The following is a 57,671-nucleotide window of genomic DNA, read 5'->3' on the forward strand; positions in this document are numbered from 1 at the left end:
AGTATAAGTAGCACTTGTTATATCCAAACCAGAGAGGGGCTGTTCATGATGCTTCATACTATGGAGATCACCACCAGCAAACGGGATGAAATGCGGGATATTACCCGCGAGGTTCAGGCTTATGTGAAGAATAGCGGAGTTCTTAACGGACTGCTGATTGTCTATTGCCCGCACACCACCGCAGGGATTGCGATTAACGAGAACGCCGATCCTGATGTGAAGCGTGATGTGTTGATGTGTCTGGATGAGGTCTATCCCTGGGAGCATCCTAAATACCGCCATGCCGAGGGCAATACGGCTTCCCACCTGAAATCCATTACGGCCGGTCCTTCGCAGACCCTGATTGTTCATGAAGGGGCTGTGCTGCTGGGCCGCTGGCAGGGCATCTATTTTTGCGAGTTCGATGGTCCAAGGCAACGCCAGTGCCACCTCAAAATTATGGAAGGCTAGCACTGCCTGCCCTTGTAGAAGAGCAGCTGCGCATGGACCGCGAAGCTGCTCTCTATACAATTTATAGTTCCTGTAACACTTTCACCATGCAAAGTTATACCAATGCAACGCTCTAAAGTACGAGCTGTTAAAAAAAACAGCTTTTTATAAACTGCGGCTTAATACCTTGACATGTGTCAGGGCGGCTTCCTTCACATCTTCAAACAACACTTTATCCTGAATATAATACGAAATGAATCCGTGAGCCGATAAGAATAAGGTCAACGGCACGTTCTGCCAGTCCTCCGATACATATCCCTCTTCCTTCATATGACGGCGGACAATGCTTGCAAATAACTCGAAACATCGGCCCTGTTCTGCCCGACAATACGCCAGCAGCTCTTCGTCGCGGATCATGAACATGATCTCATACTGATACGGATGGTTCAGCCCGAACCGGATGAACTCCATAATCAGCTGCTCCACCCGGGTCATTCCCTCTTCAGGCGGAGAGGTCATTGCTTGATTCAGCAGCGAAGCCACATGATTGAAATCCTCAACTACAATGGCGTAGAAAAGTTCGGCCTTCTCTTTGAAATGGTAATACAGGGAGCCGTGGCTATAACCCAGGTGCTGACCAATGCTGCGCATCGAAATGGCACGGTACCCTTTGGTGATGAAAAGATGCCTCGCCGCCTCCAGAATTCTTTCTCTCGACAACTCCTGTTCCACTGCTCTTCTTGCCATAATCTATTCCCCTTCGCTGTAGTAAAGCCGCCGCCCTTCCGTAACGAGGGATTGCCCCTCCGTAAGATCGGTTATCCATGCGATAAATGCGTCACCTTCATCATTACGCGGAAGACACAGCAGTGTAACTTTATCCGTAAACAAAGTCTCTCCGGTCTGGATATTCCGGCCCCGCAGTGCATTCTCCACCTTGCCCAGCCAGGTGTACTCGATTTCCACGAATACCTCCCGTCTCAGCACACGTGTAATGACCTCTCCGGCTTCCAGCGCCAGTACAGCGCCATCGGTATAGGCCCGAATCAGCCCGCCTGCACCCAGCATAATGCCTCCGAAATAACGGGTAACTACAATAGCGACATTCTTCACCTGTTGGCTGCGGATTACTTCCAAAATCGGTTTCCCGGCCGTTCCACTCGGTTCCCCGTCATCCGACTGTCTCTGGATCTCATCCCTCTCCCCGATCATATAAGCAGAGCAGTTATGCGTAGCATTCCAGTGCTGCTTCTTGATCGAATCGATAAATTGCACAGCTTCTTCCTCGTTCTCCACCGGCATAACATGCCCGATGAAGCGTGATTTACGGATTACGACCTCCCGCGAGCCGGGGGTACGTACCGTCCTGTATTGTTCCAGCATTGTTGTCCATTCCTTACTTTGCATGTGATGACTTGATATATATTAGGAGCAGCCCTGGTAGTGGTTACCTATGGACTGCTCCCTGATGACTTACTTTACTATGAATGATCTGCGGTTAGAGTGGGACTATTCGGTAAGTCTTGCTTCCAGTTCTGCCTTTTCTTTCTCGTAGCCTGGTTTGCCCAGCAGTGCGAACATGTTCTTCTTATAGGCTTCAACACCCGGCTGGTCGAACGGATTCACACCCAGCAGGTATCCGCTGATCCCGCAAGCCTTCTCGAAGAAGTACACCAGATAGCCGAAAGTATACGGCGTTTGGTCAGGAATGGTAACGATCAGGTTCGGCACCTGTCCATCGGTATGCGCCAGCATAGTTCCCTGGAATGCCTTCTTATTAACGAAGTCCATCGTCTGGCCGGTCAGGAAGTTGAGGCCGTCCAGATCATCCGGATCATTCTCGATCGTTACATGATGCTGTACCTTCTCCACTTGAATAACCGTCTCGAAAATGTTGCGGTTACCCTCCTGAATGAATTGGCCCATGGAGTGCAGATCTGTCGAGAAGTCCACCGAGGACGGATAGATTCCCTTAAAGTCCTTGCCTTCGCTTTCGCCGTACAGCTGCTTCCACCATTCAGAGACAAAGTGCAGGGACGGCTCGTAGTTCACGAGGATTTCTGTCGTCTTGCCTTTGCGGTAGAGCGCGTTACGTACTGCAGCATATTGATAGCTCTGGTTCGTAGCCACATCGGGATTGTTGAACTCATCGGCTGCGGCTGCGGCCCCTTGCATCATTTCTTCAATGTTAATTCCCGCTACGGCGATAGGCAGAAGCCCTACCGGTGTCAGTACGGAATAACGTCCGCCTACATCATCAGGGATGATGAACGACTCATAGCCTTCTTCGTTAGCCAGCTTCTTGAGTGCGCCCTTCTCCTTGTCTGTTGTAGCGTAGATCCGTTTGCGTGCTTCTTCCTTACCGTATTTCTTCTCCAGTGCTGCACGGAAGATACGGAAAGCAATAGCAGGCTCGGTAGTTGTACCGGATTTGGAGATTACGTTCACGGAGAAGTCTTTACCTTCTACCAGGTCAAGCAGATGCGTGATGTAGGTAGAGCTGATGTTATTACCGGCAAAATAAACCTCCGGTGTCTTGCGCTTGTCCTTGGACAGGTTATTGTAGAAGGAATGCGAAAGCGCCTCGATAGCTGCGCGTGCCCCCAGATAAGAGCCGCCGATACCAATCACGATCAGCACTTCGGAATCACTCTGAATCTTCTTGGCGGCCTGCTGAATACGGGCGAACTCTTCCTTGTCATAAGCTGTAGGAAGATCAATCCAGCCCAGGTAATCGGAGCCTGCTCCGCTCTTGTTATGCAATTGTTCGTGGGCCAGCTTCACCGGAGCGGCGAAGTAGTCGATCTCGGTCTGGCTGAAGAAGGAAAGGGCTTTGGTGTAGTCAAAATTAATCTTCTTGGACATCGGTAATGGTAGCCTCCTGTTTATCTCTTTAGATTTGACACCGTGTGTTGCAACATTATAATCTAGAATACTTTAATTTGCCTTGACTGGCAAGGTCTTAAGGCATATCCCCGGCTTTCCGAACCCTGTTTATGAAAAAATAGCTGAAAGCGGTTACTAAGCAGATAAGCAGACCTGTTCTGTGGAACAGGCTGTAACCTTCTGATAGAATGAAGGCAAACTTAGTTTCTATAATATGATCTCAGGAAAGCAAAGGTGGAATTGAAATGAAGCACATCGGCTTTATCGGACTCGGAACAATGGGAGCACCTATGGCGTCGAACCTGCTGCGAAGCGGCTTTGAGGTTACGGTGTATAACCGTACAGCAGAGAAATGCAAACCATTGGAACAGGAAGGTGCGAAGACAGCCGCCACACCGCAGGCAGCAGCGGAAGGCAAGGATGTTATTATTACCATGATCAGCAACGATGATTCGATCCGTGAAGTCTTCCACGGTGACCATGGCATTCTCGCCACCCTTCAGCCGGGAACAACCGTAATCGATTCCAGCACCATCTCCCCCGGCCTTGCAAAGGAGATCGCTGCTGAAGTTGAAGCACGGGGCGGCAGCTTCCTTGATGCCCCTGTAACCGGCAGCAAGCCGGCAGCTATCGACGGCACACTGGTCTTCATGGTCGGCGGACATGCCGAAGTGATTGAGAAGCACCGGGATCTCTTCGACTCCATGGGCCGTCTGCTGCTGCATATGGGCGCTAACGGCAGCGGCGCTGTAGCCAAGCTGGCTCACAATGCCATGGTCGGCATTCACAATGTCGCGCTCGCCGAGGGCTTCTCCATTGCGGTGAAGTCCGGGGTACCCGCAGATAAGTTCCTGGAGCTGGTGAAGAACGGATCAGCAGGCAGCAAGCAGGCCGAGCTGAAGGGCCAGAAGATCATTGATAACGACTTCAGCAACCAGTTCTCCCTTGCCCTGATGCTCAAGGATCTCAAGCTGGCGTCCTCGCTCAGTGATTCCACTGGCGTCCCTTCCCCTATGCTCGGCGTAGCCAAGAGCATGTTCCAGGCAGGCTTCAACCACGGCTACGGCGACGAGGACCTGTCTGCTGTGGTCAAATCCTACGAAGACTGGATCGGCCGGAAGATCGGCGAAGGTAACTAATGTAACGGCGGCTTTTCCAGAATCTGTTTATGATGGTGTTTCACACACTATTGTAAACAGGGGAGGAAGTTTCAATGCTGACCTTTGAACTCGCCCGGCCTCAAGATGCGGCCATGTTGGCGGATGTACAAAAAAGAACCTGCCTATTGTGTTCGGTTTTTCACCTACATTTGGACCATGTGCCGACGCTCAGCCTATTGTGTTCGGTTTAATACGAAAATAAAAGTCGGGATGCGACTGATGCACCCGACTTATTTTCATTCCTGGGGGTGACAAGGCCTCTGTCTTGTCATGCCTGTTTTCCGCATACATTCTGTATATGTAACTTGTAATCAGGGCGCAGCCAGGCAGTATCGGCTGCGCCCTTTTACTATGCGAGCATGGCCTTCTTGTCAGGAGTGAGAACGCAAAAATACCGGTGATTTAATCACCGGTACGGGAAGTTTATTTTACAGTATATGTACAAAAAAACATACGTTTTCCTTGCGTTAACTATAAAATTAATATAGCACAGAAATGTCAACATAACAAGCATTTTTATGGAAAATGAAGAAAATAAATGATTCTCCCCCTGGCAGCCTGGCAGCAAGGATCCAGAAGGCGCCCGACGCGGCTGTCCCCCTCTCCTCCCCTGATGATATGATCTTCTGCACGAAGGAGGCGACTGATATGCAAATTAGACTGAGAGATATCCGTAAAAGCTTCAAGGTGTACAAACGGCCCGAAGGGAAATGGGGACTGCTGAGAGGAGCGTTTATGCGGAATGTTACCCAGGTGGACGCGCTCGGCGGCATCAGCTTTGATATTGAGGAGGGTGAACTGGTAGGTTACATTGGCCCGAACGGCGCCGGCAAATCCACCTCCGTCAAGGTAATGAGCGGCATCCTGACACCCGACAGCGGAGAATGCACTATCTTGGGCAAGATTCCATGGAAGCACCGCGTAGAGCATGTATCCCGGATCGGTGTTATGTTTGGCCAGCGCTCACAGTTATGGTGGGATGTCCCGGTGGCAGACTCTTTTGACGTGCTGAAGGATATTTATGCCATTCCTCCAGGCGACTACCGCTTAAGATTATCCGAGTTATCGGCAACACTTGGAGTGGAAGCGCTCTTAAGGACTCCGGTGAGACAGCTTTCGCTCGGGCAGCGGATGCGCTGTGAGCTGGTGGCAGCACTGCTGCACCGGCCGAAGCTTCTCTTTCTGGATGAGCCAACCATCGGACTTGATGCGGTATCCAAGCTCGCGCTGCGCAATTTTCTGAAGGAAGAGAACCGTAAGTACGGGATTACGATGCTGCTGACTACACACGATATGGACGATATTGAGGCATTATGCCAGCGGGTCATGGTGATCGGGCACGGCCAACTGCTCTATGACGGGCAGCTCTCAGGTCTGCAGCAGAAATATGCGCCGGAGGTCGTCATGAAAGTGAACACGGATGCGATGATTGCTGCTATGTACAATGACTTGGCTTTGGGTTAAGCCCATCCACCCATCAGGAGGTGCACAATGAACTTTAGAAATACATGGCGGGCCTGCAGCTCCCTCTTCCGAATCCGCATGGCAGAAGGGCTCCAGTACCGGGTGTCCGCCATATCTGGCACGATGGTCGGTGTGTTTTGGGCGCTTATAGAATGTGTGCTGTTCACCGTGTTCTATACATACAGCGAGAATGGCTCCTGGAACAATAACGGACTCAGCCTCCCTCAGGCCATATCCTATGTTTGGCTGGCTCAGGGGCTGTTTGTACTCCAGAGTATGAACATCGACAGCGAAATTATGGGCAAAATCAACAACGGCGACGTCGGTATCGAGCTGTGCCGGCCCATGAACCTGTACACCCACTGGTTTGTTAAAAGCTCGGCCGGCAAGCTCGGCACCAGTTGGATCAGGGGGCTGGCCACCGTACTCGCCGGGCTCCTGATGCCTGCCGGGTATGCCCTAGGGGGCCCTGCCTCATTGCCTGCACTATTCTATTTCCTTCTGTCGGCGGTTATGGCGTTTGTGCTGTGCTCGGCCTTCGCTATGCTTGTGACTGCGATCCGGCTGAATATCACTTGGGGGGACGGACCGACCTATATGCTTCTACTGCTAAGCGGCATATTGTCCGGCACCTACCTCCCCCTGCGGCTCTGGCCTGATTTCATGCAGACCTTCCTGTACCTGCAGCCGTTTGGCGGATTTGCCGACATCCCTCTACAGCTATATATAGGCAGCGTGGCTCCTGCCGCCGCATTGCCCGGCATCGGCTTACAGCTCCTCTGGAGCCTTATCTTTATCGCGGCGGGCCGGATGATCATGAAACGCAGATTACACAGCATTATCGTCCAGGGAGGGTGAGAGTAACGTATGCTTGCTGAAGGTAAAATTTATTGCAAATACTTGCGGATGCATCTGCTGTCCGGCATGGAATATAAGGGCTGGTGGCTGATGCTGATTCAGGTGCTTACTGTGGTGATCTCCGATCCCATAGCCACCGTCCTGCTGTTCTCCCGCTTTGGCAATATCGGCGAATGGACCGTCGCCCATATCATTCTGGTGTACTCGCTGGCGGTGGCTTCCTTCGGACTTGCCGAGAGCGTATGCCGCGGCTTTGATTATTTCCCGTGGCATCTGCTGCGCTCCGGCGATTTCGACCGGCTGCTGCTCCGCCCGCGGTCCCTGTTCGTGCAGGTCGCCGCTTCCAGATTCCATCTGCACCGGCTGGTCCGGCCGTTTACAGGGATCTGTGCTGCGGGCTGGGCGCTGGGACAGCTCGGAGTTCCCTTGACGCCCAGCAGACTCGGCATTCTGGCGATGGCGCTGGCCGGAGGCTGTCTGATGTACTGTGGAGTGTTCGTGCTAACCTCAGGTCTTGCTTTTTTCACGATCAAAGGGCTGGACTGGATTTTTCTGCTGACCAACGCCAGCTACCAGATTACCCGCTGCCCAGAGCCCTATTTACCGCGAATGCTAAAATCTGTGTTCAGCTTTGTGCTCCCAATGCTGTTCATCAGCTTCTATCCGGCGGCCACCGTCTGCGGCTGGGATTATCCCCGCTGGCTGGGCTTCCTCTCGCTTCCCTCTGGAGCTGCCTTCCTCGGAGTGTCTCTGCTGGTATGGCGCATAGGCGTGAGGCATTACAAAAGCACGGGGAGCTGAGCTCCGCTGAAGCTGACAATACAAAAAAAGCACCCCGGGACCATGAATCTTCCAGGGGTGCTTTTTTTCTACCACTTTCTTTTACACAATCGGGTAAGAACAGCAATAATCAGTTAATGCGAATACTTCCAGAGCAAACTTGGAGTTGCCGGGAACATGGAAGGTTTCCGCCCCGTCAATGTCCTTCCACACTTCAGTACCGGGAAGCAGCACCTTAAGCTTGCCGGAGAGAATCTCCATCGTCTCGGGGCCATCGGTGCCGAATTCGTATACGCCAGGCAGCATAATGCCGAGTGTCACCTTAGTGCCGTCTTCCAGTGTAACTGTACGGCTGGTCACTTTTCCGTCGTAATAAATATTGGCTGCTTTTTGAATTGTCGCGCCTGTAAACTGACTCATGTGCTTATTCTCCCCTTTGTCGTTAGATCCGTCTATTATAGCAGCGCTTTTACGCGGCTGACTACATTTTCTACAGTGAAGCCATATTCTCTAATTACGGTGTCGCCAGGGGCGGAAGCGCCAAAGGTAGTGATTCCCAGAATGTCACCCTGGTCGCCTGTATAACGTTCCCAGCCGAAGGTTTGCGCCATTTCGATAGCCAGACGGGCTTTCACTTCAGGCAGGATAACGGAATCGCGGTATGCTTTATCCTGCTTCTCGAACAGATCCCAGCTCGGCAAGCTGATGACACGAACATCAATGCCTTCTTCGGCAAGCGCAGCCTGAGCCTTAACCGCCAGCTGTACTTCAGAGCCTGTAGCAATGATCTGTGCCTGTGGAGTGCCGTTCTTGGAATCAGAGACCACATACCCGCCGCGTTTGATGTTATCGCGTACACCGTCTACGGTTCCAGCCAGGATCGGCAGGTTCTGACGGGTCAGGACCAGTGCTACCGGATTGGCGGTATTCTCCATAGCGTATGCCCAAGCTGCAGAGGTTTCATTGGCATCAGCCGGACGAATGACCGTCAGACCCGGAATGATACGCAGGGAAGCAAGCTGTTCAATAGGCTCATGGGTAGGACCGTCTTCACCGACAGCGATACTGTCATGGGTAAGCACATAGGTTACCGGCAGCTTCATGATGGAAGCCAGACGGACAGCCGGACGCAGGTAATCTGTGAAGACGAAGAACGTACCGCCGAACACCTTAAGACCAGTGTGCAGTGCAATCCCGTTCATGGCTGCAGCCATTCCGAATTCACGTACGCCGAAGTAGATATTACGGCCGTCATAGGATTCGGAGGTGAATTGGGACAGACCGTTCAAGTGCGTCATGGTCGAGCTCTCCAGATCGGCTGAACCCCCAACCAGCTGCGGGATACCGCCAGTCAAGCCGTTCAGTGCATTACCGGAAGCCACACGGGTAGATACAGCTTTGTCTTCTGCTTTATAGAATGGTAGATTAGCATCCCAGCCTGCAGGAAGCTCACCCTTCAGTGCAGTTTCGAGCTGTGCAGCAAGCTCTGGGTATGCTTTTTTGTAGGCTGCAAATTTCTCATCCCATGCTTTGTTAGCGGCGATTCCTTTGGCCTTCACTTCAGCGAAGCTGGCACGGACTTCATCCGGTACATAGAAATCTTCTTCATATACCCATTTGTAGTATTCCTTCGTCAGCTTCGTTTCATCGGCACCCAGCGGGGAGCCGTGGGTACCGCCGTGGCCGCCTTTACCTTGCTTGTTCGGGCTGCCGTAGCCGATGACTGTCTTCACTTCGATCAGCGTCGGTTTGCTGCTGTCTGCTTGAGCCTCTTCAAGAGCCTTAGCCAGTGCAGGAAGATCGTTACCGTCTTCTACGCGCAGAACCTGCCAGCCGTAAGCTTCAAAACGCTTAGCAACATTCTCGGAGAATGCAAGGTTGAGCTTGCCGTCTAGGGAGATATCATTCGAATCGTACATTACAATCAGCTTGCCCAGCTTCAGGTGTCCGGCAAGTGAAGCAGACTCGGAAGAGATCCCTTCCATCAAATCACCGTCGCCGCAGATGGCGTACGTATAATGGTCAATCACGTTATGTTCATCTTTATTGTAAGTCGCACCCAGCTGCGCTTCAGCCATTGCCATACCTACAGCCATACCGATACCTTGTCCAAGCGGACCGGTTGTCGCATCTACACCGGCAGTGTGGCCGACTTCCGGATGTCCCGGAGTTAAGCTGCCCCATTGGCGGAACTGCTTCAATTCTTCCATAGGCAGATCATAGCCGCTGAGGTGCAGCAGGCTGTAGAGGAGCATGGAGCCATGTCCGGCAGACAACACGAAGCGGTCACGGTTGACCCAAGTCGGGTGGTCCGGGTTATGATTCATCGTCTTGGCGAACAATTGGTATCCCATAGGTGCGGAGCCCATCGGCATACCCGGATGTCCGGAGTTTGCCTTTTCAATGGCATCAATGGCAAGTGTACGGATTGTAGTGATGGCCAGGTTGTCCACCGTTGAGTTTTCTTCTTTATGAATGGCTTGATCTTTTGCTTGTTCAGTCATTACAATAATCCTCCTCGAATCAAGAATGTCATTTTGACTATTATTGTATCACGGAAGTGGAAGCATTTCCAATTGTTTTTGCTGCAGCTTATATTTAGCGGCTTCTGCCGGGTCTATGCACGCCTGTGCCAGATCCACGGTGCTTCAGGAGGTTCTTTTTGGAGATACGGATGGGAATTCAGAAACTTAGCCTTAAGTCTAGTTTCTAATTAAGACTAAAGTTTGTTTTACAAAGCGGATTTATACAGTAAGATGGAAGTACCTCAGCGGTATTTTAGCCGGATTATCCATAATTTCCAGCAGAAAGGAATTCAGAAGATGACTGCAAACAGAAATATTTATATTGTGCTCACCGGAACAGGCACGGCCTTCAGCGGAATTATTAAATGGTTCACCAAAGCGGAGCTGAATCATGCCTCGATTGCTTTTGACAGTGAGCTGCGTGAGGTCTACAGCTTCGGCCGAAAAAAAGTGTACAACCCGTTTATTGCCGGACTTATCCATGAGAACTTCATCCATCCGTTCTACAACAGTGCAGACTGTGCCATCTACCAGCTCAGAGTCAGTGAGGACGAATATGATACCATGTACAATCATGTCCAGGGCATGATGCAGAATCAGGAGCGTTATAAATATCATCTGCTCGGTCTGGTCGGCGTGCTGCTGAACATCCGGATTGACCGGGAGAATGCTTTTTTCTGCTCCCAGTTCGTAGCCTCTGTATTGGAGGAAACTACTGTTCATCCGGTAGCCAAGCCCTCCTGCTTCGTCACTCCGGAGGATTTCGCTTCATCCCTGTGCGCCCACAAAATATTCAGCGGCAAACTCTCCTACTATATGCACCGGAGTCATTCTGCGGACCTCAGAGGTTCCAGTCTACATAACCCCCAAACTACTAATCCGGCAGATTTTGCGGCCCCAAGGCTGCGGCTGCATGAAGAACGGACCGAGGGAATCGTCTGAACGATCACCCTCCGCCCGCTTGATGCCAAGTAAAACAAAATCACAGTAGTACAAAAGGCATAAGGATTGCGTCCCGCGTTATTTTACACGATGGCTCTGATAATATTCTGTCCAATCTCCGAGAATCGTTACCGCCACTGTATCCACCTTGGTCTGATACTCATTAGTTGCGGTAAAGGTAAAAGTAACCGGACCATCCGGCAGCTGTTCGAACGATGGGTCGGCCAGCTCACCCGTCCATAGGGTCTTATCACTCCCGGTCGGACTCAGCGCCGCCGTGTATCCTCCAGTCATTGTGACTTGCACGGTATCCGGTAGTCCGATAGCTGTCCCCTGCAGCACAAATTTCTCGCCAGCCCAATAGACACTATACCCCCGCGGGCTTTCAGGCGAGCCGCTCTGCTTCAGATTGTACGCCTGACGGTTGCCATTCCACTCCTCTGTATGACGGACAGCCCCCTTGATGCTAAGCAGGTTAACCATAAAGTACTTTCTTACGGACACAACACTCCAATCAAATCCATCGAAGACCTCAACTTCTACAGCATATTTTTCGTACTCTGCTAAGACTCCATCTGGTACCTTCCATTGTTTTGAACTGGATACCTGGTCACCGGACTGCACCTTAATCGCACCTGTGGCCAGATTAATTATCCGCACCCGGAAGCGCTGCTGCTGATCCCCGTCCTCATCCTGGTAATCCCACTTGATGATCGGAGTCAGTGTGCTGGCAATCGTTGGCTTGTTGGGGCTATCACTTGCCGGATAGGTAATTGAGACCTTGGGTAACCGGTTCAACACGGTAATGCTATGGGACAGCTCTCTGAACAGTCCCAGGGAGTCCGTAACGAGTTGCCGATACGTAAAAACACCGTTGGTAGTAAACTGCTTGGTGAAATCATTTTTGGTGCTCACCAGCCCTTCTGCACCGGCTGCCGGTTTCAAGAAATACTGATAACCGATGCTGTCCCCTTTCGGGATATCCTCATCTGTTGCCGTGCTCTTGATATTCAGCACATCCGTCCGGTAGATCGGTACCTTCGTGGCATCCTTTCCGGTATCTGTGGTTAAGGTGAAGCCTGGCTTCGGCGGATTGTCGATAATGAACATCTTTTCGTTGGAGATCTCCGACCAGGAGCCCTTGGAATACGCCCGCCCCAATACCGTGAAGTACTCGAAGCGATTGAATGTTGGGTTTGGAACTTGATACTGACGGATCGATCCGCTGCCATCTGTATTCTCTACCGTTTTCTCCAATAGCCCTTCTTTGGTGAAAAATTCAAGCCTGTACTTTTCCTGAGGATCATTCTCCGGATCAGAGTAGGTCCACTGAATCAACGGGTCCCCCTGCTTCTCTGCATCCAGGACCGTTGGGCTCGCGGTTGTACCCGGAGGAGAAGTGATTGTCATGGACGGGGCTTCGTTTTTGATTACATTCACTTTGAGTGACTCAATATTTGACTTCGCCCCAATCTGGTCCACTGCCCAATGTTCCAGGGTGTATATCCCCGGTTCCGGGAAGCTGATTTCGATGCTCGGCGTCTTATATAATTTGGTGGTGCTGTCGCTGTCGGTCACCTTCCAAAAGTATTGAAGACTGGCCATGTCCGATGGATCTTCATCAAAATCAGACGAGGTGTATTGCTTCGTATCAAACTGATACACCGCCCCTGGCCCATTAATGGCGGCCGTAGGCACATGGTTTAGGACCTTGAACATACGTGTAGCATTCGAGGAAAGCGATCCGTCAGAGGCTGTCAGGCGCATTTCCCAGCCATCTGAAATGGCTTGTTGTTGTGAAATGCCACTACGCGCGATCAGGTCCCGGATGGTCATCACCTGGTTTCGGTTGCCCCCGGCGTAATAATATGGGCTGTTATTGATGCGGGCATTCCAGGCATAATTTAGCCCATCCCCATCCTCGTCCGGGTCCGGTGTCATATTGTCCATGGTAATGACCGTATCCCGGTACACTTCCACCGGCATATTGAAGGCTGCTGCTGGGGGATGGTTTATGACTTGTACGGTTTGGCTGTAGGGCTGCGACCATAGCCCGCGGTTATCATGGACCTGAAGCGTCAACTGATACGTCCCCACGCCGTAGGCAGCGATATTCGGCGGCACCGTTGGATTGCCCCAATGGCTCCATACCTGCTGCCAGCCATCCTTAATCACTGTCCAGCTGTATACATCCAGTGGATCATTGTCCGGGTCGAAGGACTTGTCCGTGATTGTGGTAGCCTTACGGTACGATACGATGTTGGGCTCGACGGTGAACAGCGCTACCGGCGGCAGGTTGCCGGCCGCCCCTACCGTTTGCTGCGACCAGTCACTCCAGACGCCAATCCCATTCTCGCCATCGATGTCCCGCACTCTTAGCCGGATATCATACTGGTCATTAGTCGGTAGCTGTGCCGGCGGATATCCATCCGTCCAGACCTGCCCTTCTGTCTTCTTGTATTGCCATTGCCAATCCATGATCCCTTTATTGGAGGCAGTGACATGATCCAAATCGTAGGAGCTGTCCGTGATCTGCAGCCATCCGCCTGACAGCCGGGCACTGAATAGCGCAATTGGCTTGCGGTGCACATGGAACGTCATCGAAGACAGGTTATTCCGGCTCCATTTCCGGTACACATCGAACCGGTCATCATCCTTGGGATTGTCGCGGCCCTGGAACGTGGCCACGTAGGAACCGCTATACGGGAAGGTCGTGTAGGGTGAACTTCGCCATAACCCAGAATCCCAAATGATCCCCATCGAATTATCAAAAAAGTACGGGTCATGATCGAATCGGTACCGTTCTTCCCGCTTAGGGTCCCACTCCGAGTCAAAGAATTTCGTCCTTGTTTCCACTGGTGTATTGACCAGGACAAACGACTTGTTCCTCATCTGCTGTTTGACATTAATCGTAAGCGCCGCCTTCGCCGTCATTCCCGAAGGGTCGGATGCCGTGATGTTCACGGTGTAGGTTCCCGGCGGGATCGAGTCTTGCAGCACGTCCAGTGGGATATTGAATAGTTTGGACAGCTTGGCTTGAGACACCACCGTCTTCTTGTAGAAGACACCAGGGATCTCGGCGGTGACGGTAACGTCCTCGTTATCTGGATCGCTGACATACCCCTCGATATTGATTCCGCTTAAGCCTGCGGCATTAACCAGGGTAATTCCATTTGCTGTTCCTACGGACAGGCTAGGGGCATAATTGGGTATCAGTTCTGCAACTCTAGTCATGTATGGCGACCACCAATAGGTTTTCGTCCAAGCCAACACTCGAATGCGGAACATTTCTGGATCTTTATCTAGTCCTGGCGTATAATCACTTGGCTGATAATAGTTATATCCTTGTGCATACTCATTCGGATAGGTGTTCGCCATCAAGTTCCGTATATTGGTCATATCTACATCAATAACAGCAGGCATATAATATCCTTGAGATGCTACTGCATTGGTGTGTAACTTTCCCCAATCTGCTGACCAGTTATAATACTGACCATAAAAGTCAGGTGTTCTAGGATCATTACAGCTCCAGTTATTATCATCACCATAAGCATTTCTGTTTAATTCATACTGGTACGCCTCTTTGGTATAAATGGAACTACACATTTCGATTTCCATGGGCTCCGTATATCCGCCCCAATCAGGCCTCCCCGTTGTATAGGTGACATGCAAGTTAGAGCCTGGAACAATATCATAGGTCATTCTTTTGGTCGTTTTATTAAATTTAAGATTGGTTACCTTCAGAGCAGGGAAATCAATGACAACCTTATCATCCTGATTGGCATGTCCCCCTCGCCCAGCTTCAAAGACAATATCCCGGTAATAAATGAAATTGTCCTCTGCAGCCTGCACTGTACTGGCCACTCCCGTCACTTCAACAACTGGTTGCGGCAGTGCGGGAATCAGCAGCAAGTAGGCCATAAGCAAAATGATACTTCTCTTGAATCTCTTCAATGTCTACCTTCCTCCCCTACAAGTCCCAATCGACTTCTGGCGCGCGGTTATCTATTTCTACCGTCCGCTCCACCAATGCTTGCTTGATCGGATCAGTATACGAATCTGCAGAACGCCGGTCCGCCTCCGTCACGTAATCCTCGATGGTCGGTTGACCAAACTCTTCAAAGACCGTCAACCGGATCTCGTATCTCCCCACCTGAGTCAATTCCAGCTTAGGATTAATCTCATTTCCATTATTGAAGATCTCCCAATTCTCATCGGTAAACCGACCGTCATTATTGGAGTCGTACCGATACTCCCAGATCCGCCGGTTCAGGGTATCCTTGTCTGTGGAAAAGGATCTGTCCGTAATTTGGATGATCGCTCTATTCCCCTTCTCCGGGTCCCGATACATTTTTTGGGCAACGTCAAAATAAACACTTGGGACTTCGTCCGGTGCAATATCGAACGTGATTTCCCCATCTGCACCATAGCCGGCTGTATTCTCAACATGAATATTTGCTTTGTATTTCCCTGGCTTCCGGAAGAGAACGTCCTTGCTCTCCAGCTCGGCCAGACTGCCGCTGTATTTGATATCTGCATTAGTCCCGCCGCTGACTGCGCTGATCGTGACCTGAGTTTTAGACTTAATGATCGGGAATCGTGTCGGGCTTGTGCTGCTGTTGGTGAGCGTGGTTTTCCGGTTCTGCTTCAGCGATCCGGTGATCTCCAATGTTGCGGATGGAATCGGTTCAATGACCGTTACCTCGGTACTGGTGCTCCCGATCAGCCCGTCATTATCGACCACAGTAAGACTGATGGGGAATGTCTGACCGACCTTATCCCGTGTGTACCAGACATAACCTCTGGCCGTATTTTCAATCCCGCCTTCTGCTCCAGGAGTTCCCCAGGCATAATCGGTGATATACCCGTCCGGGTCGGAGGAATTCCCTCCATATACCATCATGTCTGAACCTGCTTTGACGTACTTGGGTGCGCTAATTCGGGCAATGGGTGGCTTGCCCTCCGGCTTGGTCGGCTTGCTCGGTACGGATGGATAGCTGACCGGATTGTCCTTCTTGTACACCCCTGCTGAAACTTCCATTTTCTGCTCCAGGGACGTTATCGTCCCGGTCTTCGTAATGACCGGGTTCTTGAACCGGATGATCACCGTCAGGGCGTAATCCTGTTTGAAGCTGTCACTGGTCACCCGGCTGGCCGGGATCTGGAAGTCAAAGCTTTTCGATGTGGTGAGTGTTTTTCCGTAATCTTTCTTCATGTCAGCCTTCGCTGAACCGTCTTTTTCCTTGGCATAGAATGCCCATTCTTCGATGTTAGAGGAATTTGTGTAACCCAGCAGCTCGCCTTTAACGTCGATCTTCACATCGACCTTGCTGCCTTCCAGCTTGATTGGGTTTGGACTCGGCTTCTCCAGCGTGGCCGTTCCGTTTAGCGTAGCTTGGTCGGGTGGGGAATAATCAAAGGTGACCGAACCGGCGTAGCTGTAGGATGTGACTTTGGCTTCGGCGTTGAAGTAGTAAGGCAACTCAACGTAATAGAGTCGACCTTCTACCCATTGGCCTTTATCAAAACTGTCGGAAACTTTCTCTGGTGCAAAGTTTTTAGAAGGTACTGTATAAGTAATCACAAACTTGCCGTTCTTAACACTGGTAGTTCCATTATCTTTGATAAGATTCTGTGGATTAAGATTTATACTAGATTGAATAACACTGCTATATGGAACCGGAGTTTGATCCTTCTTATACCAGGTTGCTGCACTAGGATTCACGGGGTCAGACTTCGTTGAAACCGTTGTCTTAGGTGGTACTGCAGATGGCGTTCCGTAATCGTCTGCGTTTTTGTTGTAGCTTACATTGTTGCCCTTGTCCTCTTTGTAATCGTTGATTTGCCAGCGCCGCCCATCGGCATAGCGCCAGATGGAGTTTCCGGGTGTGCTCACAAAAGGATCTTCAAATCCACTTTTTGTCCCCTTCACAGGAAAGGTCTCATCCTTCACGTTACCCTTCAGCGTAACCTTGATCTTCCCGTTCTCCACAGTGAGAGCTCCTACAACACTATTGTTACCATTGTATTTGAGTGTACCGGCCTTAATCGCAGAAGCAGCGACCCCACTCGGCAGATCGAGATAGAACGTTTTAGCGCTATTATTCGAACCGGTTAACCCAGTTGTCACCGGTATGCTGACGCTGCCTTGCTTAGCCCCTTCTGCTTGTGCGGAATAGGTGAGAGTTGGCATAAGTAGACCAAAAGCCAACAGGATAGCCACTGCAGCAATCCAAAGTTGTTTAGTTTTCATCTACTTGTCCCCTTACGCTTCCGGCTCTACGATGTATTTTGAAACAAATTGACCATTGTAATCTACACTCAATTTAAAATAGTTAATATCGCCACTGTATAAATATCCCTGGTACGTACTCAACTTTTCCCCTGGTTTCAATACCCATGTCCATAATGCACTTTTGCTATTTTCTGTATAAACCAATTTACTTGGCATAATATTGAATGCCTCACCTTTAGATAGATCACCAAAATTGAGACGCCATTTATATTTCAAATCTTTAAAGTTCCTTTGAATAATTGTTGTACCCTTGTTCTCAACAGTGATCTTTGTCCAAATAAAATACTGATCACCATCCAGGTCATAACCATATTGTTTAGCCAACGCCTGAGCATCCTTCGACTTCGCATCAAAGATCATAATCTTCTCCAGCGTATAACTAAGCCCCCCAGCCGTAACTGTCACCGGCAGCTCCACGTCCTTAACCAATCCGAACTTAGAGAGGTTGTCTCTCATAATAGGTGCTGCCGTCGGTTTTGCAGCTGTCGCATGTGCAGATCCTGCTTGGCCTGAAATCGAACCTGCTAACAGTACAGTTGCTAACATTGTTTTCATCATTATCTTTTTCATCTGAATCTCTCCTTTAGTAGTTTGTACGACCTGCTAAGGCTCGCCTCGGGGCAGGATTACCCTGCCGGATAGTTCATCGATTCAGCTTATACTCCTGAACCGCCGGCACTGTAATGGCCTCTTGAGCCTTGCTTCTGGAGATCAGAACCGGGTGCTGCGTTTGAATAACGGCGATGACCGAAGGACCTTGTATGTATTTGGTGATACCGTAAGTACTGTCCTCATAGAGCAGTGGAAAAGTATCGCCCGTAGATTCATCCACGATGTCGAACTTGATGATCTTCACTTGAGCCTGAAGCCGGCTCCCCGCCAAGGGGGATAAGCCGTCATCCAGTCCCAGATTACTCTGCAAGGTGTGGCGGAAGGTGGTATAAGCCTCAGCGGGATCAATGACCAGACGGCCTTGGGCCTTCGCTGGTTCGTCCAACTCCTGAGATGCGTCATGGACGGCCATATTATTGGCATCCTTAAGCATGCTGCGCACCTGGTCCCATTCCTGGTTCTGAATCTGAAAAAACCAGGAATAAATAAAGATCAACAGGACAAAGGCCAGCTTAATAATATAATCCATAGGTTAGCTTCATCCCTTAATTAATCGAGATATTCACTCATGATTGAGCCATGTCCATAGTACTGTGCCGGCTGGGATACACCGGAGAAATTGTAGGGGAACAGGTTCACCCGCGGTGCGGTTACGTACACATCAATCCGCTGTTTGCGTTCAAGGATCACTTCTGTTCCGCTGGTGATCTTAATCGAGCCTTCGGGAAATCCTACAGCCTTCAGGTTAGAGATGACCTCAGCCTTCATGGAGGCAGTGACCATCCCTTCTGTCGCTGCCTTTTGCGTGATATACGAGGTGTTGGCTTTGACCTGCAGGTCGAGCAAATAATCAATGTACGTAAAAATCGGCTGCAGGATTATGAACAGCACCAGCCACATGAACAAGGCCCGGAGGACGGTTGCCTTCAAGCGCAGCGCCTCCTTTTAATACTTCTCGACAGCTTTGACATGGGTAATAATATCATCCTGGCTGCCGCCAATGATGCTTGTAGCCCCAGCGATAAAAATCCCGGCAATCACAAAGCCAATAGCCAGAAACAGCGCGACGGAAATTGAGTCCTTCTTCATCTCCGTTAAACCAAAGGGCCAGCGATTGTGTACGTTACTGCTGCTTCCACGGAATCTGCGGGCTGAACCAGACTAACCTTCGGGATTTCAGGTCTGTTGTCATCCGCTTTATCGATTACGTCCCGTACTACAGGAATCAATACAGCAATTACAATAGCCACACACAGGAACCCGATTGCGATAAACAAACCAGTAGAAATAGCGTCTTTTTTCATTGTTAATATCTCCCTTTTGATTGTATATTTTAAAATGATTCTTGAATATAACAAAAATTTCATTTGGTTCTTTTTCTTGCTGTCAGCCTGCCTGAACTCGTCATTGGAACATCCCTACGCCGTTAAAATTCCCTTTGATCAGCATAATGTACTGCATCGCCAGCGACACAATCATCAGAAAGGTGGCGATCGACGGAATGACATTGATGATCGTGGAAATGTCCCCGATAAAGGACCATTTCTTCAGATATTGGTCACTTGAGATTTTGGTAATAATTTTGCCCTGCTCCTGCAGATACTTCGCTGCTTCATGGTCATCATCCATCCCTTCTGTCGCAAGCAGAATCGAACGGATATCGTTGATAAACATGTGGTTCTCCGGGAATTTGCTGCAAAACCATTCAATGGCCCGCTCCGTCCCCTCATCCACCGCCCGCTCCGACAGCTCATACAGATCCTGGCGGATGTAACTGAAATGGTTGGCCGTCCCGGCGCAGAAGGCGCCAAATTCCACATACCCCCGCTTGCGCAGACGGTTATTCTCATAGAGGCGGATGAAGGAGATCAGCTCTCCGTCTTTTTGGATCAGTGTCTTCTGATGCAGCCAGCTAAGCAGCCAGCCAAACGGCAGCGCCCGCTGCGGACTGGTAATCACGAGAATCAGCAGAGCAATCAGAGGATCGTATATTGACATTGACTCTGAACGTAAGAAGTCTCCCGTTACCTGGGCCAGCAGATAGAGGAAAGCCGCCGAATATCGGAACAGGGTGATTTTGGCTGCGGATATAGAGAGTCCGCTCTGGCCCAGCACTTGCTGCAGCCGCTCATTGTGCACACGTTCCCCGAAAGCCTTCCACTGCTGGCCCAGACGGAGCACGTACCGTTCCTGACGGCTGCTGCTGCTGACAAAGACCAGTAAGGCAAGATACACAATACCTGTTACAGCTATCAAAAGTAATAATCTATCCATCATTCATCACCTTAATGGTAGTCCAGTTTGGGTCTGGCGAGGATGGTACTGATCATGAACGAGATGAATAGGCCCGTCAGAATCACCATCATAAATGTAAGTCCAATCGTTGTCTCGAACTGCAATTTGAAATACACATCCGGCTTCAGCATGTACATGAACGTTCCCACAGAAGATACCAGCACTATCAGATTACCGTACAGTCCCAGGCTGATTGCATCTCTGCTGCTGGCCTTCACCGTCAGAATAGTCTCCCGTTGCAGCTCCATTGAGCGGTTAAGCGTCATGAGCGAGCTTTTGAGATAACGGGTGCCTTCCTTCTCGCAATAGAGCAGATCCGATACGAATTCTACGGCAAACGTCGTGCCAATCGCTCCGGCAAAACGCCCGGCTTCCTCGTTCAGCTCCCGTTCATTGCTATAGCCAGCGAACGCTGCCCCCAGCAGCCTCAAGGGCGTCTTCAACACATTCTCCACCGGCAGCAAGTCACTGGTCTTGGACAAAATGGAATCCGCAGACAAATGCGTAAATTTGGTGGAAATTTTGATCACATCGAGCAGATCGTAGCTCCCCCGCACCTTGCGCTGGGCATAGGTATATCTCATCCGCAGATAAGGAATACAGGCCGAGAGCACCGCCAGAAACAGCGGAAGCCGCCAGGCATTCGCCACAGGTGCGCCGTCATTCAACACCATGCCTTCCAGAAAAGGATTGCTGAAGCTCATCTGCCCCGGCAGCTCTTTAAGAGTCAGCAGACTCGATAGGAATACACCGAGGAACAGCATCCCCGAACGGGTGACGAAGCGCAGCACACTGATGCCCGGCTCGTATCGCTTATGGGCAAAATACAGCAGATCATCCAGATGGCGGTACAGCCACATTTTCCTCTTCGCGCTGCTGACCTTGTGGCCGAACAAGCTCATCCGCAGATCCAGCTTCTGCCCCCACTGCCATAGATGCCGCTCAATCAGCGGCTTGACCAGCAGCCAGAGTCCGCCTGCAACGAGCAGGTGAAGCACAAACTGGATGATATAGAACAGCAGCTCCACAGGCACTCCCTCCTCTCATTCATTCAAAACGATTTTGGACTTCAGACTTTCCTTCAGCGGGTCAGTCATCGGCTTCTGCGCAGCGAGATGTCCAAGCTCCTGCAGCAGCATCCGTGCCGCTCTGGCATTCTTCTTCTTCATCTTTAAGATCAGCGTTTGGGTTAGCTTGTCATTATAGGTCCAGCCCGCCTGCTCCGGTTCCCAGCGCATCAGATCATTGGCGAAGACTGAATTACTGGCCTCTTCATAAAAGACCTCGGAGATCCGTGCCAGCCGTTTCTTCCCATCCGGGACACTCTCCAGAATAAACACCAGCTCACAAGATTTCAGTGCCGAGATTAAATGTCCCTTCAGGCTGCCGCCAATCCGTGTAGATACAGCGAACGCCCCCTGATAAGGAATGTCCTCCGAATCTACGGTATGGAAGGTGCCCGTAATGCCGTCATAGCCCTTCTCACCGCTCCACAGATAGAATTCCCACTCGTTATATCTCATTTCTGTCATGTACAAAATGTTCGGGTCATGCCGCAGCGATTCCACACCGACCTCCATCAATTCCTCATTGGAAGCCTGAATGGGAATAATCCGGTGGCCTTTGATCTGATACGGTAAAATCGACTCCGGATGCTTCTCGATCATCACAACGCCCATACAGGAAGAGGAGCCGAGCAGTTGCTCGCCGACAATCGTGTTGGCAAAAGTGGTTTTACCCGACCCTACCGCGCCCGCGATAATCGTGTTGCGAAACGTACCGGTAAGCGCCCGAATCAGATCAATCGCTTCCGCAGGAATACATTCCGTGCCGGCCTGATCATCCAGATCCAGAAATTCAACGACCTGCCGCCGCAGCGAGATGGTAGTGAAGCCCTCCCAGACCCGCGGGGAGACCCAGATAGCTAGACGAATGAATCGGCCGGGCCAGAGAGGATCATCCATTTTGAATTCAACGGAAGGATTATCCTTGTTCAGCTTCTTGCCGGGATCACTCTTGAGGAGAGAACGCTTAAGCTGCTCCACCCGGTCCAGCGAAGGCATCTCATAGGGATACGCCACAAACCTCCCCTGATGGTTATAAAAAATTTGCCGCCCGATCATCTGCAGTCCCGTTGATTCGCTATAGGCACGGTCTGTGAACCAGCGGTAGGCGGGGCCGAAGCCCTTCCATTCATGAAACAGCGCTTCAGCAGCTGTGCGGTAAGCCTCCGGCACTTTTCCGGTAAACGGCGTCCGGCGCAGATATTTCTCAATCTCGTTCATGAAAAAGCTGACCGCCTGCGGATCACCAACCAGCGCCTTCGCATTCAGTTCGAAATACCCGTCATCCTCACGCTCCAGCCCGGCGTTCATTTCACTTTTCATGGTGTGCAGGAAGCTGTAAAAGTCCTCTTTGCCGGGCTTACTGGTACGCAGTACGCTCTGCTTCAGTGAGAATAGCCGTCTGCTCTGCGTTCCGTCCACGCGTCCAGGCACCGCCTGTAAGCTCTCGTCCCATTGTCCCTGCCGCCTGCCCTGCTCAGGGTCCAGCGGAGCCCATCCGGACAGCACACGCTTCTGCTGCAACGGCAAGCTGTCATCCTTGTTGTTCATCATTGAAATATCCCCTTCTTGCGGGTTTCCTGGGCGAGGCCCAGTGATACAAGCAATGCCTGGACCTTATCGTCCACTTGCTGAAGCTCTTTTTTGCCCAGTGGCAGGCTCTCTGGAAAAGATGGATAATACGGTAGCTCCAGCAAAAGCTCGCTGCCAAAACGCAGGGCCAGGCTTTTCGGTGATGTTAGCTCCTCCACATTGCTGCGGTTAATTACCCACTGGAAGTCCTGCGGATGCAGGTCCATATGTCCGGCCAGCTCCATCAGGGGCTGCAGCCTGTGTTCATGCCGCGGGTGTGTAACGATCATGCGCAGCACCGACTTCTGCATCCCCACATACCACGCGGCGCTCTCGGGAATCGACCCGAAATCCGCAATCACCACATCAGCGCTTTCACTTGCTCTGGCCAGCAGATATTCGATCTCCTCCTCCTGATAATCCTGGGCGCTTAGATAATCGAAGTTCCCGGGCAGATAGGCATAGCCTTCCTGCTTCACCAGCGCGCTGAAATCCTCATCATGCAGCATTTTACCGGTAATCCGCGGCCGCAGCCTGTCCAGACTAACCGCCGTCTTCCGGTCATAGCCCGGATCGTACAGGTCGAGACCCAGCATAATCACCCGCAGCCCTGAAGCGGCAATCCTCCTGGCGAACAGCCTGGCAATACTCGTGCAGCCAATACCTGGCCCCGAGCCGAAAAAGCCTACCACATTACCGCTCTCCTTATGCTCATCTTCGAGCATATAGCGCAGCTTATCGATGATAGCTGCTGAGGTTGAACGCGGGGGCACGAAAAATATACCCAGACTCTCACACTGCATATGTATAGCCTGGTAACCCCGCACCCCTTTTTGCAGATAGATGTACAAAATTGAAGAGTCCGGATACCTCCCTCTTAGCTCTCTTAATTCCGCTACCGGCACCTGCTCGCTCGTTACCATTAACAGATGACCTCCGGCATGTTCTGGCTCCGGCAGCACACTTTGGGCAATAACGGTGAAGCCTGCCAGCTTAATCTCATTGATCGTCAGCTGATCTATGCCCAGACTGAATATTCTCAAGTCTCATTCCCCCTTCCCTTCTGTCCACGCCTACTCTACCCGGACAATCCATAGCTTCTTGCCCTGCTCGAGATAAGCTCCCAGGAGCTCACCGTCACTCTTCTTCAGCTTCAATTCCGGGGCTGCCACCTTCCCGGTGGAAGTAAAGCGGTTATTGTTATTGCCATTCTCTGAGTCGAGTACATCGTTGTTATCTTCCGTACGCACGTAGTTTACAGTCACTCCGCTTAAGAATACTTTACGCGCAGGTACCTCGGGCGGAACCTCTGCTTCCAACAGGGAGGAAGCGTCTGAGGCCTTTTCCCCTCCGGGAGTAGCTACAGATGCTGCAGCAGCCGGACTGTATCCTCGGCGTTCTTTTGCGGGTGAGTCTCCTTCGACCAGATAGATATCTACCTTATCCCTGCTGCGGAGAGAACCGTTGATGGCATAGATGGCGTCTTTGGGAATCGGGAAAATCCCCTCGTCCTGCTGCGGCTCCAGCTCGCTTACATCCACCAGTGACTCGGTCAAAATACTGCCATCCGTCAGATTGACATTCGTAATCTTCTGTTCCACCTGCTCCAGACTACGGACTACCCCTGCCGGGATGTCTTTGGTCTGTACGGAATCCAGATAGAGATTCTCTGCTGTCAGCTCATGATTCTTCGGCAGGAAGCCCCCGCCGTCCACCTTGATTTTGACAACGGTCTGTGACAGTACATAAGGCTTGAAATAGAGATCATAGCCGAGCAGTCCGCCGAAGCCGATGAGCAGGATGAGTCCGGCGAAGAAATAATTGCGTTTTAATAGACGTCCGTGCTTTGTTGACAAGCCCTTTACCCCCTTTGAATGTGATTTCTGCACATAGCAAAATACATCTTGGCGCTTATGTCCAAAATGCCGGTAAAATGCTTTTTTACCTTAGTAGTTGAGAAGTGTATTAGATTATCCTTGTGAGGGTGTGAAGCCTGAGGCTGCGGGAAGCTCCCGCTGAAGATAAATGCCGGTAAAAGCCAGGCCAGAACGATGTTCTATATCCCCTGCGTTAAGCTGGGTTGCTGACTTTTACCGGAGTGGTTGTAATGGTTACTGCAAGATTAGCTTATTAATTAAATACTACTGTTTTGTTGTGATGCACGAGGATTCTGTCCTCAATATGCCATTTGACGGCACGGGCCAGAACGACCCGCTCAATGGTACGTCCAATGCGCTTCAGCTCATTCACATCATCGCTGTGGCTGACCCGCTGAACGTCCTGCTCGATAATCGGTCCGCCATCAAGCTCCTCGGTCACGTAATGGGCAGTCGCCCCGATGATCTTGACTCCGCGCTGATAGGCCTGGGCGTACGGCTTACCACCGACGAAGGCCGGCAGGAACGAATGATGGATATTGATGATCCGGTGCCGGTAATGCTCGATGAATGAAGGCGAGATAATCTGCATGTAGCGGGCCAGTATGATTACATCGATATCTTCACCGATAACCTCCAGTTGATGCGCTTCAGCTTCAGCCTTCGTCTCTGCGGTGACCGGAATATGATGGAACGGAATGCCAAAGGATTCCACATAAGCCTGCATATCGGTGTGGTTGCTGACCACAAGCGCGATATCTGCATCCAGGTCGCCTGCCTGCCACTGCCAGAGCAGCTCCACCAGACAATGGTCCTCCTTGGAGACGAAGATCGCCAGCCGCTTCTTATGGCTTACCTTGAAGATCTGCCAGTTCATCTTGAAGCGTTCGGCAACACCGCCGAAGATGTTACGTACCTCTTCCAGCCGCTCATCCAGCTTAGGCAGGTCAAACTCTACTCGCATGAAGAACATTCCGCCGTCCGGGTCCATCGTATATTGGTCCGACTGCACGATGTTCGCGCCATGCTGATACAAAAAATGCGATACCGCTGCTACAATCCCCGGTCCGTCAGGACAAGATATGAGCATACGCGCCCGGTCCGGATAAGGTCTGCCTGTTGAATGCTCTCTCTTCACATGTAATTCCATAGTTCTCCGTTCATCCTCTCATCTGCTTGCGTTATCTATGCGGGTCTATGCCTTCACGAGCAGCTGTTTGCCTGCAAGCCAGGCGATCAACCGGTGATTAACGGCTTCCTCACTAAGCTGAGGGAATAATCCGGCAGCTATGACTTGATCATAGAGACGTTCCAGCGGTTCACGGGGATCTGCTTTTTTGGCCTTGGCGTCATTCTTCAGCAGCTCCCATACATCCAGCACATAACGGCGGGAATCCAGCTCCTGCTTGGCAAAAAAGGCATGCAGCTCTTCCAGCTCCTGCAGGAATTCCGCACCGAAGCGTTCAGCGACATTGCCGCGCAGCAGGGCGATTTCTACTTCATACATGGGACGGAGCTTCTTGGCGTCTTTGCCGATCCAAGGCGTCTCCAGAATAAACGGCAGACCTGCGAGTGCTTCATGCTGGACTACATTGTTGATCGTCTCGAATCCTAGGTAGCCAGAGCCAATCGGTGTATGACGGTCTTTGCCCGCTCCGCGCGGGTTCTTGCTGTCATTAAGATGGATCACGCCGAGCCGCTCCAGACCGATCGTATCATCGAACTTCTTCAGCACCCCATCCAGATCGTTCACGATATCGTATCCGGCATCATGAATGTGGCAGGTGTCAAGACAGATCGATAGCCGCTGATTAAATTCAACCTTATCTATAATGGAGGCAAGCTCCTCGAAGGTGCGGCCAATCTCTGTGCCTTTACCAGCCATCGTCTCCAGTGCGATATGCACATCGGTCTCATTCGTACCGCCCAGCACCTCATTCAGGCCGTCTGCAATGCGCTGGATGCCGTAATCAGCATCCTTATCAGTGAATGCACCCGGATGCAGGACAATATGCTTGACCTCAAGCGCATGGGTCCGGCGGATCTCTTCCTGCAGGAAATCTACTGCCAGCTGATAGGTATTTTCCTTGTAGGAGCCCAGGTTAATAATGTAAGGGGCGTGAACCACAATCTCGCCGACGCCATTCTCCCGCATCTTCTGTTTGCCTTCCTCGGGGAACATCGATTCAATCGGCTTCCGGCGCGTATTTTGCGGCGCTCCCGTATATATCATAAACGAGGTAGATCCGTACTCATTTGCTTCATTGGCCGCGCTCAGGAGACCCTTGTCCGCGCAGGACACATGTGAACCTATTTTAAGCATGCTTAATTTCCCTCTTTCCTTCACGAATTAACCCTTATTCTACCGTGATCGGGAGAATAAATCTAGGCAAGCCCCGAAAGGCCGCTTCCGCTTCGCAAACCTAAGGAAATACGCTATACTCAAGAGGAGCAAAAGGAAAGTGACAATCATCATTGTCAAAGGCGGTGTATTCATGCATTTCCATTTACCCTCAAGCTTATTATCCACATCTCCAAGCAACTGGTTTATGAACTCCATCGCATTTTGGACCTTTTTACTGCTGGGCTGCATGTGCATCGGCGGCTATTTTATGTTCCGCAAATTCCTGAAGGTGCTGCCCAAGGCTGACGGAAAATCCAAGCTGGACTGGCAGAACTACTGGGTGGAACGCAGCCGTCCGCTGTGGAGCGACGAGATGAAGGCTTTTCTGGACCAGCTTGTACAGCCGGTGCCTAGCCCGTTCCGCGATATTGCCAAGCACTCTATCGCCGCTGAGATCGGCAAGCTGGCTGTAGAGAGTCATGCAACTGAGGTTACCCGTGAGCACTGTATCCAAGGGTACATTATTGCTACGCCCCGGCGTGACAACAGGTTCCTGATCACCTTCCTGGAGAAGAACGGCATTGACTACGCGCCTTACAAGCATCTGGTCAAATAAAGCATATTAAGGAGCAACCTCTATGAAATATATCATTTGCGGAGGCAGCGGATTCATCGGCAGCGAGCTTACCGGATATTGGCTGCAGAGCGGACATCAGATCATCAGTGTCGGGCGCAAGAACCCCGAGAACAAGCTGGATCATCCGGGGCTTAGCTATCTCACCTGGGACAGACTGGCAGCCAATCCTGAAGCGGCAGAAGGCGCAGATGCGCTGATTAATCTTGCCGGAGCTTCGCTTAGCCAGCGCTGGACCCCTAAGGGGAAGCAGGCGATTATGGAATCGCGTCTTGAAACCGTTGCCGCTGCCGGTAAGCTGCTGAATTCACTCCAGCATAAGCCAAGCGTGATCGTCCAGTCCTCAGCAGTCGCCATTTATGGTACGTCGGTGCAGGATACCTATACCGAAGCTTCCGAGACCCGGGTTTTCGATTTCCCTTCCGAGGTGGTCAAGACCTGGGAGGAGGCTGCGGATGAAGCCTATGCCGGTATCCGTCTGGTCAAGCTGCGCACCGGGGTTGTGCTTGGCAATGAGAGCGGTGCTTTTCCCAAAATGAAGCTGCCTTACTCGCTTGGCTTCGGCGGCAAAATCGGCACCGGCAAGCAGTGGATGTCCTGGATTCACCTTACAGACATTGTGCGCCTGATCGAATTCTGCATTCTTCAGCCTGAGATCGAGGGTCCCGTTAATGCCACAGCTCCACAGCCGGTCACTAATGAACAGTTCGGACGGATGATCGGCAAGGTCTACCATCGCCCGCATTGGTTCCCCCTTCCGGCGTTTCTGCTAAAAACTGCTGTAGGCGAGCTGTCCGAGATTCTGCTGGAAGGCCAGCGTGTGCTTCCTTCCAAAGCAATTAACCACGGCTTCACCTTCAACTATCCCACGCTACAGCCTGCACTGGAGCAACTGAAAAATCAGTAGGCTGCTGCAAACGCACCATTCCATTCATCACATCTACCTCTGCTAAGCTGTGCGAAAGGTATAGGTACCCTTAACAATGGTGAACACGCTGCCTTCGGTCAGCGGGTATTCTTTGTAGGGAACCATAGCTTCACCTGCAAGCAGCGTCCCGTTCCTGGAATCCAGATCCTTCAGAATGTATCCTCCTGAGACTCTGAAGATTTCAGCATGGACCCGTGAAGCCCCCTCCGATTTCTCAATGTACTGAGCCACTTCAGAGGAGCGTCCAATAATGAAGCTTGGCCGGTTCAGATCAATTCGTTCGGGAGCTCCCCCGTCATCCGGGTCACTTCTTTCCAGATAAGGCACTGTCCTTCCGGCCTGGGGAAGACTGCTGCCTGTAGCCTGAACGGGTTCCCGGGTCAGCAGCGCTGTAGCCATCGCCGCTTCCTTCTTCTGCGGACTACTGGCGGCCATCCCCGGCGGAGCCTGTTGTCTGCCAGCCGGTGTAGCTGTGAATCCGTGCCCCCTCACAGTTGCTTCTTGTTGCTGAGGAGTGTAGACCGGTGCAGGAGAACGATGCTGATTTACCGGATTCCTGCTGAAATCCCATTCCATGTCGCTCCTCAGCTTACGGTTCCGGGCTGTACTGTTATAATCCTCTGGCCCCTCCCCCAGATCATCCAACTCTTCCTCTGCTTCGCCCCAAGCCAGCCTTCCACTCCATACCAGCCAGCATACAGCCGCAAGTATCAGAGTCACCGCAGCACAAACTGCCAGCCACAATGTGCGGGGGTCATTCAGATACAGAAACTTCCATAGTAACGCATCAACTAATAATGCCCCCAGCAATATATACGTCCTGTGAGGACTCTGCTTGTCCTCAGCCTGAACAGGTCCAAGTGTTGCATCCATTGTTGTCTGAACCCCTGATAATCCATCCTTTCGCTTCAACGGTGGTGAAGCACCCATCCAAGGCGTGGGATTAAGCATCGAACCGGAAGGCTGCGCTTCCTTATCTCCATGTATTCGGGAGAACGCTGCGGCCGCGGACCTCTCCCTTCCCGGTTCTTCCAGTCTGCGAGCCTGAGGCTGCGCCCAGTCTATCCTCGTTCCTGGTACCGCGGCAGAGGTGCCTGCGCCAGCCATAGGACTTAGATGTGCAGGCTCATTTCGTTCAACATGGTCCTTATGGGGTGTAACCTCCGTCAGCATTTCTGCGAGCAGTTCCTTCAGCCCCGCTGGACTAAAGGCTTCTTCCCCGCAATATTGCAGCAACCGCTGTATCCCGTCACCCGATAGCTCCTGGATGGCTCCCATGAAGACCATGATCAGCGATTTCAAGGCTTCTCCCGGCTTCTGTGCAGGCTCTGTGAGTTCCAACGGAATATAAGTCAGGAAGACCTTGCCGCTGCTGAGCGGACCTTCGATAAAGATAAAATCCTCATGAAGTGCATACTGCTCTGTACGCAGCATATACAGCTGCCCCTCCTCCATCCCGGCAGCGATCTGCAGCATCAGCCCGAAGAATTCCGTCATGCTCAGCTTCCCGCTTTTAAGCAGAGCTCCAAGCATTTTACGTCTTGCTACCGTATATTCCAGTGTGACCTGCAGATCTATTTCTCTGAGCAGCAGCCGTAAATGATGCGGTATCCCGCTGGTCATCAACATCCGGGCCTGCACCATATTTAGCTCTCCTTCGCTCAGACCCCCGGATCTGCCCAACAGCATCGTTATTCCATCCTGCTGGATGAAATCACGTTCTAGTCCAAACAATCCCTTCACCTCCTAAGCTGTCAACAATAAGCTCCAAGTCAGAAATAAATATAAGCACAGATGAAGCCCGGGAACACGGCCAGCATAAAAGGAAACCGAAGCAACTCTCCCTCCCGGCCCTTGACGAGACTCATATTACGAAGCAGCAGGAACCCCGCTGTTCTGCTTATCATGCTGCGCAGCCTGCGTCCTGTCTCCCTTCTGTAGAGAATGATGATCCAGCCTACGACTGCCCCCAAGAGCACCGAATAGACAATAACCTGAAGCGAGAAAAGCACTCCTGTCCAAGCTCCGATAGCCGCAAAGAGCTTCACATCGCCAGCCCCCACCGCCCTGGTAAAATACATAATCAGCAGGAGCAGGAAGCCTGCTACGCTGCCGCAAAGTGAAAACAGCAGCCCCTGCCAGCCATTGATAATCAACTGCAGTAGCAGTCCGCTAATCAGCGCAGGCAGTGTAATCCAGTTAGGAATTCTCATCCAGCGTATATCTGTGAATAATGCTGCTGTCAGGAACGGCAGGCAACCCCATAACACCCATTCCGTCATCCGTGCTCCTCTTTTCTCTACTCTTTTATTTGTTCACCACTGTAAAAGTCGCCTGAAGCGTAGCTCCATCAGCCAGACTAACCACGAAGGGCCAGGTACCCGGCGTAGTATTCACGCCGATCTTCCATTCCCATTCGATGTACCCTTGCTCATCCGCTTGCTTCCAGCCCAGATACTTGGCAGTACTCTGGCCGCTCTTATAGAAGATCGACAGATTCGCCGATGCCCCGGGAGGCACCTTTACCTTGATAATGCCCTGGTGATTCGCTACTCCCGGATTCGGCTTCTCCAGGATCATAATGGTTCCGGTCTCCTCAGCAGGTTCAGCCGGATTTCCTTCCCCGGTTGAATCGGTGTTGCCGACCCATAAGCGTTCAACTGCGCTGGCCTCCAGCACGATTTTTTCATTCAGGAACGGGACTCGCATTGGCAGCTCATAGCTGACTACCATACCGAAATACGGATGCGTCCCTTGCCTCAGATCAGGTACAGTAACATTAGATACATGAATTCTGCTATATTCTAGCCAGTCCGATGATAGATATGGCCGGAGCATCGGCTTAAGCACCAAATCCAGCGCGGCTTCGGACGCTCCTGCCTGCACCTTCTGCAGTGGCCCTTCTCCCTCCCGGACCACAGCCCTGACCCAGGATTCCATCGGCTGCGGAAGCTTCTCCACGTAGTCCTCACTCCACTCCGTTATCGACAGGCGCGGTATGCTCCAGATGCTGGAGGAGTCCGCATCACCTGAGTGCTCAACCTCACCTGCTTCTCCGGCTTCCTCTCCACCTCCCCCCTCCTGCTGCTGCATGGCCAGAGCTGCCGGATACATATGGCTTGAGATTATTTTGACAGTGTCAGAAGCCGTACTCTGCAGCGCTGTTGAATACAAGGTCATTTGGATAATGAAGATGAGGAACAGGACAAATAGCAGGAACACAGGCAGAATCAGTGCCGCCTCCACAACCATGCTGCCTTCATCCTTAGGGTCCGGCGATTTCCTCAGCCACCGCTTCATTCTACCCTCCCCCTTAGTAAGAAAAGTCAGCCGCTGCTTGTCTGAAATAAACTTTGCCCCGCACATCTCCTGGCAGTCCGGCACTGTAATTCACCAGCTTCACTACACCCGGCAGAAACCAAAGCTGCATCCCCATCGTGATCCCGGCAGAGGCATATGTATATTTCTCTGCCGGATTGATACCGGTATTCAGGCGGATCAGCGCAAGAATCCGGGATAACTGTTCTTCCCCTCCCCCATGCAGCAGGAGGAACAGCCGAAGATAGTCACGATAGCTGAGCTGTGCGGTCATGTATTTGGATAAGGGAATCTCCCCCTTGGTGCAGAGCTGTATCATATCCTGGATAGCCTGCTCAATGCCGTACAGCAGTGCGGCGGCCAGAACGACAAGCGGATTCCCCATACCTGCTTTCTCAATCAGGCCTTCCATTGTCCGCACAGCCAGCCGCAGAGCAAAGATCTCACCATAAGCGGCTGCCACATTGCCTGCAGGATTATAGAATCCGTACAAAATATATTCCAGCTCTTGCGCCTGCGGCTTCAGCTGTTCTCCCAGCTGCTCACCGAATCCTTCAGCAGACCCGGAAGCCAGGGAGGTTAGCGCAGACAGATCGAAATGCCGGAAATACATCGCAGAGTACTCCGTCTGGTACAGCCGGTCTCTGGCTCCTGCCAGCACACTGCCCATAGCAGCATATATCCCATCCATATCTTTCATGGACGATTTGCCCGCAGCGTATTGATCCCCAGTATTCACAGTAGCCCCCGGCTCCTGCTCCAGACCTTCGTTAAAGGCCACATTCTGCTGGTAGTATTGACGCAGACTACCATACTGCTCCATCGCTTCATGCGCGCTGCTTCCCAGCGCGCGGATCTGATCCAGCAGTTTCATCGCATCTCCAAGCTTCTTCTTTGCCTGCCCTTCTATCTGCTTGCGCTGGCCGTCAGCAGTGCGGCGGCTCTCAATCTGTTCCGCTTCCTGCTTTATAACAGTACCGTCTTGCCCGTAGCTGCTTATATAGCCGTGCACTGCCCGGGAAGCATTAAGAACCCCTGCGCTCATAAGAGAATAGTCGGCATACAGTCCGGATGCTGTACTTAATATAGACGGCAAGCCGGAGACCAGCGGCTCCAAGGGAAGTGCGGTACTTCGCTGTACCCCGATGTTATTCCCCAGCTCGCTAAGCTCAGCTGGAGGAAGGATAAGTCCCTCCACCTGTGCTCTCAGCTTCTTAAGAGGCTCTGAGCTAAGCTCTCCGGCCGTGTCCGGAATGTCCCAGTTATGGGCAGGATCATCCCCCGCAGTACTGGCATCCGCATCCGCCTGATCAATGACACTCTGCATCTGAAGGTTCAGCGCATTCACCTGCTCAAGTGCAGCCTCTGCTTCATCCAGCAGACGGCTATTTTTCTCCTGGAAGTCCGCCAGCACTGCCGGTATCTTGCCTGTTACTTCACCAATCTGAACCTGATACTGCGATAGCACTGCCGTGTACTTCGGCCATGTCTTGGGGGGACGGTAATAATCGTCATAATATTTGTTAACATAATCCCCATACATCGCCGGGATATCGGAGCTTGCGGCCAAGGATGCAAGCGAACGCGCAGGAATACTGTCACCCGGAGGATTCATCAGCAGCTTCTGCAGGTTCTGTGCACTGTCAGCAGCTTCCTTGCGCTTCTTCAGCAAGAGATCCAGCGCTTCCTCACGCTGATCATATAAGGGCTGCAAGTCACCCAGTATCTCTGTTGTCCGTGAAGCCTCCGTCATCGCCGCCGATAACGGCTTAAGCTTGCCTGCCAGCTCCAGGGCGAAATCAACCGGCGCTTTGTACTTCATCTCTTCTATAATCTGCCGCCGGAAGACCTCGTAGGTGCCCAGCGGGCGGCTCCAGTCCAGCGAAGAGGAATCCACCATCACGGGCAGCAGGTTAAAGGCATCCCCCCGTCCGCTCTCGTACAGATTGTCGTTAAGCACCTTCGATAGCAGCTGATTGCCGTCCCCGCCGCCGAAGGCGAATAAGCCATAGTTCTCGCGCAGCTCAATGTCATAAGCGGACATTACAGAGCGTATAGCAGCTCTCGCCAGACGTTCCTCCTGCACATTCACCGCCGCAATCCGTGCGTAATCGATCAGCACAGCATTAAAAAGAAACACAAACGCCAGTACCATAATAAGAAAGATAGATACCGAACCTTCCGCTGAGCGAAGATATCTGACAATATATCCCGGTGACCATTTGCCTATGCCTTGGGATGTACTACTGCTAATAGGATCACCGCCGTAATCCAAGCAGTGGCTCCGGCCAGACGATTTGCTTAAGCACCTGCTGTGACTGAAAATACGCATCCGAACTTCCCCTTAACCTTATTCTTGAACACCCCGGTCCAAGCTGCTTCATCACCAGTCATCCTTAATGCAGCTTATCAAGCATCTGGGCTGCATGCGTTTTCTCCATGCCGGTGCCCTCCTTACCGGCGGAGGAATCCTGTTTGAACTTCGACCCATAGTAACGCATGAGATCCACCGTTCTTATGAATTCAACAGGCTCCGTAACGTAGGAGCGGGCATACACCTCAGGCGCAGCTCTATCGGCCAGCAGATTATCCAGAACAGGCAGATGTAGCACCTTCTTCAGCTCCGTACTGATTCTGCGGCCAGTCAATCCGTAGACATAGCTCATTTCTCCCTGTAATCCGGCAGGCACCATCTGTGATGCCCGGCGCAGCTTCACTACCGGCAGGGGCCCTCCTTCTTCAGCATTACCAGGCAGTGTAATGGCCGTACTGCCATTCTCTGCTCCTGAACCGAATAGCGAAGCCAATAGTCCATCCTCACCGATTCTCCAGTACAGCGGATCAACATTTCCGGTCTGGAATTCTCCGCTTACCGCCCGGTTACTATTCTCCCAGTTATATGCAGCACGCTCCGCAGTAGCTGAGGCAATCTGCAGCAGCATCGACTTCTGATAGCTGTATAAGGAGAAGAATAGCAGCACCATCGTAATCCCCATAAGCATCGGCAGCAGAAGTGAAGCCTCGATAGTGAAGCTCCCCTCATCCTCCCGCAGCGGAATCACTCAAAGACTTCCTGACTCTTATCTCCGGCCGTGCCGATCAGATCCTTAACCACCTTCACAATCTCCTCACGGAATACCAGAACGACCGCAATCAGTACAGCGATGATCAGGATCATCTCCAGCGTCCCCAGCCCCTCCTCATCTCTCCAAAAACTTCTTACTCCTTCTGCCATCTGCGTTAACATACGCCTCTACCTCCTACATTTTTAACATCATAATCGCCGGTGTTCCCACCAGCACAATCACAATCAAAAAGATAACCACCATCGGAAAAACCAGCTTCGACGATGCCTGTTCGCCGCGTGTGCGGCTGATCGCCTTCCGCTTCTCCCAGAGCATCCGTGACAGATCCCGCAGCGACAGAACAAAGTCGGCCCCGCCTCTGCGGTAATTAAGCAGCACTGTAGTGGTGAAGATGGAGACCTCCTGTACAGCACAGCGCTTACTGAAGTTCTCGAACGCCTGCTGGAAGGAGTAACCGCCGTCCCATTCAGCTGTCATCTTCATTAATTCAGCGTAGAGCGGATGGGCGCTATCCCCATGACGGCTGTTCACACAGCGGACAATCGCCCGCTGAACCGTCTCACCTGCGCCGACCAGCAGAACAATACTGTTCAGCAGCTCAGGAAGCTCCAGCATAATATTCTGCTCCCGTACACGTACCTTTTTGTGCAGATCGCTAACCATCGCCACCGGGAGTGCAACTGCCAAGAGCCCACCGAGGATTATTCCCGCCTGCTCTCCCGTAAAGCTTGTCAGCGCACTTCCTCCTGCGGCAAGCAGCCAGCTGTAGCTAAGCATCTCCCCCATGAACAGTAAGGTCCGTTCTGCACTGTAGCGCATACCATAGATCCGCTGTAGCGAACGTTGTATCCGAAACATCACAGAGGGGAGATAACTGGCAATTCTGCCCTGTTCTACTAATAACAATAGAGGCTCACCCAGCCGCCGCAGCCGCAGGCCTTCCATAGGCAGCTCCCGCAGAGCAGCATAACGGCTGCCGCATCTCATCCTCAGAATGAGCCAGCCTGCTGCGAGCAGAAGCAGAATCGCACCACAGATCAATGACATCCCTTCACTCACCCTCCTTCACAGCGGAATATCCATGATCTTATGGGTCCAGAGGTAACAGAGGAACAATGCAATCAGCGCCAGTGTAGACACTGCTATTCCTGCACCAGTATACATAGGCTGCATATAGTCTCCGGCGCTCAGACTCATGAACATCACCATCATCAGCGGAGAGACCAGCAGCGCCTTCGCCTCGAATTTCTTCTGGGCTATGCTTACTGCGATGTCCTGCTGGATATCCAGCTTTTCGCCGATGATGGAGGATGTGCGGCGTACAATCTCAACCAGATCCCCGCCCGTACGCTTGCAGACCATGAACACATCTGCGAAGCGCTCCACATCCTCCATTCCTGCTCTTTTGCTGAACTCATACAGCGCATCTTCAATCGGCTCCCCGTTCTCCATCCGGGCACAGATAATATTCAGCTCGGAGATCATGTCACTTGCGCCTTCCGGGTCAAGCATCCGCAGATCCTGCACCGCCTCGCGGAAGGCATTCTCCACCGAACGTCCGGCAGAGAGCGACGAAGAGAGCGAGAACAGCATCTGCTTGAATTGCAGATTCAGCGCAGCCCGGCGGCGCTGCAGCAGATATTCGCGCAGCAGCCGCGGCCCGTAGGCGCTTCCGGGGACAAGCAATGAAGCCAGGAGCAGCCGGTGATAGAACAAGTAACCAATACCGAACAACAGGGCGCCGGCACACAGAATGACCAGAATTTTTTGCAAGGAGGTCAGCTCATATACGGTATAATCCGGCAGCAGCATCTGCTCTCCCCCTTGAGATGCGCCAACCGGCAGTACGGGCGGTGTCCACTTCATGAACCCTTTGCTTCGCCTTACAGGGAGATGCCGGTCGCTCTTCTTCATGACGTTCAAGGTACACTCGCCTCCTTCGCAGAGCTTCTGCTCTCATACTGCTTGAGCGGATAATCATGGATTCCGGCCATCCGCAGCTTGTCCGCATGCAGAAGCGGGTTGCCGCAGACCTCAAGCCTCCCCTGCACCCGGCCATCTTGTTCGCCCGACTCCCGAAATTCATATATTGGATTCAGTATGACTTCGCCGCTGCGGATACCCGCAACCTCACTGATCTCCATCACCCGGCGTGAGCGGTCACGCAGCCGCGACAGATGCACGAATATATCGATCGCTGAGCTGATCTGCTGACGTACGACGGTTACCGGCAGATCAGCAGCGCTGAGCACCATGGTCTCCAGGCGGCTGAGCATGTCCAGTGCACTGTTCGAATGCCCCGTTGACAACGAACCGTCATGGCCGGTGTTCATCGCCTGCAGCATATCCAGACATTCAGCGCCCCGCACCTCGCCGACGACAATACGGTTAGGCCGCATCCGCAGCGAAGTGCGGATCAGATCACGGATCGTGATCTCGCCCCTCCCCTCTGTGTTAGCATTCCGGGTCTCCAGGGAGACCAGATTCGGAACCGTAACGATTTGCAGCTCTGCCGAATCCTCCACCGTAATGACGCGCTCCTGCGGCGGGATGAACTGCGATAGGGCATTCAGAAAGGTTGTTTTGCCCGAGCCAGTACCCCCGCTGATGAAAATATTGTATTTGGCAGCAACCATAATCCGCAGCAGCTCAGCTGCTTCCTCCGAGAGCGCTTCACGCCTCACCAGCTCCTCCATCGTCATCGGTGTCTCCGGAAATTTGCGGATGGTCATAGCAGGACCCTTCAGCGCGGCAGGCGGCAGTACGATATTGACACGCGAGCCGTCCTGCAGCCGCGCATCCACAATCGGCGAGGATTCATTGACCACACGGTTGACGCCGGAGACGATAATCTGAATGATATCCTCCAGCCTGCTCCCCGATTCAAAAGCCAGCGGCAGCCTGCGGATCATCCCCTCTTCCTCGATAAAGATCTCCTCGTGGCTGTTGATCATAATCTCAGTGATCGCCGGATTATCCACCAGCGGCTGAAGAATATCCAGCCCCCGGAAGGAATCGAACAGCTTCTTCACCAGCTCGTGCTTCTCCTGGGCAGTCAGGAGGCGTAATTGTTCCCTCTCCAGAATGATCCGTTCAATATAAGCAGCCAGCTCATCATTCCCGATGACCGAGGTCACATCCAGCCCTGCACGGATGTCGCTGCGCAGGGCGCGGAACATCTCTTCATTCATACAGGAATCCCTGTGAACACCCCAGGCAATTCAGGCTCTACTATAGCTCTGGAGAGCTGCTGAATGCCGTCAATGAATAGGGGAGAGCTTAGGCAGAGTTCTCCATAATGCTGTAACCCCCAGGATGGAATATACGGAAGTACAGCATCCAGCCGGAGTGCAGCGGATAGCGGCCCTTCATTCTCCACTCCGGTGCAGCCGTTCATGACGAATCGGCTCCTGTTCACCAGCTCGGGCAGCATGCCGGAGTGCGGACTTGCGATATAATCCAGCCAGCGTTCGGTTTTGCGGATACTGGCCTGATCATTCTTCAGCACCCACAGCAGGACACCGCATCTGTTCAGAACTGCCTGAGCCCGCTCCTCCTCAATAGCACCGGTGTCTACAATAACCACATCATAGCTTCCGGCTCCGGCCAGCCCCTCCAGTAGATCCAGTGTGTCCTGCCGGGACATTTGGAGCATCTCCTTGAAATTCTCTACAGGCCTGAAGGCATCACACCGCAGACTGTCATGTCTGAACGCATAATCGGTCCATTTCGGCTCCCCTCTTCCTCCCTTATTCTCTGGTCCTCCGGCCTTTAGCTCATATAAGAGCCGCTCCAGACCGGGAACATGGCTGCCCGGCATCCGCAGAATGAATCCGCTGCTGTCCACACTCTCCAGATTCAGATAGAATACGGACAGTCCAACCGCTCCAAGCTGCTTCGCCATGTTCAACGCTACCGTAGTTTTGCCGCTGCCGCCGCTGGCCGAGACGATCCCGAGCAGCAGCGTTGCTTCCTTAGGCAGAGCAGCCGTCCGGACCCGCTTCAGATCACTCAGCTGGAGAATCGCTTCCAGCAGCGACGGCAGTGCCTGATACTTGGCAATATGCCTTCCCCCTGCCAGATCCCGCCCATTCGGCAATTCTCCGCCTTCGCTTAAGACTGCCCAGGGAACTGTACTTCTCCCTTCCACCAGCCAGGCTTCAATGAAGGACGGGTCCCCGGCTACCGCATCCGGCAGCTCATCGCCTGTCATAAATTCCATAAAAGCGTCCAGTCTGCTGAAAGCCGTAATCCGCAGCATCTCCGCGTATTCGCTATGATGCAGATAATGCAGTAGCGGTTCAATATATTGGCTCTCCCGGACTGCAAGCACGATTCTTGCCGTCATGAACTCCTCCTCCTCTCTTGAATACATAAGAAAAAGAACAGCAAAAAAGCACCGCCAATAACCGTGAATACGGTCATTGAACGGTGCTTCCGTTACTGTTCCTGTAATTTACTGCTATAGTAGCATAGATATAAGAAGTCAGCAATAACTTTTTCACCACTATTTGAGAGAATCCCTCAGAATCCCCCTTACCTTCTACAGAAATCTGCGCTTCATATCCGGTGTCGGCAGCAGACACTGCTCATCCCTGCCGAACCAGCGGTAGCGGTTCCTGGCCACAATCCTGTACATAGCGTTACGCAGCGGTCCCGGAATTAGGATGAACACATATGCGGCAGGCCACGGGAACCGGAGTCTGCGGGCAATCCGCAGCACTGCTGCCGATTTCGTATAATACTTGCCGTTCTCTATCAGCACCACAGTGTCTAATTGCTGCTCGGGCAGACCGCCTGCCTTAAGCAGTTCCCGGGCAGCATCACTCTGCAAGGAAGCGAATTTGAAGTGCGCCTTGGGATCACGCGGAATAATGAACCGGACAATTCCCTGGCACAGATGACAGACCCCATCGATCAGCACAATAGATTCGCCCTGCACTTCCTTCCGCTCTTCAGTCACATCGCCGCCCCTTCCTCTTAAGCATAGTGTAACATTCCTATCTCCTTTTGAAAAAAAAGCAAAAAACGCGGGATAGCTCCCGCGCCTACAACGTCCGTTCGTCTAATTATTCTGCAATAGCCTTGTTAATCCATTCGTCCCCGGTCATTTGCTCTTCGAAATCAGCAGTGAAGGATTCCATGCATTTGCAGATGAAATCTTTGCGGCATACCGGACAAGGAGTCTTGAGCAGGCGGCTGATGTTCGTCATTTTCCATTCCGGAAACCGGTTGTAGAACGCGCGGCACTCCGTTCCGTCAGCAAGCTTGATAATGAACTCGTACAATCCTTCCTTATCATTGCTGCTGGCTTTGGTCACATTCGTAATACTCGGTTTGTAAGACATCTTCATCACCCATTATTTAAATTTTTGGTAGTTAATAGCACGCGCGACATTAACAGATACTTAGACATATTAAAGAATTTCCGGGGTGATGTCAACCAAAGTACAGGCTCCTGCAAGCTATTTACCACACTTCCGGCCTTCTCAGACTCTATTTAGCCATTATTCCCAGCTTTGTCCATTCCTACCCGTGGTTCTGCGTCTCTACATAACGTAAGACCAGACATTGACTGTCTGGTCTTACGAATAAGCATGCTATTCAATTGAACATTGCTATCTATCTCTACAGAACGTTCAGTTCAACCTCGATATTTCCGCGGGTCGCCTTGGAGTAAGGGCAGAAATCATGGGCTTTCTTAGCCAGATCCTCTGCCACAGAGCGCTCAATGCCCGGCAGCTTCACATCCAGTTTCACGGCCAGCTTGAAGCCTCCGTCGCTCTCGTCCTTGCCGATCAGCACATTCGAGGTAATCTCGACATCCTGCAGCTTTACGCCTTCTTTACGGGCAATATTAGCAAGGGCACTCTCATAACACGCACCATAGCCCGCCGCGAACAGCTGCTCCGGATTTGTCCCTGCACCACCAGGACCTCCAAGCTCCTTCGGAATTTTGAGATCATGCTTCAGCGCTCCGTCGGACGATTCCACCGAACCTTCACGGCCACCGCGAACCTTGGCTGTAGCAGTATATAGGGGTTTTAGTTTCAATGTACTCATCTTTAAATCTCTCCTTTTTAACACAAATTTTGTAAGAACACTTATCCTTAACTTAAACAACCTCACATTTTTGAAACGATCAGGCACATTATTACCTTTTAAAACTTGCTTCCGGCGGTGAATAGTGTACAATTAAATTGTGGTAAATCAATGTTCGGGAGGAATCATTCATGAATGTCCATGATTTTGAAGCCAACACCCTGCGGGGCCAGGAAGAATCACTCTCCAAGTACAAAGGCAAGGTTCTGCTCGTCGTGAATACAGCCAGCAAGTGCGGACTCACCCCGCAATATAAGGGTCTCCAGGAAGTGTACGATAAATTCAAAGACCGCGGTTTTGAGATTCTGGGCTTCCCCAGCAACCAGTTTGCCGGACAGGAGCCGGGTGAGAGCGAGGATATTGCCGAGTTCTGTGAGATCAATTACGGTGTATCCTTCCCGATGTACGAGAAAATCAACGTCAAAGGCGCCGACGCCCATCCCCTGTTCAAGTATCTGTCCAAAGAGGCACCAGGAGTACTCGGCTCGAAGAGTATCAAATGGAACTTCACCAAGTTCCTGGTGGACCAGGAAGGCCGTGTGCTGAAGCGGTTCGCCCCGCAGACAACACCGGATCAGATCGAAGAGGATATCGAGAAGCTGCTGCGCTAGAGCGGATTCAACAAAAACACCCTTCATACCCAGATTAGTTCCGTGCGAAGGGTGTTTTTGAGTTCAAAAAAAGCCGAAACCCTTGAATGATCAAGGATCTCGGCTTTTATGAAAAATATGCGGTAGAGAGGACTCGAACCTCCACGGGTATACACCCACTACCCCCTCAAGGTAATGGGCTAGTTTGGATCAATTACGTTTAATTATGACGAGACTCATTGTGGCAGTTTTTTATTTGTTCATGTGTTCCAATAAAGTAAATAATTATTTTTTGTTGAATAAGGAAAATAATTCATCAATAGAATCCTATCCCCCCATTCACATGAGGCAGAATCTCTCAGGTACGATATGTATTGCTTGCTAACGAAAGCGAGGATTTTCTACACAGTAATTGAAACTCACGTACTTCACAACACACAAAAGATGCCATTAGGACAACCGCCCAGTTAGTTTAATATTTTATTTCTGATTATTTCTATCTTTGTTTTTCGGATGTAGCATTCTACATCTTTATAGTATTTTAGAAGAATATACTTTTCTTTTGACTCTAGAATATTCAGTGATCTGCGCACATAACCTTTTCCTTCAATACAAAATTCCTCTAATTGATCTAGATCTATAACACTCTGTTCTTTAAGTTTTTCTATTAACTTCATTTGAATGACTGATAACCTGCAGAGAGCCGGTTCCAGTTCAATGTGATTATGATCTTGATAAAATTGTTCATCAATTTTTAAAGAACGTTTAATCCATTTTTTCCCTTCACTAAGTAAATTTTTTCTTTCTAGAATGTCTCCATATTTCAAAAAAATGATGCCTATATCTGGATGGTCTAACTTGAAATACTTTCTCCTAATTTTGTAAGCCAACCTTAAGTATCGCATAGCCTCTGTATAATTCTTGGTAATATAATAGGCATCTGAAATGTTTTGATAACGATAAGCCAGAGTTGGGTGCTTGTCACCCAAAAATCCTCTATCAATTTCTATAGATTTTTGAAGTATTGAGATTGACCAGCTAAATTTTTTGCGTAGATTGAAAATCACAGATAAGTTATTGTAAGCAAGAGCTGCTGTAGAAGTATTTAATTGATCATTAAACTTTAAAATCTTTAAGACTTTAATGTAATATCTGTGTGCATTCTTAATTTTTAAATAATCACAAATCAAACCATAATTATTGAGAAAATGACATATATCAGTTGAATCATCATGCTCCAGTTGTTCCGCCAATGTCAGTGCTCTTAGTAATTTATCATGTGATTGAACATAATAACCGAGTTCCATCTCTAATCGTCCCAAATTCATTAAAGCTGTAGCGAATATTTTAGTATTTGAAAACTCATTTTGTTCTAAAACCTCTAAAGCTTTCGTATAATAAGTTGATGCTATTTCGTACTTATTTTCACTTTTGTATAAGAACCCCAAATTTATAAAAATCACTGCCGTTGTTTTCTGATTTTCTTCAGCAATTTTAGAAATTCTTCTTAATACAAATTGTAAGATAAATTCCGCTTCTGAATAACGTGCAAATTTAGTGAGATGTTCTCCTGTATTATTTAATAAAATCATGAAGTTTAAGTTGAATTTGCTGTCATCATAATGGTCCATTAATGAATGAATATGACTAATTAATTCAGACTTATTACGGTACTCTAATGGAGCAAGAGCTTTAGTTAGCATTAATTCATTAAACATATCAGTAATCTGCTGATGCCATTCATTCCTATCTTCTTTCGATAAACTCTCTCGAATAGTGGATTGTAACAATCTGTGAATATTTAATGATTTGGAAACCTCATTTAGTTGTATAAGTGAGTATTTTTGAAGTGAAAGACGGACATCTTCAAATAATAACTCATCCTGAAATACAAGATTAAGTTTAGATATACTGTTCATTCCATTGAACCAATTTAGAGAAATATTATCAGACGATAAAAACGACAGAAGTATTAGAAAATCAATGCTTTCTGGTTGACTGGTTTTCAATTCTTGGAGAATGATATCTATTAAAGTCTCAAAACTTTTTTGGGTGGGATTAGAAATTCCAATTCTTTTTTTCAAATCTGTAGGTCGGTTTAACAACAGGTTATAGACTTCTTTGTATGTTCGCTTTGTATTATGAATATAAGCACTAACATGTTCTATAGATAACGGCAACCGACCAAAATAATCTGTAATTTTTATCGCATATTCATCTAACATACAACCTGATAATTGACTGAGAAGTTCCAGTGATTCATTATGGGTTAGTGAATCTAAGATTAGAGAGAGATCTTTATTCCCAAATAGTTCATTTTGGCTCGTGAAAATGACATGACCTTGTTTCATACTCGGAACAAGCATATCAACAAATTCTAATCCCTTTAAATTGTCAAATATAAACAAATAATTTTGGTTTTGTTCCAACCAATTACGAATGTTTCCAATGAGGATATCTTTATCGATATCATTAGATGATTCTTCTGAAACTTCGTTCCAAAAAGCATACAAATCTCTAATTGCTGTATGCTCTGTTTCTGATCCAACCCAACATATGACTTGATAATTCTTCTTGAACGTCAGTAGATATTGTACGGCTAATTGTGTTTTTCCAATTCCAGACATCCCTGTTATGTAGGCTAAACCTTTCGTAAGTAGTTTGTTTCGAATATCGTTTATCTCAATATTACGCCCATGAAAATAGGGAGCGATTTTAAAAATATGGTTCACAATTGTGGGACTAAATGACCCTTTATTAGTATTACTGGTTCCAATATCAAGAGTATTTAAGTGCCAGCTCAAAATTTTCTCTTTAACGTGAATATAGGTTGGATGCTCATAACTAGTTGCTTCGAGGATACCACTATGGCTACCTCCAAGCGAAGTTCCTAAGGAACAGTCTTCCAAAAAATGAGGAATTGCGCTTCTTTTATCGACCACTTGATCAATATCTCCAGATGCAAAGGAGCATATTGGCTCTAATATTGATTTGAATTTTACTCCAAGTCTACTTAAATGATCTAAAAATATACTATTAGATGCCAAATCTCCTATCTGGTTGTTAGGATTTATATTTCTAATATACTGATTTAAAACTGCCACAGCAGCTCCATTATACGGAGTTGCTAAACTAACAAACCCCTTTATTGAATGGTTAGTTTTGCGTTCTAATTGTTGAGCTAAGTACCCTAGACCGATTAAACCTCCCATACTATGTCCAATGATATAAATATTATTGTATGATTGAAACCTACTTCGATTTAACTCTCTTTCCAACTGCGACTGCAGTGACTCGAGCGTGGGCAGTTGTCTTTTTTTTCGCACTGTTACTTTATTACCGAAAAAGTTAATTACATTTTTTCTAAAAAATACCGGAAGTAAATTTGATGCAATGTGTGCTGTATCGTAATGCACTAGAGCAACATCAAAAGTGGGAAGCTCTGGATCTTCTAAAAGAAGCTTAACCCAATTAACTTTCTTAGATTTCCAGGTATGTTGAGCAGCTCCTAGACCGTGAATAAGTATGATTAGGTTTTTTGCTTTGCTTTCTTTTCCGAAGTGAATTTCATCAATTTGAAGTCCCAAGTCATTCTCCCTCGCTTTGTTCTTTGTGAACTGAATATAACAAAATAGTTTATTTTAAATATAGAAAAAATACTTTTGAGTTAACACCTATTCTACAGTATCATTGCATTAGCATAAAAAATATTATGACCTATTCAGCTAATTTTAGAATTGCAGTACATTTTGTGCAAGCCTGATGATTAGCTGAGTTATGGGAAAGCAAGATCATTAGCCAAAAAGGTAATCCATTCTATGGGTAAATGTTGCAGCGTAATTAAGCGGTCAAGATCGGCAAACGTTAGTTTTTCACTCCAATGCACCATAAAAACAAACTTATTTCTAATAACACTTCAAAACCTATAACCAAAGATAATAACGCCTCAGTCACCCTCAAAAATATTCCGTCAACAATTCGTCAATGATGTCTCAAAAGTATCATTCAGGTCAACTTTTGTTCAAAAAAAGCCGAAACCCTTGAATGATCAAGGATCTCGGCTTTTATGAAAAATATGCGGTAGAGAGGACTCGAACCTCCACGGGTATACACCCACTACCCCCTCAAGATAGCGTGTCTGCCATTCCACCACTACCGCGCGGTGTATCTAACGTTGAAGCATTGTTTGAGGCCAACATTCAATATTATAAATCGGTTGCGCTCAAAAGTAAAGGTACCAGCTTAAGAATTTTCGCCTTTCGTATCCTGATCCTTGTCCTTATCCTTACGATACTTGGTAAAGGCCAGATATTCCTTAATAAAGTTCTTTTCCTCCGGCAGCAGCTCCTCCGTTTGGCAATTCAATTGCCGCATTTGGCCAAAAAAATAATCCTCGCCGCTTTCCTGAATCGTCTGGGGCTGTTTGCCCAGGATCAGCCAATCTAAGCTTACATGAAAAAATGCAGCAATCTCAATCAGCTTATGTGTGCCAGGCGTAGATTTGCCACGCTTCCAGTCTCCCATATTGCCGGTGCTGATTCCGAGCTGTGCACAGAAGGATTTCTTCGTAATTCCTTGCCGCTTAATCAATAATTCAATACGTTCATAGATGGATTGCATCAGTCAACTGCCTCCCCAAAAAATATAATACGTAAAAACGTTATTTTTTATTGAAAAATGACGTAAAAAAGTATATAATTAACTATTATTATATCTTTACCTATTTTATATCATACCGGCTGGATAGTCGATACGAGGTGAGCAATCTGAACAGCAAACGCCCTATTACTGCCTACGGCTGGGCCATTAAGCAACGTCTGGCAGAACTGCACTTGGATCAGAAGAAATTCTGTGAATTACATGACATCCCACCCTATCGGCTGTCCAACCTGATTCACGGTACGCGCAAGGCAGACAGATACCGCCGTCAAGTAGCTGAATTATTGAATCTGCCGCCATCTTAGTTCCAGTTGGAGCAGCAGTTCTCCATGTGTGGGCCGACCGGCATTATTCTTCTTGTAGCTACTGTTATTCTACCTTATCCTGGCAAAATCCTTCTTTTCCCGCGCACTCTGTTAATACACAAAAAAACCTCTCCGGTGAAATGGCTGAGCGTACTCCATTTCACCACAAGAGAGGTTTTTTTCCTGTTATTTCCGGTTGATTACCTATTCATTGTGTTCAACCTTTGACCGCTCCGCCGGTAAGTCCTCTGACCAGGGTCTTGGAGCCGAACAGGAAGAGAATAATCAGCGGCAGCGTACCGAGGGTCAGACCCAAGATACTAGCTGAATAATCCGTGCGGAAGACGGTGGACAGATTGGCAATGCCCAGCGGCAGCGTGTACAACTCCGGCTTGTTGATTGTGACCAGCGGCAGCAGATAGCCGTTCCAGGACCCGAGGAAGGAGATCAGCCCCAGGGTGCTGATGGCCGGCATGAGGAACGGAACAACAATTCTTGTGAGAATAGCCGGTTCCGAGCAGCCGTCGATCCGCGCGCTCTCAATAACCTCTGTCGGGACGGAGGAGCGGATGAACTGGGTCATGAAGAATACGCCGAAGGCATTATTCAGTCCGGCCAGAATCAACGGCGCATGGGTGTTATTCAGGTGGAACCACTTCATCTCCATGACATAAGCAATTAGGCCCAGGTGTCCCGGAATCATCATCGTCAGCAGAATGAAGCCGTACAGCGCATTTTTACCCTTGAATTCATATTTGGCAAAAGCAAACCCGGTAATTGAGGCCACCCCAACCGTCACCAGGGTGAACAATACAGCAACATAGAAGCTGTTCCAGTAATTCCGCAGGAAGCTGGCAGACATGATCGTCTGCAGATTCTCCAGCAGATAGCCGCTGGGCAGAATCGGAAGCTGCTTGAACAGGTCCTCGGAATAGTAGGTTCCCATCACAATCATCATATAGAACGGGAACAGGAACGCGATAGCGATCAGGCTAAGCAGCAATACAGTAAAGAATTTCTTCGCTCTCATTTGTCGTCACCGCCCCTGTTGATCCATTTCATGCCAACTACTGAGAACAAGGCGATGAACAGGAAGGTGCCGTAAGCGATCGCTGCCCCTTTGCCGTACTTGAATGCACTGCCGTTGAAGGAAGCATCGAACATGTACCAGATCGGTGTGAAGGTAGAGCCGTCAGGCCCTCCTACCATGCTGGAGCCGGAAGCCCAGCCGCTGAACAGCAGCATCGGTTCTTCCACCAGCTGCAGGCCGCTGATAATGGAGGTAATAATCAGGAACAGGTTGATCGGCTTCAGCAGCGGAATCGTAATGCGCGTGAACACATCTTTGGAAGAGGCTCCGTCAATGACTGCTGCCTCGTAGATAGAAGTATCAATACTGGCCATCCCCGCCGTGTAGAACATGACGAAATACCCAAGATTTTTCCAGAAGACCATCAGAATGACTACCCAGCGGGAGGAACTGGCCGAGCCCAGCCAATTAATCTTCTCCTGAATAATGCCCAGCTCCATCAGCATATTATTGAAGAACCCGCCCTGCCAATCGAACAACAGGGAGAAGATAATCCCGACAGCGACCGGAGTTGTCATATAGGCACTGAATACGCTAAGGCGGAAAAAGGTTTTGCGGCGGATCAGCTTGCTTTCGATAAGGCTGGCTACCAGCATTCCCATAAGGACAAGGGCCGGAAGGTATACCGCCATGAAGATCATGACATTGAGCAGGGATTTCCAGAAGAAGGCATCATGGAAAAATAACTGCGTGTAATTGCTGAATCCGATGAAATTGCGGTTGCCGTACAAATCCCAGTCGGTAAGACTGATATATAGAGTGAAGAGAATTGGAAACAAGCTCAGTACGGCGTAGGATAAGAAATAAGGCGTGATGAACAGGTACGGCCATTTATTTTTGCTGCTGATTCCTTTAGATTTCTGCATCGTTATTCAAAAGTCAGCTCAGGATGATTTTTCTTCAGCTGTTCTTCCCACTTGTCCAGGGCCTGCTTCGCATCGAAGCTGTTATCCTGCGCCATGACCTGAAGCACCAGCTCAGAGGAGCTGTAGATATCCTGATCGTATTTGGTCACTGCTTTGGACTTCATGTTCGGGAACACCTTCTCTACCCAGAACTTTCCAAGATCCTGTCCGCCGAAATATTCATCCGCCCCGGAAGATAGCTTGGAGGTATCCTTGAAGAAGGATTTCAGCGGCAAAATATAATCGGAGACGGCGAAGTTGGCTTCAGCGCCTTCGTCCGTGCCTAACAGCCAGTTGAGATACGCCCAGGCCGCATCTTTATTTTTGCTGTCCTTCCAAATACCGATAGTAGTACCGCCGTATGGATATCCGCCTTCCGGAGGCACCATCAGACCCCAGCGGCCATTACTGGCCTTGTCGTTAGGCTTGATTACGAATTCTGGCGACCAGTTCGCCGACGGATAAAAGATTACGTTGTCCTGCGAATACGAAGCATTCCAGGTGGGTGACCACATTGCCAGCTTGCCCTCTGCGTTATTGTCGCGGATGGACTGCAGCTGAGTGAAGATCCTAAGCAGCTCTTGAGTATTCACCTTGGTTCCGTCTACAACTGCGGTTGTCCCCTGGTTGGAGAGGATGGTATACGCATCCATCAGGCTTCCCAGCATGAATGTCTTACCGCCGCTCTTCTCATAGACTTCTTTGCCCTTGGCAATGAAGGTATCCCAATCAGGGAACATGGCAGTCAATGCATCAGGATCATCTGTCCCGAAGTATTCTTTAGCCAGATCACGCTTGTAAGCCAGTGCTCCAGGCGAGCCGGATTGCTCCAGACCAACAAGCTCTCCCTTGCTGTTCGTCAGCAGCGGAAGCTCGAAGTCGAGCAGATTGGAGGTATCGAAATTGTAGGGCTCTTCGGACAAGCTTTGCAGTACGTTAAGCTCATAGAGAGCGCCGCGGAAGGCCGCTTCTCCCCAGATAATATCCGGCAGACCGGAGCCTGCAGCGATAGAGGTCTGAATTTTTTTCAGATAATCCCCCGCCGAGACTTCAACGAACTCCAGCTTGACATTCGGGAACTTCTCGTTGAACTTGGCTCCGGTGCCCTCGAACCAGGCTTTGTCCCAGCCCCACACGGTTAATTTACCGGAAGCGTTTGCAGGATCGCTTGAGGTGTTCGCAGGGCTTGCGCCGCTGGAGTCCCCGGAAGCGTTGTTGTTTCCATTGCCGCAGCCGGCCAGCACCAAGGTGAAGCATAACGTTAAGACAAGCGCTATAACCGATGCTTTTTTACTGAATAGATTGTGCAAATTAAGATCCCCCTTGCATCTGTTGTGACAGCGGGCGGTTCCTGTAATGTCTTCCGTCCGTCTGTATAGTAGTACTATAAGCTTGAAGGCATCGCCCAACAATTAGACGATCCGATGATTTTGTATAAATAATGATAGTATTCTCACTCCGCCGATGGCGGCCGTGAGGGCAGAAGAACCGATACCCTGGTGCCTCCCTGCTCACTTGAACGGATGACCAGGCGGCCTTCCTGCCCGTACAAATACTCGATTCGTTCCCGGATATTCCACAGTCCAATCTGTTTCATCGCCCCTGAACGAAGTCGCGCCGGCGGCAGGGTTCCATTCGTAATGGCCTGCGCCTTCTCCTGGCTCATCCCGCAGCCGTCATCTCTGACCGAGATCAGCAGCCTTCCGCTGCGCTTACGGATAATGATCTCAATACGGCCTACAGACTCCTTCTCCGCAAATCCATGGAAAATAGCATTTTCCACCAGCGGCTGGATCAGGCTCTTTGGAATATAGTCCCCTTTCGCCTGTTCTTCCACGCTCCAGACTACCTCGAACCGGTCGGCATACCGGTACTTCTGAATGGTAACGAAGTGATTGATAATGTTCATCTCCTGCTCCACCGTGATATACAGACCGGCATCGCCGATATTGACAGCATCATGCAGAATGCCAATGAAGGATTCAACCATCTCTTCAATCGCGGCGTAATTCTTTTTGCGGGCCAGATATACCACGGTGTTCAGGGTATTGTAGATGAAGTGGGGGTTGATCTGGGCGAACAGCAGCTCGGCCGTCATTTTACGCTTCCAGCGCTCCTGCTCCACCTTCTCACTCATCTGCCGCTCAATATCGCCAAGCATCGTCTCAAAACCATTCTTCAGCACAGACAGCTCATCATTGCTGCGGAACGAGAGCTGAACATTATAGTTGCCCATAGACACCTGCTTCATCGCTTTGGTCATCTGCAGAATCGGACGGATAATATTGGAGATAATCGGAAGAAACAGCAGAAAGCACAGCACCAGACACAAGGCGAGGAAGACGGCCCAGTAGCGGACAATATAACCCACCCATTCATAGAAACGTTCATTGGAGGTAAACGTGGAGACGGACCAGTCCGATTTTTCAAAAGCGCTGGCCAGATAATAACCCTTGTCATGCTTAACGACTTGAATGTCCGGGCTGTCTGCGCTCAGCGTGTGGGCAGGCATCTCAGTGGCGGTGCCTTGCTGATAGAGCAATGATTGACCCGGGCCGATCCAGGCTACCTGGTCGAAGGACTGGCCCAAGTACTGGAACAGACTCTCAAAAGCTGCGTAATCAATATTCAAAAGCAGCACTCCGCCATACTGGGGATCAAAACGGATAAAGAAGCTGACAATTTTTTTGCTCTCGGGGTCCTGGATCAGATGGGGGGCTGTGAACCCGCTTTTGGCATTGTTCTTCAAGGCATCCTGATACCAGTCCTCTTGCAGCAGCCGTTCAAAATACGGATCAATATACAGCGAGGACCAGAAAATCTTCCCATCAGAGCGGACGATGGCCGAGCTCTCAAGGTAGTCCCGCAGCACATTAAATTTGGTCAGCTGAGTGACCACATCGCGGTATGCACTAAGCTCGTCATACGTAGAGGAATACTTCAACCTTGCAGCGAACTGCTGAAGCAGCTCATCGTTGACCATATTGGCGGCATATTTCTGCACATCGTCAATCATATGGTTCATCTGATTCGTGGTCTGCTCCAGATGGATGGTATCCTCACGCAGGGCCTGCGCTTCGAGAATCGAAGAGAACTGCTCATACGCCAGGGCACTGATGGCCGTTACCGACAGCGTAACGATCAGAATCACGCTGCCGAGAATTTTATTCTTAATTTTTCGCATAGCTATTCGCTGCCCCTCTGCTGCAGGAAGTCCTTGGGTTGTATGCCCGTTGTTTTTTTGAAAACCTGGCTGAAGTATTGGCTGGTTTTGTACCCTACCTTCTCCGATACCTCGTAGATCTTGTACTCACCAGTCTGCAGGAGCTGCTTCGCCAGCCCGATCCGATATTCCGTCGTATAGTCGAGCAGGGACTGGCCCGTCTCCCGCTTGAAGGTTGTCCGCAGATGGATGCTGCTGATCTGCAGATGGCCTGCGACCGTCTCCAGGGACAGATCGGGATCGGCGTAATTCCCGGCAACATACTCCATCGCTTTGTTCACCCAGCGGGAATACTGCTTCGGACTCTGCGGCTGCTGCAAGCAGTCTTCGAGAATCCGGTACAAGCTGTTAACTACTTGCCGCGCGTCTGTGCCCAGCTCCTGGTCTATGGCGAAGCTTCCGTCCTTGCGGCATGCGCCTCTGATCTCACCCATGACGGCGCGCAAATCTACCAAGTAGGCCTGGGTAGCGATGTGGTCCAGACCGGTCTTCAGCCGTTCCAGCAGGCTGCGTTCGGGAGATAACAGGTATTGTCTGACCTCTTGAGCAATACAGGTAGCTTCCCGAGTAGAAGCAGCTTGCTCCAGCAGAAATACAGCACCTGGCGGCAAAAACACAGAATAATCATAAGCCTGCCTCATCGCCGCATATCGGCGGTCCGGCAATTCTGCGCCATTGCCTGCGGAGAGGATCACTCTGGGAAGGTTCCCCCGATAGTAAGACTCCAGACAGAGCAGAACTTGGGCAGCGAGTTGCCGCAAGCTATAGTGCTGGAGCAGCAGACTGCTGGAAGAGGTTATCTTCAGCAGCACGATGTATCCGCCTTCATCCATCTCTAGAAGTTGAAGCTCCTCCAAGTCCGTTGTCTGACGGCGGATCTCTTCTTCGATATTCTTCCATACGAGGGCCGTGCCACTGCGCGTATTACTCCGGCTGCCGTCCAGCTTCATTGCAGCCTCCAGCTCGAAATACAGCAGTCCGGGCTGACCCTGCTGATAATCTGCGACGAGGCGGTGCAGACGGGATTCCTGATTTCCTGCAGGAGCCTGATACTTGCCTGCCAGCATATCCTTAAGCAGGATATGGAGCGCATGTCCGTGCCCTTCTTCCTCGGCGGCCTCCACTGCCAGACCTTCCTTCAGCAGCTTCAGCTGTTCCAGCAGGCGGTTACGACTAATCTCATGCTTAAGCAGATAATGGGCCGCGCGCAGCTCCAGCGCCTGGCGGGCATAGTCGAAATCCCGGTAAGCAGTCAGAAAGATCAGCCGCGTTCTTGGGGCAAGCTGGACGACATGCCGCCCCAGCTCCAAGCCGTCCATCGGCGACATGGAGATGTCGGTGATGACAATCTGCGGCTGTAATTCCTCGAACATCCGCAGCGCCATGCGCCCGCTGGTCGCCTGGGCGACCACCTGGAAGCCATTCTCCTCCCACGGAACCGAGTGGTACACATGATCTAGTGCAAGCGGCTCATCATCTACGAGCATGACTGAAATTAATGAATTCACTGTAGAAATCCTCCCGTCCCTGTCGAATCCTGATATATATGCAGGTATAACGGAACATGGAAGGGCTGTCAATGGAAATGGATTCCTAAATAAATTGCAGATAGCCCTAGTCTTCCACACAAAAAACTCACCGGCCGGCATTATCCAAGACTGCCGTCCGGTGAGTCGTTAACATCGTAATTTTTATGAAAATATGCTTCTGAACACCACCGGATCAAGTCCTCCCGCTCTTTCTCATGCAGCTTGACCAATTGATTCAGAACGAAGATCCTCTGCACCATATCCTCAGCAAAACGCAGTTGATTCGTGTAGTAATCGATTTCCCTTTGATAGGCCGAGTACTCTCCGTTGTTATGAGCAGAATAAGCTTTTAACAATTGAAGGTGAAGATCATAGATCTCAGAGTAATTCATTACCGTAGACTACCTCCCAATAAGGCGTTTACTAGTATTGTCTCCAAGATTGATAGGATTATACGATAGAACTCCACTCTTCATTTAGAATTGCATACTGGTACGCATCATGCCATACAGGCTGCCCGTCATCTGTTCTTTTGAAAAAGGCTTTTTTCTTGAAATGCCCTTCACGGCGCATATTCAATCGCTCCAGCAATCTCCAGGAAGACGCGTTCTCAGGATTACACATAGCCACCACCCGATGAATTCCTAATTCTTCAAACCCGTATTCTAAAACTCTTTGGCAAGCCTCAGTGGCATAGCCTTTTCCATAAAAATCAGGGTTGAAGATGTAACCTATCATCCATGTTTTAAATTCAGCAGGCTCTTGTTGCCCAAAATAAACATGACCGATCATTTTATTGGTCTCCTTCAAGCTAACTGCCCAGAAACAATCTCCTTCCGCACGTTCCCTGGCCATATTCTTGCATTCCTCTTCACCGCTTACACCGCCCGGCTCGTATTTCAGCACCTGCTCCAATGACAAATACTCGTGTAAATCGCTCCAGTCGTTTTCTGAAAATCCACGAACAATTAGCCTTTCCGTTTCCAGTAACATAGGATCTCCCTTTCATTCATCTTCGTTTCTCCATTCTAAAGGTTTCAGGTAATTGTCACCAGCTAGAGCGTGATCAAGTTAGAATTCTTTGGAAATCACGTATTTCTTTCCATGAGATTAAATTAATATTCTCTTTATTAAGCACTTTCTTAATATCTGGGTCTATTAGTAATAGATACTCAATCCCACGCTCAAAATAACAATTCGTTACAGACTTCAATTCTTCAGTTATTTTCGATGGATGTATAGTTAATTGTGTTATACCGGGCTTAATATTTTTTAATAGCGTGAGCAACTGTCTCTTCATTTCCTCATATTCCACGGGCTTACAGCAGTACGGCAAAGAAATTATATCATCAATAAACAAAATCCCACGTTTTCTTCCTGAATTAATTCTAATGCGAAAAGTTTCTTTTTGCTTGTTATTAAAAAATGGTTGTTCAATTATTCTTGTTGGTAAGTTAAAGGGGAGACGATATTTCTCGCAAAGATCAAAGGTTATTTCTAAAAAATCATTGCCCGCATATAAACCCATAATGCTACCACCATGACTGTCAAGATGAGTTGGGTCAATTCCTAACATAGTTGCACTTTGTATTTGAGCCTCTAATTCAATTCTAACTTCTTCATCATCAGCATTTTCCTCTATATACGAAATGTCATTATGGAATTTACCATTCTTATTGATTAGACTTTTCAATGGCCTTTCTTGAAATACTGGACTATATGAATGATGCTCACCGCTTGTTAAGGTAAGATGAATCCCGATATTTTCTAGAATGTTTTGATTACTAAACTTAAGGGCTTCCCGCGCTGCTGGACAGGGAAACATTATAGATGTTGAGGTTATAGCTTGTTGTTCAAATAGACTAACAATCGCTTCATTAGTTCCCTTAGTTATTCCGAAATCATCAGCATTAATAATTAATAAACGGTCATCTGAAGAAAAGCCTAATTTGCTTATCATAAAGATCTCCACCTCGACTAGTTTTGTGATCATAAAAGAAAAACAGTAGGGATACAAAACACATTGTCATGTGCGTATCGCTACTGTTTAGTTTCAAAAAAACTAAATACAAATTAACCCTAACGGGTGAATGATGCTGATGCCTTCCCTCACCGGCCGCTTGTATAGAGAATTGTTGCACTTCTTGCAAGATTCATCTATACCGATTACTCAATGAAGTACAATGTTGCATGATTTGCACAAATTTCGGTGGTTAGATCAAGTTAGCGCTGGATTTGTTGTATTTTGTGCAGGATTTCAGCATAGACCGCCCTCTATGGAGCAGTATTGTTGCATTTCTTGCATCATTCCTCAATCAATGTTACTGGCTGTGGGGCATGAACCCCTTCCCCCGGCGTAGCAGCCAACACAAAAAAGCAAAGACCCTTGGATAACCAAAGGTCTCTGCTCATTCCTAGTATGCGGTAGAGAGGACTCGAACCTCCACGGGTATACACCCACTACCCCCTCAAGATAGCGTGTCTGCCATTCCACCACTACCGCATATTGGTGACTCGTATGGGATTCGAACCCATGTTACCTCCGTGAAAGGGAGGTGTCTTAACCCCTTGACCAACGAGCCAAATTTAAAGTTTTTCTTTGTGACAACAAAAATGAGTATATCAAACGTCGGCGGATTTGACAAGCCTTTTTTTGAAGGTCGCATTTCCCGGAAAATACGGGGAGAACCGCAGTGTGCAGCCTCTGCTTCTCCCCTCTTAAGATCAGCTATCCCCGCCCGCAGCCAGCACCTGGATTCCATCCGTATATTCATACCCCAGACTCCCGGCCACCGCAGCATTGGTCACCTGTCCAGCTACCACATTCAGGCCGCGCGCAAGCGCCGCATTCTTCACCACAGCCGCGTGGATGCCCAGATTGGCAATCTGCAGCGCGTAAGGAATCGTCACGTTGGTTAGCGCCAGGGTCGAGGTCCGGGCGACCGCTCCAGGCATGTTGGCTACGGCGTAATGGACCACGCCATGCTTCACATACGTCGGGTTCTCATGCGTGGTGATCCGGTCAATGGTCTCAATCGACCCGCCCTGATCAATCGCAACGTCCACAATTACAGAGCCCTCTTCCATCTGCTGCACCATATACTCTTTGACCAGCTTGGGGGCACGGGCACCGGGAATCAGCACCGCTCCGATCAGCAGATCCGCCCGGCGCACAGCCTGCTCCAGATGATAGGAATCCGACATCACGGTCACCAGCCGTCCGCCAAAAATATCGTCCAGCGCGCGCAGGCGGCCCGCATTCAGATCCAGCACGGTGACACGTGCCCCCATGCCCAGCGCGATCTTCGCCGCATTGGTGCCGACAATTCCGCCACCGACAATGACGACCTCTCCCGGCTGCACGCCAGGCACACCGCCCAGCAGAACGCCCTTGCCGCCATGCGGCTTCTCCAGCAGGCCGGCGCCGATCTGCACCGCCATCCGTCCGGCGACCTCACTCATCGGAATCAGCAGCGGCAGCGAGCCGTCTTCAAGCTGAATCGTCTCATAGCCCACAGCGGTCACACCGCTATCCACCAGTGCTTTGGTCAGCTCTGCTTCAGGTGCCAAGTGCAGATAGGTGAAGAGGATCAGCCCTTTGCGGAAATAACCGTACTCCTCCGGTAGTGGCTCCTTCACTTTGATAATCATCTCCGCCTTGCTCCAGACCTCAGCGGCCGTATCCAGAGTCACAGCGCCTTTATCCGAATATTCCTTGTCGCTGAAACCGCTGCCTATGCCGGCAGAAGCTTGAATATACACATCATGACCTGCCTTCCGGAGCGCTTCCACCCCGGCCGGGGTGATGGCGACGCGGTTCTCGTTATTCTTGATTTCTGCGGGTACGCCAATAATCATGCCGATTCCCCCTCAAAGTTGTGTTAGCATAGTCTTCCTTGATATCTCACTGCCACAACTCGCTTCGGAAGCATCTGCTTAGTTGTGTAAGTATAGTCAACATTCTATCCCTGTGAGATGCGAAAAGAAAGGCTCCCATTCGGGGCCTTCCTCTTCACGGTTAAGGTGAGGCAAGAGGCTCCCTGGCCTCCTGCGGACCGGCTCCCTGTTCCCTTCACCTCAGTATATGCAATTTCGCTGCTTAAGGATTAACCTTGGTCTCAAAGGTTTGCTTCCCGTCCACGAATTTCAGCACAACTGCTGCTTTGACCGGGTCATGCTTGTCGTTCAGGGTGATTTTG

54 protein-coding genes and 3 tRNA genes (1 of these 57 only partly in view) are annotated in these 57,671 nt (G+C 50.1%); 10 read left to right on the forward strand and 47 right to left on the reverse strand.

What is annotated here, in order from left to right; genetic code table 11:
* Positions 1–48 precede the first annotated feature (48 nt).
* Positions 49–450 (forward strand): secondary thiamine-phosphate synthase enzyme YjbQ, encoded by a 402-nt coding sequence (locus tag MKY64_RS20910; protein WP_339257323.1) that lies wholly within the window; start codon positions 49–51, stop codon positions 448–450.
* Between the two features lie 144 nt (positions 451–594).
* Here the strand turns inward: MKY64_RS20910 and MKY64_RS20915 are convergent, their stop codons facing one another.
* The 3 genes from MKY64_RS20915 to MKY64_RS20925 all read right to left on the reverse strand — a co-directional run bounded on the left by MKY64_RS20915 (position 595) and on the right by MKY64_RS20925 (position 3,294).
* Positions 595–1,176, reverse strand: coding sequence for a TetR/AcrR family transcriptional regulator (locus MKY64_RS20915; RefSeq protein ID WP_339254268.1), 582 nt, complete (start codon positions 1,174–1,176; stop codon positions 595–597).
* Between the two features lie 3 nt (positions 1,177–1,179).
* Entirely contained in the window at positions 1,180–1,812 is a 633-nt protein-coding gene (locus MKY64_RS20920) for a YigZ family protein (RefSeq protein ID WP_209876642.1), read from the reverse strand.
* A gap of 126 nt (positions 1,813–1,938) precedes the next feature.
* A complete protein-coding gene (locus MKY64_RS20925) occupies positions 1,939–3,294 on the reverse strand; it encodes a glucose-6-phosphate isomerase (RefSeq protein WP_036700477.1) in 1,356 nt (451 codons plus the stop codon).
* 260 nt (positions 3,295–3,554) lie between these two features.
* Between MKY64_RS20925 and MKY64_RS20930 the strand changes: the two genes are divergently transcribed.
* The 4 genes from MKY64_RS20930 to MKY64_RS20945 all read left to right on the forward strand — a co-directional run bounded on the left by MKY64_RS20930 (position 3,555) and on the right by MKY64_RS20945 (position 7,598).
* Complete coding sequence (locus tag MKY64_RS20930) at positions 3,555–4,454, forward strand: NAD(P)-dependent oxidoreductase (protein WP_327196471.1); 900 nt, start codon at positions 3,555–3,557, stop codon at positions 4,452–4,454.
* A 669-nt stretch (positions 4,455–5,123) separates the two neighbouring features.
* A complete protein-coding gene (locus MKY64_RS20935; RefSeq protein WP_339254265.1) occupies positions 5,124–5,939 on the forward strand; it encodes an ABC transporter ATP-binding protein in 816 nt (271 codons plus the stop codon).
* Between the two features lie 27 nt (positions 5,940–5,966).
* Positions 5,967–6,797, forward strand: coding sequence for an ABC transporter permease (locus tag MKY64_RS20940; protein WP_339254263.1), 831 nt, complete (start codon positions 5,967–5,969; stop codon positions 6,795–6,797).
* 9 nt (positions 6,798–6,806) lie between these two features.
* Complete coding sequence (locus tag MKY64_RS20945) at positions 6,807–7,598, forward strand: ABC transporter permease (protein WP_339313076.1); 792 nt, start codon at positions 6,807–6,809, stop codon at positions 7,596–7,598.
* An 81-nt stretch (positions 7,599–7,679) separates the two neighbouring features.
* Here MKY64_RS20945 and ppnP read toward each other — a convergent pair whose 3' ends face one another.
* Positions 7,680–7,997, reverse strand: a complete 318-nt coding sequence (gene ppnP, locus MKY64_RS20950; protein ID WP_339254261.1) for a pyrimidine/purine nucleoside phosphorylase — start codon at positions 7,995–7,997, stop codon at positions 7,680–7,682.
* Between the two features lie 35 nt (positions 7,998–8,032).
* On the reverse strand, positions 8,033–10,081 hold the full coding sequence (gene tkt / locus MKY64_RS20955) for a transketolase (RefSeq protein ID WP_339254259.1): 2,049 nt from the start codon (positions 10,079–10,081) through the stop codon (positions 8,033–8,035).
* A gap of 318 nt (positions 10,082–10,399) precedes the next feature.
* Here tkt and MKY64_RS20960 point away from each other — a divergent pair, with 318 nt between their 5' ends.
* Complete coding sequence (locus MKY64_RS20960) at positions 10,400–11,044, forward strand: hypothetical protein (protein ID WP_340955462.1); 645 nt, start codon at positions 10,400–10,402, stop codon at positions 11,042–11,044.
* Positions 11,045–11,122: 78 nt separating this feature from the next.
* On the opposite strand, the gene MKY64_RS20965 is transcribed toward MKY64_RS20960, so the two are convergent.
* The 14 genes from MKY64_RS20965 to MKY64_RS21030 all read right to left on the reverse strand — a co-directional run bounded on the left by MKY64_RS20965 (position 11,123) and on the right by MKY64_RS21030 (position 27,082).
* Positions 11,123–14,998: a hypothetical protein gene (locus MKY64_RS20965; protein WP_340955464.1), complete on the reverse strand. Its 3,876-nt coding sequence runs from the start codon at positions 14,996–14,998 to the stop codon at positions 11,123–11,125.
* Positions 14,999–15,014: 16 nt separating this feature from the next.
* Positions 15,015–17,036, reverse strand: coding sequence for a hypothetical protein (locus MKY64_RS20970; RefSeq protein ID WP_340955466.1), 2,022 nt, complete (start codon positions 17,034–17,036; stop codon positions 15,015–15,017).
* A gap of 273 nt (positions 17,037–17,309) precedes the next feature.
* Positions 17,310–17,909: a hypothetical protein gene (locus tag MKY64_RS20975; RefSeq protein ID WP_340955468.1), complete on the reverse strand. Its 600-nt coding sequence runs from the start codon at positions 17,907–17,909 to the stop codon at positions 17,310–17,312.
* Positions 17,910–17,982: 73 nt separating this feature from the next.
* On the reverse strand, positions 17,983–18,480 hold the full coding sequence (locus MKY64_RS20980; RefSeq protein WP_340955471.1) for a hypothetical protein: 498 nt from the start codon (positions 18,478–18,480) through the stop codon (positions 17,983–17,985).
* A gap of 20 nt (positions 18,481–18,500) precedes the next feature.
* Positions 18,501–18,881, reverse strand: a complete 381-nt coding sequence (locus tag MKY64_RS20985; protein ID WP_036727543.1) for a hypothetical protein — start codon at positions 18,879–18,881, stop codon at positions 18,501–18,503.
* A gap of 15 nt (positions 18,882–18,896) precedes the next feature.
* Positions 18,897–19,040, reverse strand: a complete 144-nt coding sequence (locus MKY64_RS20990; protein WP_155991580.1) for a hypothetical protein — start codon at positions 19,038–19,040, stop codon at positions 18,897–18,899.
* Between the two features lie 5 nt (positions 19,041–19,045).
* The gene (locus MKY64_RS20995; protein WP_036727541.1) at positions 19,046–19,255 is read right to left on the reverse strand and encodes a hypothetical protein; all 210 of its coding nucleotides are present in this window, start codon (positions 19,253–19,255) and stop codon (positions 19,046–19,048) included.
* Between the two features lie 100 nt (positions 19,256–19,355).
* Entirely contained in the window at positions 19,356–20,225 is an 870-nt protein-coding gene (locus MKY64_RS21000; protein ID WP_340955473.1) for a hypothetical protein, read from the reverse strand.
* Between the two features lie 11 nt (positions 20,226–20,236).
* A complete protein-coding gene (locus MKY64_RS21005; RefSeq protein ID WP_340955475.1) occupies positions 20,237–21,274 on the reverse strand; it encodes a hypothetical protein in 1,038 nt (345 codons plus the stop codon).
* Positions 21,275–21,289: 15 nt separating this feature from the next.
* A complete protein-coding gene (locus MKY64_RS21010; protein WP_340955477.1) occupies positions 21,290–22,864 on the reverse strand; it encodes an ATPase, T2SS/T4P/T4SS family in 1,575 nt (524 codons plus the stop codon).
* Positions 22,861–23,925, reverse strand: coding sequence for a hypothetical protein (locus MKY64_RS21015; protein WP_340955479.1), 1,065 nt, complete (start codon positions 23,923–23,925; stop codon positions 22,861–22,863). The genes MKY64_RS21010 and MKY64_RS21015 overlap by 4 nt, the downstream gene beginning before the upstream one ends.
* 30 nt (positions 23,926–23,955) lie before the next feature.
* Positions 23,956–24,738, reverse strand: a complete 783-nt coding sequence (locus MKY64_RS21020; RefSeq protein WP_340955481.1) for an SAF domain-containing protein — start codon at positions 24,736–24,738, stop codon at positions 23,956–23,958.
* Between the two features lie 274 nt (positions 24,739–25,012).
* On the reverse strand, positions 25,013–25,909 hold the full coding sequence (gene purU / locus MKY64_RS21025) for a formyltetrahydrofolate deformylase (protein ID WP_340955483.1): 897 nt from the start codon (positions 25,907–25,909) through the stop codon (positions 25,013–25,015).
* A 45-nt stretch (positions 25,910–25,954) separates the two neighbouring features.
* The gene (locus MKY64_RS21030) at positions 25,955–27,082 is read right to left on the reverse strand and encodes a deoxyribonuclease IV (RefSeq protein WP_036727528.1); all 1,128 of its coding nucleotides are present in this window, start codon (positions 27,080–27,082) and stop codon (positions 25,955–25,957) included.
* 172 nt (positions 27,083–27,254) lie between these two features.
* On the opposite strand from MKY64_RS21030, the gene MKY64_RS21035 reads away from it, so the two are divergent.
* Together MKY64_RS21035 and MKY64_RS21040 are read left to right on the forward strand one after the other, a co-directional pair.
* Positions 27,255–27,719 (forward strand): DUF2621 family protein, encoded by a 465-nt coding sequence (locus MKY64_RS21035; RefSeq protein WP_339257319.1) that lies wholly within the window; start codon positions 27,255–27,257, stop codon positions 27,717–27,719.
* A gap of 22 nt (positions 27,720–27,741) precedes the next feature.
* Positions 27,742–28,644 carry a TIGR01777 family oxidoreductase gene (locus MKY64_RS21040; RefSeq protein ID WP_340955485.1) on the forward strand — a complete coding sequence of 301 codons (903 nt, stop codon included), beginning with the start codon at positions 27,742–27,744 and terminating at the stop codon, positions 28,642–28,644.
* Positions 28,645–28,686: 42 nt separating this feature from the next.
* On the opposite strand, the gene MKY64_RS21045 is transcribed toward MKY64_RS21040, so the two are convergent.
* The 13 genes from MKY64_RS21045 to MKY64_RS21105 all read right to left on the reverse strand — a co-directional run bounded on the left by MKY64_RS21045 (position 28,687) and on the right by MKY64_RS21105 (position 41,132).
* Positions 28,687–30,399 (reverse strand): DUF6382 domain-containing protein, encoded by a 1,713-nt coding sequence (locus MKY64_RS21045; protein WP_340955487.1) that lies wholly within the window; start codon positions 30,397–30,399, stop codon positions 28,687–28,689.
* Positions 30,400–30,437: 38 nt separating this feature from the next.
* Complete coding sequence (locus MKY64_RS21050; protein WP_340955488.1) at positions 30,438–30,947, reverse strand: A24 family peptidase; 510 nt, start codon at positions 30,945–30,947, stop codon at positions 30,438–30,440.
* Between the two features lie 25 nt (positions 30,948–30,972).
* Complete coding sequence (locus MKY64_RS21055) at positions 30,973–31,965, reverse strand: TadE/TadG family type IV pilus assembly protein (protein WP_340955490.1); 993 nt, start codon at positions 31,963–31,965, stop codon at positions 30,973–30,975.
* Between the two features lie 13 nt (positions 31,966–31,978).
* The gene (locus MKY64_RS21060; protein ID WP_340955492.1) at positions 31,979–34,123 is read right to left on the reverse strand and encodes a hypothetical protein; all 2,145 of its coding nucleotides are present in this window, start codon (positions 34,121–34,123) and stop codon (positions 31,979–31,981) included.
* Between the two features lie 256 nt (positions 34,124–34,379).
* Complete coding sequence (locus MKY64_RS21065) at positions 34,380–35,045, reverse strand: TadE/TadG family type IV pilus assembly protein (protein WP_340955494.1); 666 nt, start codon at positions 35,043–35,045, stop codon at positions 34,380–34,382.
* Positions 35,042–35,230: a Flp1 family type IVb pilin gene (locus tag MKY64_RS21070; protein ID WP_036727518.1), complete on the reverse strand. Its 189-nt coding sequence runs from the start codon at positions 35,228–35,230 to the stop codon at positions 35,042–35,044. Before MKY64_RS21070 ends, MKY64_RS21065 begins: the two co-directional genes overlap by 4 nt.
* Before the next feature lie 13 nt (positions 35,231–35,243).
* The gene (locus MKY64_RS21075) at positions 35,244–36,116 is read right to left on the reverse strand and encodes a type II secretion system F family protein (RefSeq protein ID WP_340955496.1); all 873 of its coding nucleotides are present in this window, start codon (positions 36,114–36,116) and stop codon (positions 35,244–35,246) included.
* An 18-nt stretch (positions 36,117–36,134) separates the two neighbouring features.
* Positions 36,135–36,935: a type II secretion system F family protein gene (locus MKY64_RS21080; RefSeq protein ID WP_340958142.1), complete on the reverse strand. Its 801-nt coding sequence runs from the start codon at positions 36,933–36,935 to the stop codon at positions 36,135–36,137.
* A gap of 53 nt (positions 36,936–36,988) precedes the next feature.
* Entirely contained in the window at positions 36,989–38,260 is a 1,272-nt protein-coding gene (locus tag MKY64_RS21085) for a CpaF family protein (protein WP_340955498.1), read from the reverse strand.
* Positions 38,257–39,417 (reverse strand): hypothetical protein, encoded by a 1,161-nt coding sequence (locus MKY64_RS21090; protein ID WP_340955500.1) that lies wholly within the window; start codon positions 39,415–39,417, stop codon positions 38,257–38,259. Before MKY64_RS21090 ends, MKY64_RS21085 begins: the two co-directional genes overlap by 4 nt.
* A gap of 195 nt (positions 39,418–39,612) precedes the next feature.
* Positions 39,613–40,032, reverse strand: a complete 420-nt coding sequence (locus tag MKY64_RS21095; RefSeq protein ID WP_036727513.1) for a thiol-disulfide oxidoreductase DCC family protein — start codon at positions 40,030–40,032, stop codon at positions 39,613–39,615.
* A 106-nt stretch (positions 40,033–40,138) separates the two neighbouring features.
* Positions 40,139–40,417, reverse strand: coding sequence for a hypothetical protein (locus MKY64_RS21100; RefSeq protein WP_036727511.1), 279 nt, complete (start codon positions 40,415–40,417; stop codon positions 40,139–40,141).
* A gap of 280 nt (positions 40,418–40,697) precedes the next feature.
* The gene (locus MKY64_RS21105; protein WP_036727509.1) at positions 40,698–41,132 is read right to left on the reverse strand and encodes an organic hydroperoxide resistance protein; all 435 of its coding nucleotides are present in this window, start codon (positions 41,130–41,132) and stop codon (positions 40,698–40,700) included.
* A gap of 170 nt (positions 41,133–41,302) precedes the next feature.
* On the opposite strand from MKY64_RS21105, the gene MKY64_RS21110 reads away from it, so the two are divergent.
* On the forward strand, positions 41,303–41,782 hold the full coding sequence (locus MKY64_RS21110) for a glutathione peroxidase (protein ID WP_036727508.1): 480 nt from the start codon (positions 41,303–41,305) through the stop codon (positions 41,780–41,782).
* 446 nt (positions 41,783–42,228) lie between these two features.
* Here the strand turns inward: MKY64_RS21110 and MKY64_RS21115 are convergent, their stop codons facing one another.
* From MKY64_RS21115 to MKY64_RS21125, 3 genes are all read right to left on the reverse strand, one after another.
* Positions 42,229–45,348 (reverse strand): tetratricopeptide repeat protein, encoded by a 3,120-nt coding sequence (locus MKY64_RS21115; protein ID WP_340955503.1) that lies wholly within the window; start codon positions 45,346–45,348, stop codon positions 42,229–42,231.
* A gap of 489 nt (positions 45,349–45,837) precedes the next feature.
* Positions 45,838–45,920: transfer RNA gene (locus MKY64_RS21120), tRNA-Leu, on the reverse strand.
* A gap of 83 nt (positions 45,921–46,003) precedes the next feature.
* Positions 46,004–46,381 carry a helix-turn-helix domain-containing protein gene (locus tag MKY64_RS21125; RefSeq protein WP_036727506.1) on the reverse strand — a complete coding sequence of 126 codons (378 nt, stop codon included), beginning with the start codon at positions 46,379–46,381 and terminating at the stop codon, positions 46,004–46,006.
* A gap of 146 nt (positions 46,382–46,527) precedes the next feature.
* Here MKY64_RS21125 and MKY64_RS21130 point away from each other — a divergent pair, with 146 nt between their 5' ends.
* Entirely contained in the window at positions 46,528–46,725 is a 198-nt protein-coding gene (locus MKY64_RS21130; RefSeq protein ID WP_036697411.1) for a hypothetical protein, read from the forward strand.
* Between the two features lie 217 nt (positions 46,726–46,942).
* Here MKY64_RS21130 and MKY64_RS21135 read toward each other — a convergent pair whose 3' ends face one another.
* The 12 genes from MKY64_RS21135 to MKY64_RS21190 form a co-directional block, all read right to left on the reverse strand.
* Positions 46,943–47,755, reverse strand: coding sequence for a carbohydrate ABC transporter permease (locus MKY64_RS21135; RefSeq protein ID WP_076082389.1), 813 nt, complete (start codon positions 47,753–47,755; stop codon positions 46,943–46,945).
* Positions 47,752–48,681: a carbohydrate ABC transporter permease gene (locus MKY64_RS21140; protein WP_340955506.1), complete on the reverse strand. Its 930-nt coding sequence runs from the start codon at positions 48,679–48,681 to the stop codon at positions 47,752–47,754. The genes MKY64_RS21135 and MKY64_RS21140 overlap by 4 nt, the downstream gene beginning before the upstream one ends.
* A gap of 2 nt (positions 48,682–48,683) precedes the next feature.
* Positions 48,684–50,030, reverse strand: coding sequence for an ABC transporter substrate-binding protein (locus MKY64_RS21145; protein ID WP_339313059.1), 1,347 nt, complete (start codon positions 50,028–50,030; stop codon positions 48,684–48,686).
* A 143-nt stretch (positions 50,031–50,173) separates the two neighbouring features.
* Entirely contained in the window at positions 50,174–51,904 is a 1,731-nt protein-coding gene (locus MKY64_RS21150) for a cache domain-containing sensor histidine kinase (RefSeq protein ID WP_339313058.1), read from the reverse strand.
* 2 nt (positions 51,905–51,906) lie between these two features.
* Positions 51,907–53,451, reverse strand: coding sequence for a response regulator (locus tag MKY64_RS21155; protein ID WP_339254207.1), 1,545 nt, complete (start codon positions 53,449–53,451; stop codon positions 51,907–51,909).
* Between the two features lie 140 nt (positions 53,452–53,591).
* Positions 53,592–53,864: a hypothetical protein gene (locus tag MKY64_RS21160; RefSeq protein ID WP_339313057.1), complete on the reverse strand. Its 273-nt coding sequence runs from the start codon at positions 53,862–53,864 to the stop codon at positions 53,592–53,594.
* 58 nt (positions 53,865–53,922) lie between these two features.
* The gene (locus MKY64_RS21165) at positions 53,923–54,465 is read right to left on the reverse strand and encodes a GNAT family N-acetyltransferase (protein ID WP_340955509.1); all 543 of its coding nucleotides are present in this window, start codon (positions 54,463–54,465) and stop codon (positions 53,923–53,925) included.
* A 73-nt stretch (positions 54,466–54,538) separates the two neighbouring features.
* On the reverse strand, positions 54,539–55,432 hold the full coding sequence (locus MKY64_RS21170; RefSeq protein WP_339313055.1) for a polysaccharide deacetylase family protein: 894 nt from the start codon (positions 55,430–55,432) through the stop codon (positions 54,539–54,541).
* 460 nt (positions 55,433–55,892) lie between these two features.
* Positions 55,893–55,975: transfer RNA gene (locus MKY64_RS21175), tRNA-Leu, on the reverse strand.
* A 4-nt stretch (positions 55,976–55,979) separates the two neighbouring features.
* Positions 55,980–56,054: transfer RNA gene (locus tag MKY64_RS21180), tRNA-Glu, on the reverse strand.
* 142 nt (positions 56,055–56,196) lie between these two features.
* Positions 56,197–57,330 (reverse strand): alanine dehydrogenase, encoded by a 1,134-nt coding sequence (ald, locus tag MKY64_RS21185; protein ID WP_340955510.1) that lies wholly within the window; start codon positions 57,328–57,330, stop codon positions 56,197–56,199.
* 241 nt (positions 57,331–57,571) lie between these two features.
* Positions 57,572–57,671, reverse strand: partial view of an ABC transporter substrate-binding protein gene (locus tag MKY64_RS21190; protein WP_076086759.1) — the 3' portion only. 1,097 nt of this gene lie beyond the right edge of the window; the window shows 100 of its 1,197 coding nt (coding positions 1,098–1,197); the start codon falls outside the window, past its right edge; its stop codon occupies positions 57,572–57,574.

The sequence above is a fragment of the Paenibacillus sp. FSL R7-0210 genome (genome assembly GCF_038009085.1).
Lineage (GTDB): Bacteria > Bacillota > Bacilli > Paenibacillales > Paenibacillaceae > Paenibacillus_AQ > Paenibacillus_AQ silagei.

Coding starts and splice junctions, on each gene's coding strand:
- MKY64_RS20910 (WP_339257323.1), top strand. CDS start 49: ATGCTTCATACTATGGAGATCACCACCAGCAAACGGGATGAAATGCGG.
- MKY64_RS20915 (WP_339254268.1), bottom strand. CDS start 1,176: ATGGCAAGAAGAGCAGTGGAACAGGAGTTGTCGAGAGAAAGAATTCTG.
- MKY64_RS20920 (WP_209876642.1), bottom strand. CDS start 1,812: ATGCTGGAACAATACAGGACGGTACGTACCCCCGGCTCGCGGGAGGTC.
- MKY64_RS20925 (WP_036700477.1), bottom strand. CDS start 3,294: ATGTCCAAGAAGATTAATTTTGACTACACCAAAGCCCTTTCCTTCTTC.
- MKY64_RS20935 (WP_339254265.1), top strand. CDS start 5,124: ATGCAAATTAGACTGAGAGATATCCGTAAAAGCTTCAAGGTGTACAAA.
- MKY64_RS20940 (WP_339254263.1), top strand. CDS start 5,967: ATGAACTTTAGAAATACATGGCGGGCCTGCAGCTCCCTCTTCCGAATC.
- MKY64_RS20945 (WP_339313076.1), top strand. CDS start 6,807: ATGCTTGCTGAAGGTAAAATTTATTGCAAATACTTGCGGATGCATCTG.
- ppnP (WP_339254261.1), bottom strand. CDS start 7,997: ATGAGTCAGTTTACAGGCGCGACAATTCAAAAAGCAGCCAATATTTAT.
- tkt (WP_339254259.1), bottom strand. CDS start 10,081: ATGACTGAACAAGCAAAAGATCAAGCCATTCATAAAGAAGAAAACTCA.
- MKY64_RS20960 (WP_340955462.1), top strand. CDS start 10,400: ATGACTGCAAACAGAAATATTTATATTGTGCTCACCGGAACAGGCACG.
- MKY64_RS20975 (WP_340955468.1), bottom strand. CDS start 17,909: ATGAAAAAGATAATGATGAAAACAATGTTAGCAACTGTACTGTTAGCA.
- MKY64_RS20980 (WP_340955471.1), bottom strand. CDS start 18,480: ATGGATTATATTATTAAGCTGGCCTTTGTCCTGTTGATCTTTATTTAT.
- MKY64_RS20990 (WP_155991580.1), bottom strand. CDS start 19,040: ATGAAGAAGGACTCAATTTCCGTCGCGCTGTTTCTGGCTATTGGCTTT.
- MKY64_RS20995 (WP_036727541.1), bottom strand. CDS start 19,255: ATGAAAAAAGACGCTATTTCTACTGGTTTGTTTATCGCAATCGGGTTC.
- MKY64_RS21000 (WP_340955473.1), bottom strand. CDS start 20,225: ATGGATAGATTATTACTTTTGATAGCTGTAACAGGTATTGTGTATCTT.
- MKY64_RS21010 (WP_340955477.1), bottom strand. CDS start 22,864: ATGATGAACAACAAGGATGACAGCTTGCCGTTGCAGCAGAAGCGTGTG.
- purU (WP_340955483.1), bottom strand. CDS start 25,909: ATGGAATTACATGTGAAGAGAGAGCATTCAACAGGCAGACCTTATCCG.
- MKY64_RS21030 (WP_036727528.1), bottom strand. CDS start 27,082: ATGCTTAAAATAGGTTCACATGTGTCCTGCGCGGACAAGGGTCTCCTG.
- MKY64_RS21035 (WP_339257319.1), top strand. CDS start 27,255: ATGCATTTCCATTTACCCTCAAGCTTATTATCCACATCTCCAAGCAAC.
- MKY64_RS21040 (WP_340955485.1), top strand. CDS start 27,742: ATGAAATATATCATTTGCGGAGGCAGCGGATTCATCGGCAGCGAGCTT.
- MKY64_RS21050 (WP_340955488.1), bottom strand. CDS start 30,947: ATGACGGAATGGGTGTTATGGGGTTGCCTGCCGTTCCTGACAGCAGCA.
- MKY64_RS21055 (WP_340955490.1), bottom strand. CDS start 31,965: ATGAAGCGGTGGCTGAGGAAATCGCCGGACCCTAAGGATGAAGGCAGC.
- MKY64_RS21070 (WP_036727518.1), bottom strand. CDS start 35,230: ATGTTAACGCAGATGGCAGAAGGAGTAAGAAGTTTTTGGAGAGATGAG.
- MKY64_RS21075 (WP_340955496.1), bottom strand. CDS start 36,116: ATGTCATTGATCTGTGGTGCGATTCTGCTTCTGCTCGCAGCAGGCTGG.
- MKY64_RS21080 (WP_340958142.1), bottom strand. CDS start 36,935: ATGAAGTGGACACCGCCCGTACTGCCGGTTGGCGCATCTCAAGGGGGA.
- MKY64_RS21085 (WP_340955498.1), bottom strand. CDS start 38,260: ATGAATGAAGAGATGTTCCGCGCCCTGCGCAGCGACATCCGTGCAGGG.
- MKY64_RS21090 (WP_340955500.1), bottom strand. CDS start 39,417: ATGACGGCAAGAATCGTGCTTGCAGTCCGGGAGAGCCAATATATTGAA.
- MKY64_RS21100 (WP_036727511.1), bottom strand. CDS start 40,417: ATGTCTTACAAACCGAGTATTACGAATGTGACCAAAGCCAGCAGCAAT.
- MKY64_RS21105 (WP_036727509.1), bottom strand. CDS start 41,132: ATGAGTACATTGAAACTAAAACCCCTATATACTGCTACAGCCAAGGTT.
- MKY64_RS21110 (WP_036727508.1), top strand. CDS start 41,303: ATGAATGTCCATGATTTTGAAGCCAACACCCTGCGGGGCCAGGAAGAA.
- MKY64_RS21125 (WP_036727506.1), bottom strand. CDS start 46,381: ATGCAATCCATCTATGAACGTATTGAATTATTGATTAAGCGGCAAGGA.
- MKY64_RS21135 (WP_076082389.1), bottom strand. CDS start 47,755: ATGAGAGCGAAGAAATTCTTTACTGTATTGCTGCTTAGCCTGATCGCT.
- MKY64_RS21140 (WP_340955506.1), bottom strand. CDS start 48,681: ATGCAGAAATCTAAAGGAATCAGCAGCAAAAATAAATGGCCGTACCTG.
- MKY64_RS21150 (WP_339313058.1), bottom strand. CDS start 51,904: ATGCGAAAAATTAAGAATAAAATTCTCGGCAGCGTGATTCTGATCGTT.
- MKY64_RS21160 (WP_339313057.1), bottom strand. CDS start 53,864: ATGAATTACTCTGAGATCTATGATCTTCACCTTCAATTGTTAAAAGCT.
- MKY64_RS21165 (WP_340955509.1), bottom strand. CDS start 54,465: ATGTTACTGGAAACGGAAAGGCTAATTGTTCGTGGATTTTCAGAAAAC.
- MKY64_RS21170 (WP_339313055.1), bottom strand. CDS start 55,432: ATGATAAGCAAATTAGGCTTTTCTTCAGATGACCGTTTATTAATTATT.
- ald (WP_340955510.1), bottom strand. CDS start 57,330: ATGATTATTGGCGTACCCGCAGAAATCAAGAATAACGAGAACCGCGTC.